Source organism: Nocardioides sp. J54 (genome assembly GCF_000519005.1).
Lineage (GTDB): Bacteria > Actinomycetota > Actinomycetes > Propionibacteriales > Nocardioidaceae > Nocardioides.
Genome location: NZ_JAER01000013.1, coordinates 57,672 through 113,838 on the forward strand (window position 1 = coordinate 57,672; position 56,167 = coordinate 113,838).

The 56,167-nt window shown below is 73.4% G+C and carries 54 protein-coding genes (2 of these 54 only partly in view); 38 read left to right on the top strand and 16 right to left on the bottom strand.

The window, feature by feature from the left end; genetic code table 11:
• Positions 1–1,688, top strand: the 3' portion of a protein-coding gene (locus NOCJ54_RS0111150) for an ATP-dependent Clp protease ATP-binding subunit (RefSeq protein ID WP_028655568.1). It extends 877 nt beyond the left edge of the window; only the last 1,688 of its 2,565 coding nucleotides appear in the window; its start codon lies beyond the left edge, outside the window; its stop codon occupies positions 1,686–1,688.
• Between the two features lie 283 nt (positions 1,689–1,971).
• Here the strand turns inward: NOCJ54_RS0111150 and NOCJ54_RS0111155 are convergent, their stop codons facing one another.
• A complete protein-coding gene (locus tag NOCJ54_RS0111155; RefSeq protein WP_028655569.1) occupies positions 1,972–2,853 on the bottom strand; it encodes an A/G-specific adenine glycosylase in 882 nt (293 codons plus the stop codon).
• A gap of 98 nt (positions 2,854–2,951) precedes the next feature.
• On the opposite strand from NOCJ54_RS0111155, the gene NOCJ54_RS0111160 reads away from it, so the two are divergent.
• The gene (locus NOCJ54_RS0111160; RefSeq protein ID WP_028655570.1) at positions 2,952–3,743 is read left to right on the top strand and encodes a hypothetical protein; all 792 of its coding nucleotides are present in this window, start codon (positions 2,952–2,954) and stop codon (positions 3,741–3,743) included.
• A 24-nt stretch (positions 3,744–3,767) separates the two neighbouring features.
• Here the strand turns inward: NOCJ54_RS0111160 and disA are convergent, their stop codons facing one another.
• Both disA and radA read right to left on the bottom strand, forming a co-directional pair.
• On the bottom strand, positions 3,768–4,841 hold the full coding sequence (gene disA / locus NOCJ54_RS0111165) for a DNA integrity scanning diadenylate cyclase DisA (RefSeq protein ID WP_028655571.1): 1,074 nt from the start codon (positions 4,839–4,841) through the stop codon (positions 3,768–3,770).
• 137 nt (positions 4,842–4,978) lie between these two features.
• Positions 4,979–6,418, bottom strand: a complete 1,440-nt coding sequence (gene radA, locus NOCJ54_RS0111170; RefSeq protein WP_028655572.1) for a DNA repair protein RadA — start codon at positions 6,416–6,418, stop codon at positions 4,979–4,981.
• Positions 6,419–6,485: 67 nt separating this feature from the next.
• On the opposite strand from radA, the gene NOCJ54_RS0111175 reads away from it, so the two are divergent.
• Together NOCJ54_RS0111175 and NOCJ54_RS0111180 are read left to right on the top strand one after the other, a co-directional pair.
• Positions 6,486–7,517: a LacI family DNA-binding transcriptional regulator gene (locus NOCJ54_RS0111175; protein WP_232221753.1), complete on the top strand. Its 1,032-nt coding sequence runs from the start codon at positions 6,486–6,488 to the stop codon at positions 7,515–7,517.
• A gap of 48 nt (positions 7,518–7,565) precedes the next feature.
• Entirely contained in the window at positions 7,566–9,104 is a 1,539-nt protein-coding gene (locus tag NOCJ54_RS0111180; RefSeq protein ID WP_028655574.1) for a S8 family peptidase, read from the top strand.
• Positions 9,105–9,137: 33 nt separating this feature from the next.
• On the opposite strand, the gene NOCJ54_RS0111185 is transcribed toward NOCJ54_RS0111180, so the two are convergent.
• The 3 genes from NOCJ54_RS0111185 to NOCJ54_RS0111195 form a co-directional block, all read right to left on the bottom strand.
• Entirely contained in the window at positions 9,138–9,842 is a 705-nt protein-coding gene (locus tag NOCJ54_RS0111185; RefSeq protein ID WP_028655575.1) for a class I SAM-dependent methyltransferase, read from the bottom strand.
• 10 nt (positions 9,843–9,852) lie between these two features.
• Positions 9,853–10,488, bottom strand: a complete 636-nt coding sequence (locus NOCJ54_RS0111190) for a VOC family protein (RefSeq protein ID WP_028655576.1) — start codon at positions 10,486–10,488, stop codon at positions 9,853–9,855.
• A 122-nt stretch (positions 10,489–10,610) separates the two neighbouring features.
• Complete coding sequence (locus tag NOCJ54_RS0111195; protein ID WP_028655577.1) at positions 10,611–11,372, bottom strand: hypothetical protein; 762 nt, start codon at positions 11,370–11,372, stop codon at positions 10,611–10,613.
• 70 nt (positions 11,373–11,442) lie between these two features.
• On the opposite strand from NOCJ54_RS0111195, the gene NOCJ54_RS0111200 reads away from it, so the two are divergent.
• Genes NOCJ54_RS0111200 through proC form a run of 6 tightly spaced genes read left to right on the top strand, consistent with a single transcriptional unit; the run spans position 11,443 to position 16,465 of the window.
• Positions 11,443–12,381: a Ppx/GppA phosphatase family protein gene (locus NOCJ54_RS0111200; protein ID WP_028655578.1), complete on the top strand. Its 939-nt coding sequence runs from the start codon at positions 11,443–11,445 to the stop codon at positions 12,379–12,381.
• Positions 12,378–13,220 carry a sugar phosphate isomerase/epimerase family protein gene (locus tag NOCJ54_RS0111205; RefSeq protein WP_028655579.1) on the top strand — a complete coding sequence of 281 codons (843 nt, stop codon included), beginning with the start codon at positions 12,378–12,380 and terminating at the stop codon, positions 13,218–13,220. The genes NOCJ54_RS0111200 and NOCJ54_RS0111205 overlap by 4 nt, the downstream gene beginning before the upstream one ends.
• A 13-nt stretch (positions 13,221–13,233) precedes the next feature.
• A complete protein-coding gene (locus NOCJ54_RS0111210; RefSeq protein WP_028655580.1) occupies positions 13,234–13,953 on the top strand; it encodes an ABC transporter ATP-binding protein in 720 nt (239 codons plus the stop codon).
• On the top strand, positions 13,950–14,684 hold the full coding sequence (locus NOCJ54_RS0111215; protein WP_028655581.1) for an ABC transporter permease: 735 nt from the start codon (positions 13,950–13,952) through the stop codon (positions 14,682–14,684). Before NOCJ54_RS0111210 ends, NOCJ54_RS0111215 begins: the two co-directional genes overlap by 4 nt.
• A gap of 34 nt (positions 14,685–14,718) precedes the next feature.
• Positions 14,719–15,651, top strand: coding sequence for a proline dehydrogenase family protein (locus NOCJ54_RS0111220; protein ID WP_028655582.1), 933 nt, complete (start codon positions 14,719–14,721; stop codon positions 15,649–15,651).
• A 13-nt stretch (positions 15,652–15,664) separates the two neighbouring features.
• Positions 15,665–16,465 (top strand): pyrroline-5-carboxylate reductase, encoded by an 801-nt coding sequence (proC, locus tag NOCJ54_RS0111225; RefSeq protein ID WP_028655583.1) that lies wholly within the window; start codon positions 15,665–15,667, stop codon positions 16,463–16,465.
• Positions 16,466–16,490: 25 nt separating this feature from the next.
• Here proC and NOCJ54_RS0111230 read toward each other — a convergent pair whose 3' ends face one another.
• A complete protein-coding gene (locus NOCJ54_RS0111230) occupies positions 16,491–17,204 on the bottom strand; it encodes an HAD family hydrolase (protein WP_036517587.1) in 714 nt (237 codons plus the stop codon).
• A gap of 238 nt (positions 17,205–17,442) precedes the next feature.
• Here NOCJ54_RS0111230 and NOCJ54_RS0111235 point away from each other — a divergent pair, with 238 nt between their 5' ends.
• A complete protein-coding gene (locus NOCJ54_RS0111235; protein WP_028655585.1) occupies positions 17,443–17,658 on the top strand; it encodes a helix-turn-helix domain-containing protein in 216 nt (71 codons plus the stop codon).
• Between the two features lie 256 nt (positions 17,659–17,914).
• On the opposite strand, the gene NOCJ54_RS0111240 is transcribed toward NOCJ54_RS0111235, so the two are convergent.
• On the bottom strand, positions 17,915–18,109 hold the full coding sequence (locus tag NOCJ54_RS0111240) for a hypothetical protein (RefSeq protein WP_028655586.1): 195 nt from the start codon (positions 18,107–18,109) through the stop codon (positions 17,915–17,917).
• Between the two features lie 228 nt (positions 18,110–18,337).
• On the opposite strand from NOCJ54_RS0111240, the gene NOCJ54_RS28970 reads away from it, so the two are divergent.
• From NOCJ54_RS28970 to NOCJ54_RS0111255, 3 genes are all read left to right on the top strand, one after another.
• Positions 18,338–18,439, top strand: a complete 102-nt coding sequence (locus NOCJ54_RS28970; RefSeq protein ID WP_008356322.1) for a 30S ribosomal protein bS22 — start codon at positions 18,338–18,340, stop codon at positions 18,437–18,439.
• A gap of 71 nt (positions 18,440–18,510) precedes the next feature.
• Complete coding sequence (locus NOCJ54_RS25245; RefSeq protein ID WP_051485740.1) at positions 18,511–19,572, top strand: SDR family oxidoreductase; 1,062 nt, start codon at positions 18,511–18,513, stop codon at positions 19,570–19,572.
• Positions 19,565–20,797 (top strand): lysophospholipid acyltransferase family protein, encoded by a 1,233-nt coding sequence (locus tag NOCJ54_RS0111255; protein WP_028655587.1) that lies wholly within the window; start codon positions 19,565–19,567, stop codon positions 20,795–20,797. Before NOCJ54_RS25245 ends, NOCJ54_RS0111255 begins: the two co-directional genes overlap by 8 nt.
• Before the next feature lie 144 nt (positions 20,798–20,941).
• Here NOCJ54_RS0111255 and NOCJ54_RS0111260 read toward each other — a convergent pair whose 3' ends face one another.
• From NOCJ54_RS0111260 to NOCJ54_RS0111270, 3 genes are all read right to left on the bottom strand, one after another.
• Positions 20,942–22,066, bottom strand: a complete 1,125-nt coding sequence (locus tag NOCJ54_RS0111260) for a DUF5667 domain-containing protein (RefSeq protein WP_198020186.1) — start codon at positions 22,064–22,066, stop codon at positions 20,942–20,944.
• 139 nt (positions 22,067–22,205) lie between these two features.
• Positions 22,206–23,012: a sigma-70 family RNA polymerase sigma factor gene (locus tag NOCJ54_RS0111265; RefSeq protein WP_028655589.1), complete on the bottom strand. Its 807-nt coding sequence runs from the start codon at positions 23,010–23,012 to the stop codon at positions 22,206–22,208.
• A gap of 148 nt (positions 23,013–23,160) precedes the next feature.
• Positions 23,161–24,048: an HAD family hydrolase gene (locus NOCJ54_RS0111270; protein ID WP_028655590.1), complete on the bottom strand. Its 888-nt coding sequence runs from the start codon at positions 24,046–24,048 to the stop codon at positions 23,161–23,163.
• A gap of 61 nt (positions 24,049–24,109) precedes the next feature.
• Here NOCJ54_RS0111270 and NOCJ54_RS25250 point away from each other — a divergent pair, with 61 nt between their 5' ends.
• From NOCJ54_RS25250 to hemB, 11 genes are all read left to right on the top strand, one after another.
• On the top strand, positions 24,110–25,717 hold the full coding sequence (locus tag NOCJ54_RS25250) for a class I adenylate-forming enzyme family protein (protein WP_036517590.1): 1,608 nt from the start codon (positions 24,110–24,112) through the stop codon (positions 25,715–25,717).
• The gene (locus NOCJ54_RS0111280) at positions 25,714–25,986 is read left to right on the top strand and encodes a glutaredoxin family protein (protein ID WP_028655591.1); all 273 of its coding nucleotides are present in this window, start codon (positions 25,714–25,716) and stop codon (positions 25,984–25,986) included. The genes NOCJ54_RS25250 and NOCJ54_RS0111280 overlap by 4 nt, the downstream gene beginning before the upstream one ends.
• A 25-nt stretch (positions 25,987–26,011) precedes the next feature.
• Positions 26,012–26,575: a hypothetical protein gene (locus NOCJ54_RS0111285; protein WP_028655592.1), complete on the top strand. Its 564-nt coding sequence runs from the start codon at positions 26,012–26,014 to the stop codon at positions 26,573–26,575.
• A complete protein-coding gene (locus tag NOCJ54_RS0111290; RefSeq protein WP_157514872.1) occupies positions 26,563–28,077 on the top strand; it encodes a hypothetical protein in 1,515 nt (504 codons plus the stop codon). The genes NOCJ54_RS0111285 and NOCJ54_RS0111290 overlap by 13 nt, the downstream gene beginning before the upstream one ends.
• A 23-nt stretch (positions 28,078–28,100) precedes the next feature.
• On the top strand, positions 28,101–29,138 hold the full coding sequence (locus tag NOCJ54_RS25255; RefSeq protein ID WP_051485741.1) for a glycosyltransferase family 2 protein: 1,038 nt from the start codon (positions 28,101–28,103) through the stop codon (positions 29,136–29,138).
• On the top strand, positions 29,135–29,578 hold the full coding sequence (locus NOCJ54_RS29880) for a GtrA family protein (protein ID WP_269634535.1): 444 nt from the start codon (positions 29,135–29,137) through the stop codon (positions 29,576–29,578). The genes NOCJ54_RS25255 and NOCJ54_RS29880 overlap by 4 nt, the downstream gene beginning before the upstream one ends.
• Before the next feature lie 188 nt (positions 29,579–29,766).
• A complete protein-coding gene (locus tag NOCJ54_RS25265; RefSeq protein ID WP_051485743.1) occupies positions 29,767–30,474 on the top strand; it encodes a redox-sensing transcriptional repressor Rex in 708 nt (235 codons plus the stop codon).
• Positions 30,471–31,778, top strand: a complete 1,308-nt coding sequence (locus NOCJ54_RS0111310) for a glutamyl-tRNA reductase (protein WP_028655594.1) — start codon at positions 30,471–30,473, stop codon at positions 31,776–31,778. The genes NOCJ54_RS25265 and NOCJ54_RS0111310 overlap by 4 nt, the downstream gene beginning before the upstream one ends.
• A gap of 2 nt (positions 31,779–31,780) precedes the next feature.
• The gene (hemC, locus tag NOCJ54_RS25270) at positions 31,781–32,797 is read left to right on the top strand and encodes a hydroxymethylbilane synthase (protein WP_084255077.1); all 1,017 of its coding nucleotides are present in this window, start codon (positions 31,781–31,783) and stop codon (positions 32,795–32,797) included.
• Positions 32,794–34,455 carry a uroporphyrinogen-III synthase gene (locus NOCJ54_RS0111320; RefSeq protein WP_028655595.1) on the top strand — a complete coding sequence of 554 codons (1,662 nt, stop codon included), beginning with the start codon at positions 32,794–32,796 and terminating at the stop codon, positions 34,453–34,455. The genes hemC and NOCJ54_RS0111320 overlap by 4 nt, the downstream gene beginning before the upstream one ends.
• Before the next feature lie 342 nt (positions 34,456–34,797).
• Positions 34,798–35,790, top strand: coding sequence for a porphobilinogen synthase (gene hemB / locus NOCJ54_RS0111325; RefSeq protein WP_028655596.1), 993 nt, complete (start codon positions 34,798–34,800; stop codon positions 35,788–35,790).
• A gap of 451 nt (positions 35,791–36,241) precedes the next feature.
• Here hemB and NOCJ54_RS28230 read toward each other — a convergent pair whose 3' ends face one another.
• Positions 36,242–37,513: a lytic murein transglycosylase gene (locus NOCJ54_RS28230; RefSeq protein ID WP_051485744.1), complete on the bottom strand. Its 1,272-nt coding sequence runs from the start codon at positions 37,511–37,513 to the stop codon at positions 36,242–36,244.
• A 320-nt stretch (positions 37,514–37,833) separates the two neighbouring features.
• Here NOCJ54_RS28230 and hemL point away from each other — a divergent pair, with 320 nt between their 5' ends.
• From hemL to ccsB, 6 genes are read left to right on the top strand one after another with little or no spacing between them, the layout of a single operon-like run.
• On the top strand, positions 37,834–39,171 hold the full coding sequence (hemL, locus tag NOCJ54_RS0111335) for a glutamate-1-semialdehyde 2,1-aminomutase (protein ID WP_232221754.1): 1,338 nt from the start codon (positions 37,834–37,836) through the stop codon (positions 39,169–39,171).
• A gap of 1 nt (position 39,172) precedes the next feature.
• Positions 39,173–39,868, top strand: coding sequence for a histidine phosphatase family protein (locus tag NOCJ54_RS0111340; RefSeq protein WP_028655598.1), 696 nt, complete (start codon positions 39,173–39,175; stop codon positions 39,866–39,868).
• Positions 39,865–40,446: a TlpA disulfide reductase family protein gene (locus NOCJ54_RS0111345; RefSeq protein WP_028655599.1), complete on the top strand. Its 582-nt coding sequence runs from the start codon at positions 39,865–39,867 to the stop codon at positions 40,444–40,446. Before NOCJ54_RS0111340 ends, NOCJ54_RS0111345 begins: the two co-directional genes overlap by 4 nt.
• A gap of 13 nt (positions 40,447–40,459) precedes the next feature.
• Complete coding sequence (locus NOCJ54_RS0111350) at positions 40,460–41,224, top strand: cytochrome c biogenesis CcdA family protein (protein WP_028655600.1); 765 nt, start codon at positions 40,460–40,462, stop codon at positions 41,222–41,224.
• Complete coding sequence (gene resB / locus NOCJ54_RS0111355) at positions 41,221–42,792, top strand: cytochrome c biogenesis protein ResB (protein ID WP_028655601.1); 1,572 nt, start codon at positions 41,221–41,223, stop codon at positions 42,790–42,792. The genes NOCJ54_RS0111350 and resB overlap by 4 nt, the downstream gene beginning before the upstream one ends.
• On the top strand, positions 42,789–43,868 hold the full coding sequence (gene ccsB, locus NOCJ54_RS25280) for a c-type cytochrome biogenesis protein CcsB (protein ID WP_084255072.1): 1,080 nt from the start codon (positions 42,789–42,791) through the stop codon (positions 43,866–43,868). Before resB ends, ccsB begins: the two co-directional genes overlap by 4 nt.
• A 14-nt stretch (positions 43,869–43,882) precedes the next feature.
• Here ccsB and NOCJ54_RS25285 read toward each other — a convergent pair whose 3' ends face one another.
• The gene (locus NOCJ54_RS25285; RefSeq protein ID WP_051485745.1) at positions 43,883–44,119 is read right to left on the bottom strand and encodes a hypothetical protein; all 237 of its coding nucleotides are present in this window, start codon (positions 44,117–44,119) and stop codon (positions 43,883–43,885) included.
• Positions 44,120–44,203: 84 nt separating this feature from the next.
• On the opposite strand from NOCJ54_RS25285, the gene NOCJ54_RS0111370 reads away from it, so the two are divergent.
• Positions 44,204–44,464: a DUF4229 domain-containing protein gene (locus NOCJ54_RS0111370; protein ID WP_028655602.1), complete on the top strand. Its 261-nt coding sequence runs from the start codon at positions 44,204–44,206 to the stop codon at positions 44,462–44,464.
• Positions 44,465–44,702: 238 nt separating this feature from the next.
• Here NOCJ54_RS0111370 and NOCJ54_RS0111375 read toward each other — a convergent pair whose 3' ends face one another.
• The 3 genes from NOCJ54_RS0111375 to NOCJ54_RS0111390 form a co-directional block, all read right to left on the bottom strand.
• Positions 44,703–45,587 carry a 1,4-dihydroxy-2-naphthoate polyprenyltransferase gene (locus NOCJ54_RS0111375; protein ID WP_028655603.1) on the bottom strand — a complete coding sequence of 295 codons (885 nt, stop codon included), beginning with the start codon at positions 45,585–45,587 and terminating at the stop codon, positions 44,703–44,705.
• Between the two features lie 10 nt (positions 45,588–45,597).
• Positions 45,598–46,872, bottom strand: a complete 1,275-nt coding sequence (locus NOCJ54_RS25290; RefSeq protein WP_051485746.1) for an MFS transporter — start codon at positions 46,870–46,872, stop codon at positions 45,598–45,600.
• 223 nt (positions 46,873–47,095) lie between these two features.
• Positions 47,096–48,451, bottom strand: coding sequence for an MFS transporter (locus tag NOCJ54_RS0111390; protein ID WP_036517591.1), 1,356 nt, complete (start codon positions 48,449–48,451; stop codon positions 47,096–47,098).
• 37 nt (positions 48,452–48,488) lie between these two features.
• Between NOCJ54_RS0111390 and NOCJ54_RS25295 the strand changes: the two genes are divergently transcribed.
• The 6 genes from NOCJ54_RS25295 to NOCJ54_RS0111420 all read left to right on the top strand — a co-directional run.
• Positions 48,489–49,514, top strand: a complete 1,026-nt coding sequence (locus tag NOCJ54_RS25295; RefSeq protein WP_051485747.1) for an AMP-binding protein — start codon at positions 48,489–48,491, stop codon at positions 49,512–49,514.
• Between the two features lie 17 nt (positions 49,515–49,531).
• Positions 49,532–50,461, top strand: a complete 930-nt coding sequence (locus NOCJ54_RS0111400; protein ID WP_036517630.1) for an o-succinylbenzoate synthase — start codon at positions 49,532–49,534, stop codon at positions 50,459–50,461.
• Positions 50,458–52,086, top strand: a complete 1,629-nt coding sequence (menD, locus tag NOCJ54_RS0111405) for a 2-succinyl-5-enolpyruvyl-6-hydroxy-3-cyclohexene-1-carboxylic-acid synthase (RefSeq protein WP_028655607.1) — start codon at positions 50,458–50,460, stop codon at positions 52,084–52,086. Before NOCJ54_RS0111400 ends, menD begins: the two co-directional genes overlap by 4 nt.
• Positions 52,087–52,096: 10 nt before the next feature.
• A complete protein-coding gene (gene nhaA / locus NOCJ54_RS0111410) occupies positions 52,097–53,962 on the top strand; it encodes a Na+/H+ antiporter NhaA (RefSeq protein WP_198020187.1) in 1,866 nt (621 codons plus the stop codon).
• Positions 53,962–55,842, top strand: coding sequence for a Na+/H+ antiporter (locus NOCJ54_RS0111415; protein ID WP_028655609.1), 1,881 nt, complete (start codon positions 53,962–53,964; stop codon positions 55,840–55,842). The genes nhaA and NOCJ54_RS0111415 overlap by 1 nt, the downstream gene beginning before the upstream one ends.
• Before the next feature lie 68 nt (positions 55,843–55,910).
• Positions 55,911–56,167: the 5' end (the start) of an MBL fold metallo-hydrolase gene (locus NOCJ54_RS0111420; protein ID WP_028655610.1), read on the top strand. It continues 382 nt past the right edge of the window; 257 of the gene's 639 nt are visible here — the first part of the coding sequence; its start codon is at positions 55,911–55,913; the stop codon falls past the right edge of the window.

The following is a 56,167-nucleotide window of genomic DNA, read 5'->3' on the forward strand; positions in this document are numbered from 1 at the left end:
TCGTCGGTGCCGGCGCGGCCGAGGGCGCGATCGACGCGGCCTCCATCCTCAAGCCGATGCTGGCCCGCGGCGAGCTGCAGACCATCGGCGCGACCACCCTCGACGAGTACCGCAAGTACCTCGAGAAGGACGCCGCGCTCGAGCGCCGCTTCCAGCCCATCCAGGTCCCCGAGCCGTCGATCGCCGACACGATCGAGATGCTCAAGGGCATCCGCGACCGCTACGAGGCGCACCACCGGGTCACCATCACCGACGAGGCCCTGGTCTCGGCGGCGACGCTGGCCGACCGCTACATCTCCGACCGGTTCCTGCCGGACAAGGCGATCGACCTCATCGACGAGGCCGGCTCGCGGCTGCGCATCCGCCGGATGACGGCCCCCGCCGACCTGCGTGAGTACGACGACAAGATCGCCGAGGTCCGCCAGCGCAAGGAGGCGGCCATCGACGGGCAGGACTTCGAGGCCGCGGCACGCCTGCGCGACGAGGAGAAGCAGCTCATCCTGAAGAAGTCCGAGCGCGAGAAGCAGTGGCGCTCGGGCGACATGGACGAGGTCGCCGAGGTCGACGAGGAGCTGATCGCCGAGGTGCTCGCCGTGGCGACCGGCATCCCGATCGTCAAGCTCTCCGAGGAGGAGTCCACGCGACTGCTCAAGATGGAGGACGAGCTCCACAAGCGCGTCATCGGCCAGGACGAGGCGGTCAAGGCGCTGAGCCGGGCCATCCGTCGTACCCGCGCCGGCCTGAAGGACCCCAAGCGTCCCGGCGGCTCGTTCATCTTCGCCGGCCCGTCCGGTGTCGGCAAGACGTGGCTGTCCAAGACGCTCGCCGAGTTCCTCTTCGGCGACGAGGACGCGCTCATCCAGCTCGACATGTCGGAGTTCGGCGAGAAGCACACCGTCTCGCGGCTCTTCGGCTCCCCCCCGGGCTACGTCGGCTACGAGGAGGGCGGCCAGCTCACCGAGAAGGTGCGCCGCAAGCCGTTCTCCGTGGTCCTCTTCGACGAGGTCGAGAAGGCCCACCCGGACATCTTCAACTCGCTGCTGCAGATCCTGGAGGAAGGTCGCCTGACCGACTCCCAGGGCCGGGTCGTGGACTTCAAGAACTGCGTCATCATCATGACCACCAACCTCGGCACGCGCGACATCGCCAAGGGCATCAACCTGGGCTTCAACCAGGCCGGTGACGCGGCGGGCTCGTACGAGCGGATGAAGGGCAAGGTCTCCGAGGAGCTCAAGCAGCACTTCCGCCCGGAGTTCCTCAACCGCGTCGACGAGATCATCGTGTTCCCGCCGCTGACGCAGGAGCAGATCATCGCGATGGTCGACAACATGATCGCCGCGGTGGAGGTCCGCCTGAAGGACCGCGACATGAAGCTCGAGCTCACCCAGCCCGCGAAGAACCTGCTCGCCGAGCGGGGCTTCGACCCGGTCCTGGGCGCCCGGCCGCTGCGCCGCACGGTCCAGCGCGAGATCGAGGACGTCCTCGCCGAGAAGATGCTCTACGGCGAGGTCGGCCCCGGCCAGATCGTGCTCGTCGACGTCGAGGGCCAGGGTCCCGCCGCGACCTTCACCTTCACGGGCCAGAAGATGGGCGACCTGCCCGACCTCCCGCCGCTGGAGACGGTCGCCGAGACCAACTCCCCCGGCGAGGGTGCGGAGATCGCTCCCGACGACAACGAGTCCGCCTGACCCCCGGCTGACTGTTCGCTGGCTGACCGCTGGCTGACGCCGTACCGGCCCGGACCCTCCACCCGAGGGTCCGGGCCGGTCTGCTTCTCGGTCGAGACGTCACCTGTGGCCTGTCGAGACGTCACTTCTGGCTCGTCGAGACGTCACTTGTCGCCTGTTGAAGCGTCAGTTCCTGCCCCGGTGGTCCCGGCAGCGCCACAAGTGACCACTCGACGGGCCACAGATGACCACTCGACGGGCCACAGATGACCACTCAACAGGCCAGAGGTGACGTCTCGACCCCTCAGGGGAGGGCGTAGCGGCCGGAGGGGGTGCGCACGACGAGGCCGTCGGCGAGGAGCGAGGAGAGCGCGCGCTCGCGCTGGGCGGGGACGTCCCAGGCGGCGTCGAGCTGGGCCTGGGTGACCTCGCCCGGCGCATCGCGCAGCACCGCCATGAGGCGACCACGGCACTGGCGGTCGGTGCCGGCCCAGGCCTGGACCGGGCGCGGCGGTCCGTCGTACGGCGGGGCGCCGGCCTGCTGCCAAGCGCAGGCGGCGCGCACCGGGCAGGCCTCGCAGCGGGGCCGGTCCGCGGTGCAGACGAGCGCACCGAGCTCCATGACCGCCACCGACCAGGTGGCGGCGGTGGGCGGGTCGGCCGGCAGCAGGGCGGCGCCGAGGTCGCGCTCGGCGCGCGTGACCGAGCGCGGCGGGAACTCCACGCCGGTCACGGTGCGGGCGAGCACCCGCCGCACGTTGGTGTCGAGCACGACCTGGCGCCGGCCGTGGGCGAAGGCGGCGACGGCCGCGGCGGTGTAGTCGCCGACGCCGGGCAGCGCGAGCAGCTCGTCGTAGGACGCCGGCACCTGCCCGTCGTGCTGCTCGCTGATCGCGGTCGCCGCGGCGTGCAGGCGCAGGGCGCGGCGGGGATAGCCGAGCCGGCCCCACGCACGGACCGCCTCGCCCGGGGCCTCGGCCGCGAGGTCCGCCGGGGTGGGCCAGCGCTGCAGCCAGGCCTTGTGCACGGGGAGCACCCGCACGACCGGTGTCTGCTGGAGCATGAACTCGCTGACCAGGACCGACCACGCCGACGCCTCGGGACGGCGCCAGGGCAGGTCGCGCGCGTGCTCGTCGTACCAGCGCAGGATCGGCTCGACGAGGCTGGCGGCGGGGTCGGGGGTCATCGCGAGCCATTGTCGCCAGCGGTGTGACGTCCGCCGACTTCGGGTCCACCCCGGCGGGTCAGCCCGGCTGACGGGCGCACGCTGACTACCGTCGTGCCATGCCCGCCGCACCCCGTCGACCTGCCCCCGCCCGGGGCCGGACGACGCGTGGTCCGCTGCCGGCCAGCGTCTACTGGCGCCGGCGCGTCTTCGTGCTCGGCACCGCCTTCGCGGTCGTGTTCGTCATCGCGCGGTGGCTCACCGGCAGCAGCGACGGTAGCTCCGAGGACGCCGCGGGCGCCGAGCAGGCCGCGGCCCGGGTCGAGGCCACCGGCACCGTGACCGCCGGCGCCGAGGAGGAGTCGGCCTCGGAGGCCACCCCCCGTCGCGGCGGGACCGCCTCGGCCTCCCCGACGCTGGCCGCCCCCCAGGGCACCTGCCAGGCCGCCGACGTCACCGTGACTCCGGTCGTCCCGAAACCGGCCGAGGCCGGCCACGACGTCCGGGTCCGGCTGTCGCTGAGGACCACCGAGTCCGAGGCCTGCACCTGGCAGGTCTCCCGCAGCAGCGTCTCGGTCCGGATCGCCGACGGCTCGCGCGTGCTCTGGACGACCCAGCACTGCCCCCGCGTCGTACCCGACCAGAGCGTGGTCGTGCGCCGTGCGGTCGCCACCGTCGTGGAGATGACCTGGAACGCCCGCGAGTCGGCCGCGCGGTGCGCGCGCCGCACGGCGTGGGTCATGCCGGGGGAGTACACGATCTCCGCCGCCGCGCTGGGTGGGGAGCCGGCCGCCGCCGACTTCGAGCTCGTGCGGCCCGCGCCGCGGACCGTCGAGGTGACGCCCGAGTCCACGGGGACCGCGAAGCCGAAGGGCACGGCGACGAAGAAGCCGAAGAAGCCGGTCAACTAGGCCGGCCCCGCCGGGGCGGAGCGCTCAGACGTAGCGCTCGAGGATCGTCGACTCCGCGAGCCGGCTCAGGCCCTCGCGGACGCTGCGGGCGCGCAGCTCGCCGACCCCCTCGACGGCCTGCAGGTCGTCGATGCCGGCGGAGAGCAGCTTCTGCAGGGTGCCGAAGTGGTCGACCAGACCCTCGACGACGTTGGCCGGGAGCCGCGGCACCTTGGTGAGCAGCCGGTAGCCACGGGGCGCGACGGCGCCGTCGAGGTGCTCGCCGGTGCCGATGCCGAGCACCTTCGCGACGGCGGACGGGTCGACGAGGTCGGTGGCGGAGAGCTGCTCCAGCTTGGACAGCAGCTCCTCCGGCTCGCGGCTGCGGCGCCGGGAGGGGACGTAGTCGCGGATGACCAGCTCGCGCTCGGTGTCGACGCCGGTCACCAGCTCCTCCAGCTGGAGGGCGAGCAGGCGGCCGTCGGTGCCGAGCTCGAGCACGTAGTCCTCGATCTCGCGGGCGATGCGGGTGACCATCTCGAGCCGCTGGGCGACGACGGCGACGTCGCGGACGGTGACGAGGTCCTCGATCTCGAGGGCGGACAGCGTGCTGGAGACCTCGTCGAGGCGCAGCTTGTAGCGCTCGAGGGTCGCGAGCGCCTGGTTGGCGCGGGACAGGATCTGGCCGGAGTCCTCGAGCACGTGGCGGGTCTCGCCGACGTACGCCGCGATGATCTGCATCGACTGCGAGACCGAGATGACCGGGTGTCCGGTCTGCTTGGCGACACGGTCGGCGGTGCGGTGGCGGGTGCCGGTCTCCTCGGAGGGGATCGACTGGTCCGGCATCAGGTGCACCGCGGCGCGGATGATCCGGGTGAGGCTCCCGTCGATGATGATCGCGCCGTCCATCTTGGCCAGCTCGCGCAGGCCGGTGGCCGTGAACGGCACGTCGAGCTCGAAGCCGCCGGTGCAGAGGCTGTCGACCAGCCGGTCCTGCCCGATGACGATGAGCGCGCCCGTACGCCCGCGCAGGATGCGCTCCAGGCCGTCGCGCAGCGGCGTGCCAGGGGCGATCCGCGCAAGGGTCTCGCGCAGTCGGGGATCGGCCGACGTGACCACTCGCGCTCCTCTCTCGCCGGGACGGACGCTCGTACCTTATCCGCGCACGGGGTCCGGGAGGCGCCGAACGTCCGGCGGTCTCGCAGGAGAAGGTGAAGAAATCGGCGTCGGGGCTGTCGGCCGGCCGGGATCGGCCCTCACTCCGCCCCGTCGACGACCTCCAGCGCGTGCTTGGTGCGGCGGTCGAGGTTGAGCAGGCGCAGGGCGGAGATCACGTCGGGCGCCTCGATCACCCGCATGCCCTCGACCTCCCGGTCCCGCGCGGGACGGCGGTCGCCAGCGGCCCGACCGGGGTCGGCCGGCACGACGGCCATCTCGAAGCCGAGCCGCGCGGCCTCGGCGATGCGCTGGGGCAGGTCGCGCACCCGGCGCAGCTCGCCCGACAGGCCGATCTCGCCCATCGCGACCACGCCCGCCGGCGGTGCGCTCACGAACGTCGAGGAGGCCAGTGCCACGGCCACGGCGAGGTCGCTGCCGGGGTCGGTGAGCCGGGCTCCGCCGACGGTGGAGGCGAACACGTCGTGCTGGTGCAGCTTGATGCCGCAGTGCTGCTGGAGGACGGCGAGGATCATCGCCAGCCGCGAGCCGTCGAGGCCCGACGTGGTGCGCCGCGGTCGCTCGGCGGGGGAGAGGGTGACCAGCGCCTGGACCTCGGCCAGCAGGGGGCGGCGGCCCTCCATGGTCACCGCGACGCAGGTGCCGGGGACCCGGCCGTGGTGGCGCTCGGTGAAGATCCCGGTGGGGTCCTCGACCGGACGGATGCCGTCGGGGCCGAGGTCGAAGCAGCCGACCTCGTCGACCGGGCCGAAGCGGTTCTTGACCGCCCGGACCATCCGGAAACGGGAGTTGCGGTCGCCCTCGAAGTGCAGCACGACGTCGACGAGGTGCTCGAGCACGCGGGGTCCGGCGATCCCGCCGTCCTTGGTCACGTGGCCGATCATCACCACCGTGATGTCGCGGCTCTTGGCCATCCGCACCAGCGCCTGCGCGACCTCCTTGACCTGGGTGACGCCGCCGGGCACGCCGTCGACCTCGGCCGCGCCGATGGTCTGCACCGAGTCGATGACGACCATTGTCGGGCGGACCTGGTCGATGTGGGTCAGCACGGCGCCGAGGTCGGTCTCGGCAGCGAGGTAGAGCTCGTCGTGGATGCCGTCGGTCCGGTCGGCGCGCAGGCGGACCTGGGCGGCGGACTCCTCGCCGGTGACGTAGAGGGTGCGCACCGACCGCTTCGCCGTGCGCGCGGCGACCTCGAGCAGCAGCGTCGACTTGCCGACGCCCGGCTCGCCGGCGAGCAGCACCGCCGCGCCGGGGACGAAGCCGCCGCCGAGGACCCGGTCGAGCTCGGGCACCCCGGAGTGCTCGTGCACGGCGTGCTGGGCGGGCACCTGCCCGATCGGCACCGCCCTGCGGGTGACCGGGGCGGCCGACGTGCGGCTGCTGCCGGCCGTCGCCGCGGCGGCGACCTCCTCGACCGTCCCCCACGCCTGGCACTCGCCGCAGCGGCCGACCCACTTGGCGGTGGTCCAGCCGCACTCGCCGCAGCGGTAGTTCGAACGTGCTTTCGAAGAGGCCATGACCCTGACCGTAGGGCACGGCTCCGACAGATCCGTGGCAGGGCCCCGGCGTGGCAGGATCTCGGCTGTGGAGAACCCCCGCCCGCCGGCCACCCTGGCCGACGTCGCCGAACGTGCCGGTGTCTCCCGCCAGACCGTGTCCAACGCGATCAACAACCCGGACCTGCTCCGGGCCGACACGCTCGCCCGGGTCATGGAGGCGATCGAGGGACTCGGCTACACGCCCAACCAGGCGGCCCGCCACCTGCGTACCCGCACCTCGCGGCTGGTCGGCCTGCGCCTCATGCCCGCGCAGGAGTTCACCGCCAACATGGCCATGGACCGCTTCGTGCGTGCGCTCGTCGAGGCCGCCCGCGAGGTCGGCTACCACGTGCTGCTGTTCTCCGGCGGCCCCGTCGCCGAGGGCGAGGTCCCCGACCCCCTCGGCGGGTACGACGACCTGTTCCGCTCCACCTCCGTGGACGCCTTCGTCGTCACCGACACCTACCTGGGCAACCCGCAGACCGTCGAGCTCACCCGGCGACGGGCTCCGTTCGTGGCGTTCGGCCGCCCGTGGGACGACCCGGACGCGACGCACCCGTGGGTCGACGTCGACGGTGCGGCCGGTGTCGCGGCGGCCACCGACCACGTGCGGGAGCTCGGCCACGAGCGGATCGCCTGGCTCGGGTGGGAGCCCGGCTCGCGGATCGGCGAGGACCGGCGGGCCGGGTGGTACCGGTCGATGACCGGCCACGGCCTGGCCACCGCCGGGCTCGAGGCCGCGGTGCCGGACACCGTCGACGCCGGGCGCGGGGCGGCGGCCCGCCTGCTCGACGCGACCGGGCCGACGGCGTTCGTCTGCGCGTCGGACACCCTCGCCGTCGGCGTGCTGCACACGCTCCGCGACCGTGGGCTGCGCGCCGGGAGCGACGTGGCCGTCGTGGGCTTCGACGACTCCCAGGTCGCCCAGGTCATGGGCCTGACCTCGGTCCGCCAGCCGCTGGAGCAGGTGGCGGTCGAGCTGGTCGCTGCGCTCGTCGACGTGCTCTCGGCGACCGGTCGCCCGACACGCGAAGTCCTTCTCGCGCCGACCCTCGCCATCCGGCAGACCTCCGTGTGAGGATGTGCGGCGCAGGAAGACCTGCGCCACTTCTCGGGAGGATCCTCGATGTCCTTGTGCACCCGGCGGCTGCGTGCCGCCGCCCTCTCCGTCGCGACCGGCCTCACCGTGGCCGGCCTGGCGGTCACCACCAGCGGAGCCACCGCGGCCCCGGCTGACGAGCCGGTCTCGACCCCGGTCCCGATCAGCACCCCGGACGGGGTCGTGTCGTCGTACGTGCTCAACGCGAAGCACGCCAACCCGGGCCAGACCCGCCTGGTCGAGCGCGCGGTCCGGCAGGCCGGCGGCGTCGTCGTCCAGACCTGGCCCCAGGTCGGCGTCGTCGTCGCGCACAGCGACCGCGCCGCCTTCCGCGCTGACGTGCGCCGCGCCGCCGGCAACGCGCTCGAGTCCGTCGGCGCCACCCGCACCGTCCCGGTCAGCGAGGGCACGCCCGAGGGCGTGCAGGCGCCGTGGGGTCCCGGGAAGGGCCAGCTGCGCACGGCCGTCAAGGGCGCGAAGGCCGACCGCGCGCAGGACACCACCGGCACCGAGGCCACCCTCGCGGTCGTCCCCGACCCGCGTGAGTCCGAGCAGTGGGACCTCGCGATGATCAAGGCCGACCAGGCCCACGAGGTCACCGACGGCTCGCGCGACGTGCTCGTCGGCGTCCTCGACAGCGGCATCGACCCCGACCACCCGGACCTGGCCGCCAACATCGACGTGGCGAGCTCGGTCAACTGCTCCGACGCGGGCCGGCCCGACACCTCGGCGACCGGCTGGCACCCCACCACCAGTGACCACGGCACCCACGTCGCCGGCACCATCGGCGCCGCGCGCAACGGCACCGGCATCGTCGGAGTCGCGCCCGGCGTGCGGATGGCCTCGGTCAAGGTGGTCAACAACGACGGCTACATCTACCCGGAGTACGCCGTGTGCGGGTTCGTCTGGGCCGGCCAGCACGGCATGGACGTGACCAACAACAGCTACTACGTCGACCCGTTCGAGTTCTGGTGCAACGACCAGCCCGACCAGGCCGCCGCCATGGAGGCGGTACGCCGCGCGGTGGCCTGGGCCACCGACCAGGGCGTCGTCCACGCGGCTGCGGCCGGAAACTCGGCGTACGACCTGTCGAGCAAGACGACCAACAACAGCAGTCCGAACGACGGCACCCCCGTCGCCCGCACCATCAACAGCGGCTGCCGCGACATCCCGACGGAGCTCGACGGCGTCGTCACCGTCTCCTCGCTCGAGCGGTTCCCGGCCGGGTCCCTGGACAACCGGCTCTCGAGCTTCAGCAACCGGGGCCTCGGCGTCATCGACGTCGCCGCCCCGGGCTCACGGATCCTCTCGACCGTCGTGACCGGCAACGGGTACGGCCTGAAGTCCGGGACGTCGATGGCCTCGCCGCACGTCGCCGGCGTGCTGGCCCTGATGAAGTCGGTGCACCCGGGCTGGACGCCGGAGCAGATGGTCGCCACGCTGCGCGCCCAGGCCGACGACCACGACTGCGTCGCGGCCACCGCCGGCGCGCCGTGCGTGGGCACCGCGGCGGAGAACAGCTACTACGGCGAGGGCGTGGTCGACGCGCTCGACGCCGTGCAGTGACCGTCGGTCCCTGCCCGGTCGCGGGCCTGCTGATCAGTAGGCCCGCGACCAGAGGTTGACCGCGTAGTCGACCTCGAGGCCCTCGTGGTGACGGATGATCTCGTCGGCGACGTCCGGCTTGAACTCGATCCGCACCACGGCCTCGAGGTCGGCGCGGTCCTCGAAGCGCCAGCCCATGTCGACGCGGTCGAGGGTCCACCCGCGCATGCTCCAGAACCGCTCGGTCTCCGCGGGCGGGTCCAGGTGCGGGAAGCCGCGGCGGAACCAGGCCCCGAAGGTCGAGCGTGACCCGTCGTTGTCGATGACCAGCGCGACGCCGCCGGGCCGCAGCACCCGCTCGAGCTCGGCGAGGCCGGGCTCGCAGCCCCGGCCGAAGAAGTAGGCCCAGCGGGCGTGCACGACGTCGACGGAGGAGTCCGGCAGCGGCACCTCCTGCGCGGCGCCGACGCGCACCTCTGCGTTGGTGACGCCGCGTGAGCGCAGCCGGCGCTGGGCGAGCCGGGCCAGGCCGGGGTGCGGCTCGACGCCGACGACCGACGAGGCCTGCTCGGCGAAGCGGGGCAGGTGGAAACCGGTGCCGCAGCCGAGGTCGAGCACGACGCGACCGCTCCAGTCGGCGCGGGCCTCCATCGCGGCCCACAGCCGCCCGTCGGGGTCGGCGGCCCGGTTCTCGAGCTCGTAGGTCGCGGTGTGGTTCCAGATGTTCGGGCTGGGGATCGCTCCCCGGACCGGCTTCACCGCGGGTGGGTCAGATGCGGACGACGCCGTTGGGGGTGAGGACCTGGGCGGCGAGGATGCCGGGGGTGCCGTGCGGCGCCACCCACTCCACCTTCACGTCCTCCAGCGGCGCCTCGACGGTCTCGCCGAGCCACTCGCTGACCCGCTGCGGGTCGCCCGCGATCTCGATGCCCGCCAGCGACACGGTGCCGTCGGCGCCGTGCGAGGGGTGCAGGTCGACGTCGTCCCACTGCAGGAAGAACGGCAGCTGCGGGTCGGCGATGAGGCCGTTGATGCCGATCTGGCGCCAGCGCAGCTCCACGCCGTCGGGGCGGTGCCGCGAGCCGGGGACGGCCGGGCGGCCGAGGCGCTCCTCGATGACCGTGATGTCCGGGACGGCCACGGCCCAGCCGAGCCAGCCGCCGCCGAGCCCGGAGCGGGCCTTGACGGCCTGGCCGAAGGGCGCCTTGTCGGACGCCGGGTGGTCCAGCGCCTCGACGACCTCGATGTAGGTCTTGTCCGTCAGCGGGAGGATCATGTTGCGCGTCCCGAAGCGGGGGTGGACACCGCCGTCGGCGAACTCGCACCCGAGCGCAGAGCCCAGGCGCTCGGCCGTGCTCTCGAGTCCGTCGGGTCCGGCCGCGTAGGAGAGGTGGTCCAGGCGCATGTGGACATTCTGTGCTCATCGCGCCCGGAACGTGCATCCGGGGTGCTGGTCTCTTGACGTCGAGATGTGCCGACCGCGAGGAACCCGGCGACGGGCCGCGCCCCGACGGGCGCCGGCGCGCGTCAGCGCGGGTCGGCGGGGTGCAGCGCGAGGGCCGATCGGGAGCGCAGGTGCGCCTCGCAGTGACGCACCAGCTCGTCGTACGCCTTGCGGCCGATGAGCTCGACCAGCTCCGGCTCGTTGGTGACGTAGAGCGGCTCGACGGCGACGTGCGCCTCGGTGTTGCCCGAGCAGTACCAGTCGAGGTCGTGGCCGCCCGGGCCCCAGCCCCGGCGGTCGTACTCGGTGATCGTCACCTCGACGTACGACGTGCCGTCCATCCGCTCGACCTCGCGGAAGGTACGACGGATCGGCAGCTGCCAGCACACGTCCGGCTTCGTCTCCAGCGGGTTGCGGCCCTGCTCGAGCGCGAGCGCGTGCAGCGCGCAGCCCGACCCGCCCTCGAAGCCGGGGCGGTTGGCGAACACGCACGAGCGCTGGCCGTCGACGACGTGCATGCGGGTCTTCCGCTCGCCGTCCTCGTCCTTCTCGACCCAGTCCTTGCGCTTCACCGGCCGGCCGGGGTGGGCCTGCCAGTGCGCGGGCGTGAGCTGCTGGACGAACGCCTCGACCCGGCGCTCGTCCTCCTTGTCGGCGAAGTGCGCGCCGAGCGTGCAGCAGCCGACGTCGGGGGAGTCGGCGTAGATGCCGGCACAGCCGCTGCCGAAGATGCAGGTGTAGGCCGACGTGAGCCACGTCAGGTCGGCCTTGATCACCTCGCCCTCGTCGGCGGGGTTGACGAATTCGACCCACGCACGGGGGAAGTCGAGCGACACCTCTGGCACCGGACCAATCTAGTCGAGCCCCCGCGTCACGCCGCATGCCCGCTCCCACCGGCGCTAGTACCGTGGGCGCATGCGCCTCGGCGTCCTGGACATCGGCTCCAACACCGGCCACCTCCTCGTGGTCGATGCCCACGGCGGCGCAGCCCCGCTGCCGGCGTACTCCTACAAGGAGCCGCTGCGCCTCGCCGAGCACCTCGACGACGCCGGTGACGTGTCGTCGACGGGCGTCGCGGCGCTGTCCGCGTTCACCGCGAAGGCGCTGCGGGTCGCGGAGGAGAAGGGTTGCGAGGAGATGCTGCCGTTCGCGACCTCCGCGGTGCGCGACGCCGGCAACTCCGAGGACGTGCTGGCCCGCGTGCAGCGCGAGACCGGCGTGCAGATCGAGGTGCTGTCCGGCGAGGACGAGGCGCGCCTGACCTTCCTCGCCGTGCGCCGCTGGTTCGGCTGGTCCGCCGGCCGGCTCGCCGTCTTCGACATCGGCGGCGGCTCGCTCGAGATCGCCGCAGGCGCCGACGAGCGGCCCGACGTCGCCTGGTCCCTGCCGCTGGGTGCGGCCCGGCTGGCCCGGGCCGAGTTCGCCGAGCCGCTCGACGAGGAGCGGCTGCGCGCGATCCGCCGCCGGATCCGCACCGACATAGCCCGCGACGCCGGGCACCTCCTGCGCGCGGGGAGCACCCACCGCGCCTCCGCCACGTCCAAGACCTTCCGCTCCCTCGCCCGGATCTGCGGCGCAGCGCCGTCCGGCGACGGCCCGCTGGTGCCGCGGACCCTGCCGCTCGGCGAGCTGCGCGGCTGGATCCCCAAGCTGGTGGCGATGTCGCCGCAGGAGCTGGCCGACCTGCCCGGCGTCTCGCCCAGCCGCACGCACCAGATCGTGCCGGGCGCCCTGGTCGCCGAGGCGTGCATGAACATCTTCGACCTGCCCGAGCTCGAGATCTGCCCGTGGGCGCTGCGGGAGGGCGTCATCCTCGAGCGCATCGACCAGCTGAGCGTCACCGACGAGCCATGACCGCTGCCGCACGCCGCCCGCGGATCGGGCTGTCGGCGAGCTCGGTCTACCCCGAGTCCACCGCGCACGCCTTCAGCTGGGCCGCCGAGGTCGGCTACGAGGCCGTCGAGGTGATGGTCGGCATCGACGCGCTTTCCCAGCAGGTCGACGCCGTGCGCCAGCTCTCCGAGCACCACCAGCTCCCGGTCAGCGCGGTCCACGCACCCTGCCTGCTCTTCACCCAACGGGTCTGGGGCGTCGAGCCGTGGGGCAAGCTCGAGCGGTCGGCCGCGATGGCCGGCGCGGTCGGCGCCGAGGTCGTCGTCGTGCACCCGCCGTTCCGCTGGCAGCGCGAGTACGCCCGCGACTTCGTCAACGGCATCGCGGCGCTCGAGGAGTCCTCGGGCATCGCCTTCGCCGTCGAGAACATGTACCCCTGGCGGACGTCCCGCCGGCAGATGCAGATGTACCAGCCGGGCTGGGACCCCTCCACCGAGCCCTACGCCAACGCCACGATCGACCTGTCCCACGCGGCGATCGCGCGCGACGACGTGGTCGCGATGGCCGAGCGGCTCGGCCCGCGGCTGCGCCACGTCCACCTCACCGACGGCACCGACTCCGCGAAGGACGAGCACCTCGTCCCCGGGCGCGGCACCACCGGCGCGGCGGACTTCCTGCAGCACCTGGCGCGCACCGGGTTCGCCGGCGAGGTGGTCCTCGAGATCAACACCCGCCGCTGCACGACCCGCGAGGAGCGGGAGGCGGACCTGCGGGAGTCGCTGGAGTTCGCGATCGAGCACCTCACCGCCGGTGCCGCGGACACCGGGGAGCAGGTCGCCCGCCCCGCGCACGGAGCCTGAGGCTGGGGCCGGCGTGGAGGGAGCCGTCGTCACGACCATCGGCCTCCGCGTCGTACGCGGCGGGCGGGTGGTGCTCGACGGCCTCGACCTCGCCGTGGGTCCCGGCGTCACCGGGCTGCTCGGCCCGTCCGGGTGCGGCAAGTCGACGCTGCTGCGCAGCATCGTCGGCGTGCAGCGGGTCGCGGGCGGCAGCGTCACGGTGCTCGGCGAGCCTGCCGGGAGCGCGCCGCTGCGCGCCCGGGTCGGCTACCAGACCCAGTCCTCCAGCGTGTACGACGACCTGACGGTCGCCGAGAACCTCCGCTTCTTCGCCCGGGTGCTCGGCCGGCCGGCCGGCAGCGTCGAGGAGGCCGTGTCCGCGGTCGACCTCACCGCCCACCGCGACCACGTCGTCCACCGGCTCAGCGGCGGGCAGCGCTCCCGCGTCGGGCTGGCCGTCGCGCTGCTGGGACGACCGGACCTGCTGGTGCTCGACGAGCCGACCGTCGGGCTCGACCCGGTGCTGCGACGGGACCTGTGGGCGCTCTTCCACCGCGTCGCGGCGTCCGGCACCGCCGTGCTCGTCTCCAGCCACGTCATGGACGAGGCCGAGCGGTGCGACGAGCTGCTGCTGATGCGCGAGGGCCGGATCATCGCGCAGGGCACGCCGTCCGCGATCAAGGAGCGGGTCGGCGCCACCGACGTGGAGAGCGCCTTCCTGGCGCTCGTCGAGCGGGCGGGTGGTGCGCGGTGACACCACGGATCACGCTCGCCGTCGCCGCCCGGGTGCTCACGCAGCTGCGCCGCGACCACCGCACGCTGGCGATGCTGCTGGTGCTGCCGTGCCTGCTGCAGGCGCTGCTGTGGTGGATCTTCGAGGCGACGCCGCTGGTGTTCGACCGGATCGGCCCGGCCCTGCTGGCGATCTTCCCGTTCTTCGTGATGTTCCTGGTCACCAGCATCACCACCCTGCGCGAGCGGTCGAGCGGCACGCTGGAGCGGTTGTTCACCATGCCGATGGGTCGCCTCGACCTGCTCGGCGGCTACGCCCTGGCCTTCGGCGCGGTCGCCGCCCTGCAGGCCGCGATCGCCGCCACGGTGGCGCTCACGCTGCTCGACCTCGACGTCCGCGGCCCGGCGGTGCTGCTGGGGGTGGTGGGCGTCGCCGACGCCGTGCTGGGCACGGCGCTCGGGTTGTTCGTCTCGGCGTTCGCGCGCACCGAGTTCCAGGCCGTGCAGTTCCTGCCGGCGGTCGTGGTCCCGCAGATCCTGCTCTGCGGGCTGCTCGTCCCGCGGGAGGACCTCCCGCGGGTGCTCGAGGTGGTCTCGGACGTGATGCCGCTGTCCTGGGCGGTCGACGCGATGGAGCAGCTGGCGACGACCAGCTCCACCGGGCAGGTGTGGCGCGACATCGGTGTCGTCGCCGCCTTCGCCGTCGCGGCACTCGCCCTCGGGGCGGCGACCCTGCGACGTCGTACCGAGTGACCGGGAGGCGCGGAACCCGCGTAGGTTCGAGGACATGAGACCCGTGCGCAGTGCCCTGCGGGCGCTGTCGCGCAGCGCCGTCGCGGAGTCCGTCGCCTCCGCGGTGCCCGTCCCCGCGCCCGTCGTGCGCGCGTTCGTGCCGGCCGCGGACGTCAGGCAAGCGGTCGCGGTGGCCGGGCAGCTCACCGCCGACGACCTCGCCTGTACCGTCGCGCACCTCGGCAGGGACGCGCGGGACGAGGCCGAGGCGACCGCCACCGTGCAGGAGCACCGGGTGCTGCTGGACCGCGTCGCCGACGCCGGCCTCGGTGCGCAGGTCGACGTCGTCCTGCGGCCGGCGGCGGTCGGGCTGCACCTCCCGGGCGGCGAGGCGCTGGCCCTCACCCACGCCCGCCAGGTCTGCCGGACCGCGGCCCGTGCCGGGGTCACGGTCACCCTCGACTCGGAGGACCACGCCTCGACGGACGTCGTGCTCGCGCTTCTCGGCGCCCTTCGCGCCGACTTCCCGGACACCGGGGTCGTGCTGCGCGCGCACCTGCGGCGTACCGAGGACGACTGCCGCGCGCTCGCCGGTGCCGGCAGCCGCGTCCTGCTCGCCAAGGGCGCCCGCGACGAGCCGGCCGACGTCGCGATCACCGACCCCGCCGAGCTCGACCGGGCGTGGGTGCGCTGCCTCAAGGTGCTCCTCGACGGCGAGGGCCAACCGGTCGTCGCCACCCACGACCCGCGCCTGGTCGAGATCACCATCGCGCTCGCGAGCCGCTACGGCCGCGCGCCCGGCACCTACGACCTGCAGCTGCCCTACGACGCCCGCACGGCCGAGGTGCGCCGGCTGGTCGCGACCGGGGAGCGGGTCCGCGTCCACCTGCCGTGGGGCCCGGAGTGGTACGGCCACGTCGCCCGGCGACTGGCGGAGCATCCCCGGAACCTGTCACCCTTCCTGACGTCCCTGGTCCCCAAGAAGTGAGTGAGTTGCCGCAGTGAGCAAGCGCACCGCCGTCATCGGTGCTGGCGTGATGGGGGAGACCCTCCTCTCCGGCCTGATCCGCGCCGGCCGCAGCGCCGACGACCTCGTCGTCGTCGAGAAGCGCGCCGAGCGCGCCGCCGAGCTGGTCGAGAAGTACGGCGTGCCGGTGGTCCCCGACGTCGCCGCCGCTGCCGAGGCCGACACCGTGCTCCTGGTCGTCAAGCCGCAGGACATGGCCGACGTGCTCGGCGAGATCGGCCCCGCACTGCGCCCCGGCCAGCTGATCGTCTCGCTCGCCGCGGGCATCACCACCTCCTTCATCGAGTCGCACGTCCCGTCCGGGATCGCGGTCGTCCGGGTCATGCCGAACACCCCCGCCCTCGTCGACGAGGGCATGGCCGCCATCTCGCCCGGCTCCCACTGCGAGGACCACCACCTCGCCGAGGCCGAGGCGCTGATGAGCTCGGTCGGCCGCGTCGTACGGGTGCCGGAGAAGCAGCAGGACGCGGTCACCGCGATCAGCGGCTCCGGCCCGGCCTACGTCTTCTTCGTCGTCGAGGCGATGATCGAGGCCGGCGTGCACCTCGGCCTGCCGCGCACCACCGCGCACGAGCTGGCCGTGCAGACCCTCGTCGGGTCCGCGGCGATGCTGCGTGAGACCAACGAGCACCCCGCCGTGCTCCGTGAGCAGGTCACCTCGCCGGGCGGTACGACGGCCGCCGCGCTGCGCGAGCTCGAGGTGCACCGCGTGCGCGCGGCCTTCCTCGCCGCGCTCGAGGCCGCCCGGGACCGCTCCGCCGAGCTCGGCTCCTGAGTCCTCGCCCCGGCGGCGACCGGGGTCAGCTCGCCGCTGCGGCGGGCCAGTCGATCTCGGCCAGCCCGCGCAGCGCGACCACGCCCGGCACCGCCCGGCGGCCGCTGTAGCGCCCGTAGCGGTCCAGCAGGCGCGCCTGCAGGCCGGCGTCACGCGCCCCGACGACGTCGTGGCGCAGCGAGTCGCCGACCATCAGTGTCCGCGCCGGCGCCGACCCCAGCCGCTCGCACGCGGCGAGGTAGGAGCGCGGGTCCGGCTTCGCCGCCGGCAGGCCGGAGGACGCGAACACCGGCACGTCGGGGCGCAGCAGGCCGGTGCGGCGCAGCTTCTCGGTCTGGATCGCCTGGTCGCCGTTGGTGAGGATGCCGACCGGCACCCCGGCCCGCAGCGCCCGCTCGATCGTGGCCGCCGCGTCGTCGAACGCCCGCCACGCCGCCTGGTAGCAGCCCAGGAAGCCCGCGAACACGTCGTCGGCCAGCGCGTCGTCGGCGAGGTCCCACCCCGGCAGGAACTCGCGGATCCGCACCCGGCGCTGCTCGAGGTACGTCAGCTCCCGCCGCTGGGCGCGCTCGTAGTGCCGCGCCTCCAGCACGAACCACCGCTCGACGAGCTCCTCCAGCTGCGCCGGCGTCTCCGCCAGGCCCAGCCCGCTGAGCCACGTGCGCACGCCGCGCTCGGCCGCGCCACGGTGGTCCACCAGCGTGTCGTCCAGGTCGAGGAGCAGGGCCTGGATCGTCATGGCGAGCAGTCTGCCAGCGCCCACCGACAGCCGATCAGCGGCCGTCGTACCCGAGTCACAGCGGTGTAACTCGAGTCATCCTGAGAACCAGGGGTCAAGCCGACACGCCGCAACTCAAAAGTTTCTCTGATCAAACTCTTCCCCACGAGTCACATCCGGCCCTATTCTCACGCAGAGGCGTCCGCAGGGTTCACAGCTGGGGAAGGCGGTGACGGACGCGCAGAAAGCGTGGGTTGTCATGGCTCCTACATCGCGCGAGCGTCCCGAGTCCCTACCGGACCCCAAGTTCCTGACGATCGCCGAGGTCGCCTCGGTGATGCGGGTCTCCAAGATGACCGTCTACCGACTGGTCCACAACGGCGAGCTGCCCGCGGTGCGGGTCGGCCGGTCGTTCCGGGTCACCGAGGACGACGTCAACGAGTACCTCCGCAAGTCCTTCTACTCCGCTGGATAGCGCGAGCGCGTCGCCGCTGGGCGCCGCGCTGCCGCGCGCGCAGTTGGCTCCGGCAGGTGGCTGGGTTCGCCTGGCGTCAAGGCGTGCGCAGGTGGCGCGAGCGCGTCGCCTGCTCCCGGTGGTTGAGGTGCGAGGCCGCCCGCGGCCGAGCCTCGAAACCTCCGGGCCCTGACGGCGGGCTGTGCCGGGCACGGCCAGCGTCCGATGTTGGCGGTCGGGGCCTCGCTCGAGTGGTCGGTCCTGACTCGTTGAGTAGTCACTTCCGGCCCGTCGAGTAGTCACTTCCGGCCCGTCGAGTAGTCACTTCCGGCCCGTCGAGACGTCGCTTCTGGCCGGTCGAGAGGTCCAGCACCTGCGTCGCCTCGTCGGTGCGGCCGGCGTCGAGGAGGTCCACGAAGGCGGTCGCGGCCGGTGTCGGCTCCACGACCGGCGAGGTGGCCCCGGACGACACGGCTGCATCCCTCCTCGGTGCGGTCCTTCGGGGCCAGCGTACGGCGGCGGGGCAGTCGGCGGCCTGCAACGGTGCCCGAGCACCGTGATGCGATCTTCATCCCACCGCAGCCGCTGATTCACCTCGCCTGTGCCCTGCCCGATAGGCTGGCCCGGTGCTCCGGGACCTGCCCGGGGCGTCGTACGTACCGCCGGACGAGCCTCGTCCGGCGCTCCGGAGAGGTTCCACGTGGGTTCTGTCATCAAGAAGCGCCGCAAGCGCATGGCGAAGAAGAAGCACCGCAAGCTGCTGAAGAAGACGCGCGTCCAGCGTCGCAAGCTCGGCAAGTAAGGCCCGTCGGGCACACCAGCCTGCCGTCGCCGGTGCGCGCGTGCGCACCGGCCTGGTCCTGAGGAGTTGGGATGGGCGCCGGCCGCACGGTCCTGGTCACCGGGGTCTCTCGCGACCTCGGTCGGACCTTCGCGCGCACGCTCGCCAACGACCCCGGGGTCGATCGGGTGATCGGCGTCGACGTCATCCCTCCCCGCGGGGACCTGGGTGACGTCACCTTCGTGCGCGCCGACATCCGGAACCCGGTGATCGCCAAGGTGATCGCGCGGGAGGACGTCGACACCGTCGTCCACATGAGCGTCATCGCCACCCCCGGCTCCGCCGGCGCGCGCGGCACGATGAAGGAGCTCAACGTCATCGGGACGATGCAGCTCCTCGCCGCCTGCCAGAAGGCCGAGAGCGTGCGCCACCTCGTCGTGAAGTCGTCGACGACCGCGTACGGCGCGAGCAGCCGCGACCCCGCGATGTTCACCGAGGACATGGAGCCCCGGCGTCCCCCGCGCACCGGCTACGCGAAGGACGTCGCGGAGGTGGAGGGCTACGTGCGCGGCTTCGCGCGCCGCCGGCCCGACGCCACGGTGACCCTGCTGCGCTGCGCGAACGTGATCGGCCCGCGGGTCGTGAGCCCGCTGGCGTCGTACTTCCGCCTGCCGGTGATCCCCACCGTGCTCGGCTTCGACCCGCGGCTGCAGTTCCTGCACGAGAGCGACCTCTACCGGGTGCTGCGGCACTCGGTGCTCAGCGGCGTCCCGGGGACGTTCAACATCGCCGGCGACGGGCTGCTGATGCTCACCCAGGCCGTGCGCCGGCTGGGTCGCACCAGCGTGCCGCTGCCGGCGCCCGCCTTCGCCAGCATCGGCTCGTTCCTGAAGTCGGCGCGGATGGCTGAGTTCTCGCCCGAGATGGTCGCCTTCCTCACCTACGGTCGCGGTGTCGACACCACGCGGATGCGCACCGAGCTCGGCTTCGAGCCGACGTACACGACTGCCGAGGCGTTCGAGGAGTTCTGCGCCTCCCTGCCGCCCGGTGGCCACCGCGCGGTCCGGGCCCTCGGTGCCCTGGCCGACCACCTCCCGCCGGTCGACGAGGACCGTCCCGCCCAGCTCACCGTTGCCGGAGGCAAGGATGGCTGACGCCGAGATCATCCCGATCGGAACCCGCGGCCGCCCGGGCCGCGGCACCGGCACCCGCCCGTCGTCCGCCGCCCGGGGCCTGGCCCCCAAGGGCGCGCGCAAGCCGGACGGCAAGGCTGCCGGCAAGCCCGCCGAGGAGCCCGCCGGCACGAGCGAGACGTCGGAGTCGGCCAGCAAGCCGGCCAGCACCGCCGCGTCGAAGCCCGCCGCGCGCAAGCCGGTCGCCGACCAGGCTGCCCCCGCCCCGGGCGTCGAGACGCCGGCCGCTGACGCCGCCGCGCCGTTCACTGCTGCGGCGCGCACCGAGGAGCGCGGCCTCAGCCCGCTCGCCGGCATCCCGGCCGGCGACTGGCTGGCTGCCTTCCAGCACGCCGCCCGCGAGCTCTTCGGTGACCAGTGGGAGCCGCAGCTGGCCCACTTCCTCGCCTTCCTGCGCCGTCGCGTCAGCGGCGAGTACGCCGTCGACGAGTACGGCTTCGACGCCGAGCTCACCCAGCGCTTCTTCATGGCCGCGCTGCGCCCGATCGCGCAGAAGTGGTTCCGCATCGAGGTCCGCGGGGTCGAGAACATCCCGACCGACGGCGGCGCCCTCGTCGTGTCCAACCACTCCGGCACCATCCCGGTCGACGGGCTGATGACGATGGTGTCGATCCACGACCACACCGGTCGCCACCTGCGCCCGCTCGGCGCGGACCTGGTCTTCCGGCTGCCGTTCGTCGGCACGCTCGCCCGCAAGGGCGGCGCCACCCTGGCCTGCAACGAGGACGCCGAGCGCATGCTGCGCGGCGGCGAGCTGGTCGGCGTGTGGCCGGAAGGCTTCAAGGGCATCGGCAAGCCGTTCTCCGAGCGCTACAAGCTGCAGCGTTTCGGCCGCGGCGGCTTCGTGTCCGCCGCCCTGCGCACCGGGGTCCCGATCGTGCCGCTCTCGGTCGTCGGCGCCGAGGAGATCTACCCCCTCGTGGGCAACATCCCCTCGCTGGCCCGGCTGCTCGGCGTGCCGTACATCCCGATCACGCCGTTCTTCCCGCTGCTCGGCCCGCTCGGCCTCGTCCCGCTGCCCTCGAAGTGGCTGCTGGAGTTCGGCGAGCCCATCCGCACCGACGAGTACGACGACGGCGCGGCCGAGGACCCGATGCTGGTCTTCAACGTGACCGACCAGGTCCGCGAGACCATCCAGCAGACCCTCTACACGCTGCTGGTGCAGCGCGAGGGCGTCTTCAAGTAGTCGTCCCACCTGCGCCCGGCCCGGAGTCACACGCCGGTCGGATGCACCGGTCGGATGCACCGGTCGGTCGCTCGACCGACGCCGCACGAGCGCGACGAGGAGCCGGACGACGGACGGGGTCGTCGTACCGCTGGTGGGCGGTGGCTACTTGAGCAGGCCGCCGAGCAGGCCGCCGACACCGTCGAGCAGCGTGCCCACGACGCCGGGCTCGGCGCTCTGGCTCGGGTCCGGCGTCGAGCCGCCACCACCGGTGCCACCGCCGCCGATGCCGCCGACACCCTTGGTGATGTCGTCGACGACCTCGCCGACCTTCTTGGTCACCGGGGCCAGCGGGCCTTCCGTGGTCGGCGCGTCGGCGGGGGCGGTGCCGTCGGTCGGCTTCGTGCCCGGGTCGGGCTTCTTCGTCGGCTTGACCTTGGCCGGCGCGGTGACGTCGGCCTGGTCGATGACCGGCACGTCGAGGAGCGCCTTGACCTCCTCGATCGCGGCGAGGTCGGGCAGGCGGGTGATGCCGCCGTCGGCGCAGGTCGGGCAGGCCTCCCAGGCCGCCGCGTCGACCTGGCGCACCGTCTGGGTGGCCGTGATCAGCGGGGCCCGGACCTCCTCGGGCACGACCGGCCCGAGCGCGCCGAGCACGTCCATGCTGTCGGCGGCGAACGCGCGCAGGTCCGCGATGCCCTCGCCCTTGCCGGTGGCCTGGTAGTCCTCGAGCGTGAGCTCGGAGGCCTGCTGGGCCTGCGCTGTGAAGTCCTCGAGCGTCGAGGCGATGACCTCGGCGTCGGCGGACTTGGCGGTGAGCTCCTGCACCTCGGCGAGGCGGGCCTCGGCGTGCGAGATCAGCGAGCCTGCCTTCGAGGCCGGCTTGGACTGGAGGTTGGTCTCGGCGTTCTCGATCGCGCGCTTGACCGGGTAGAGCACGTCGCCGGGCAGCGCGCTCTGCGAGGCCATCGCCATCGAGCCAGTCGCGGAGACCACGGCGAAGCCACCGACGACGGCGGCCAGGCGGCGCTCGCGGGAGCCGCGGCGCTGGCGCGGGGTCAGCCGCGCGGCGAGCTTCTCCTCCGCCTCGACGGGCGCGCGCTCGGCGGCCGCGACGAGCTGCGAGCGCAGCGAGGACACGAACTCCGGGCGGGCCTCGACGGGCGGCACGGCACGGAGCGCGGCGACGAGATCGAGCAGCTCGGCGTGCGCCTCGCTGTCGGCGGCGCGACCGGAGACGAGCGCGTCGAACTCCTCGGCGCTCCCTCGCGACCAACCGTTCCCGCGCATCACGACGTCCGTCCTCGTGTCCAGGGGGCCAGGGCAGCCCCGATCTCCGTACGACAGACCAACGACCCGACGGCGCCCGCGGTTACGGTTCGAGTGGCCATGGATCCATGGCCCGAAATGACTACGTGCAGCGGGGCCCTCATCGGATCCCCTCCGGCATCAATTTGGCGAGGTTTCGCACCCCGCGCAGCTGCAGCTGCTTGATCGCGCCGTCGCTGCGACCCAGGGCGGCGGCCGTCTCGGCGATGCTCAGGCCCTGCAGGAAGCGCATGATCAGGCAGTCGCGCTGCTCGTTCGGCAGCTTGGTGAGGGCGTCCAGCAGGATCTCGTTGGTGAGGCTGGCGAGGACGGCGTTCTCCGGGCCCTCGGTCGCGTCGTCGTGCTGACCCATGTCCTCGGTGGTCAGCTCGAGGCGGGTGCGGCCGGCCTTGAAGTGGTCGGTGGCCAGGTTGCGCGCGATGGTCATCAGCCAGGCGCCGAAGTCCTTGCCCTGCCACCGGAAGGACGGCATGTTGCGCAGCGCGCGGAAGAAGGTCTCCGAGCACAGGTCCTCGGCCACCACGACCGAGCGGGTCCGGTAGTAGAGGAAGCGGTAGACCGACGGCTGGTAGTGGTCGTAGAGCAGGCCGAACGCCTCGGCGTCGCCGCCGCGGGCCAGCTCGACCAGGCCGATCAGCCGCTCGCGCTCCTCGGGGGAGTCCTCCGAGGAGGTGGCGAGGGTGGAGTCGTTGTAGCCGCTGCCGGAGCCGCGCTCGAAGCCGTCCTCGGTCTCCGCGTGGGCCTCGCTGAGCAGCCAGCCATCGGTACGACGGACCGGGCTCGCGCCGGCAGCACCCCCCGCAGGACCGGCGGCCACGGCGAGGGCCGGCTCGAGGGTGAACGCAGCGACGACTGCGGCGCGCAGGGCATCCAGCCCGCGCGCGACGTCGCTCCGATCCCAGGACATACCCGGTCCCCTCCCTGTTACCCCCGGTCGCGATCCTACGGTGGATCCTCGCGCAGTGGTACCGGAACCCGAGAACCGACCGGTCGCGATTCCCGGTCGCGACTAGTCCTTCCGGGCCATCCCCACGGTAGTCATCCGGGGGTGCGGGTCAACCGCCGTGACGCCGGATCTGGCGCCGCACGAGCGTGCCGGCCAGGGCCGCCCCGGTCGCGGCGGAGCCGACCACGAGCCCGGCCCGGGCCGCCTTGCGCCCGGTGCGGTAGTCACGGATCCGCCAGCCGTGGGCACGGGCGTGCGCGCGCAGCTTCGGGTCCGGGTTGATCGCGCACGGGTCCCCGACGAGGCCGAGCATGGGCAGGTCGTTGTAGGAGTCGCTGTAGGCGGAGCAGGCCGACAGGTCGAGCCCCTCCCGCTCGGCGAGCGCCCGCACCGCGACCGCCTTCGCCGGGCCGTGCAGCATGTCGCCCACCAGCCGCCCGGTGTAGACGCCGTCGACGTGCTCGGCCACCGTGCCCAGGGCGCCGGTCAGGCCCAGCCGCCGGGCGATCAGGCTCGCGATCTCGATCGGCGCCGCCGTCACCAGCCACACCCGCTGGCCCTGGTCGAGGTGCATCTGGGCCAGTGCGCGGGTCCCCGGCCAGATCCGGTGCGCCATCGCCTCGTCGAAGATCTCCTCGCCGATCTCCTCCAGCTCCTGCACCGTGTGCCCGGCGATGAAGGCGAGCGCCGAGTTGCGGGCCTCGGCGACGTGCTCGGGGTCCTCGACGCCGACGACGCGGAAGTAGGCCTGCTTCCACGCGGCGCCGAGCAGGTCGCGGGTGGTGAAGAAGTCGCGACGGTAGAGCCCGCGGGCGAGGTGGAAGATGCTCGCACCCTGCATGACGGTGTTGTCGACGTCGAAGAACGCCGCGGCGTTCGGGTCCGCCGGCTGGGCGAGCGCGGTCTCGACCTCCGCGGCAGCGGCAGCCGCCTCACCGGCGAGCTTCGAGCGCTGCTGGAGGTTCAGGCGGCGAGGCCGGTCGGCCGACGATCCCATGTGATCACTCTAGAGATCACAGTCCTCGGCTGGGTGCCGGATCGGCCGTAGGATCGCGGGCATGTCCCTGAGCGACGCCGCGACAGCTCCCGACGTGGCCGCGCTGGTCCAGGCCGCGGCCGAGGACGCCCCCGACCGGCTTGCCGTCGTCGAGGCCGGTGGCCGCGGGCTGACCTGGGCCGAGCTCGACGAGGAGGTCGGCCGCGTCGCGTCCGGCCTCGGCGCCGCCGGCGTGCTCGCCGGCCACCGGGTGATGATCGCGATGGGCAACCGCATCGAGTTCGTCACCACCTACCTCGGCGTGCTGCGCACGCAGGCGGTCGCCGTGCCGGTCAACCCCCTCTCGACCGCGGTAGAGATCGCCGGGATGCTCGTCGACTCCGGCGCCCGGATGCTCGTGGTCGACGCCGACGCCGCCGACCGGGCCCGCGAGGCGCTCGCCCGCACCGAGGTCGCGGCCGCCGCCGGCGACGAGGGTCGCCCGCTGCCCCGGCTGGTCCTCGTCGGCGCCGAGCCGGCCGACGGCGAGGTGTCGTACGACGACCTGCGGGCCGTCGAGCCGCGCCCGGTCCCGCCGCTCCCGGACCCCGAGAAGCTGGCCGTGCTCCTCTACACCAGCGGCACCTCCGGGCTGCCCCGCGCCGCGATGCTGACCCACCGCGCGCTGCTGGCCAACGTCGACCAGGTCGCCGCGGTCGAGCCGGCGATGATCCGCTCCGACGACGTCGTGCTCGGCGTGCTGCCGCTCTTCCACGTCTACGGCCTCGGCGCCGTGCTCGGCGGCGTGGTCCGCCACCGCGCCAAGCTCGTCCTGGCCGACCGGTTCGACCCCGAGGGCACCCTCGACCTGATCGAGGACGAGGCGTGCAGCGTCGTCCCGGTCGCGCCGCCGGTGTTCGCCGCGTGGCAGGGCGTCGAGGCGCTCGCCGAGCGGATGGGTCCGGTGCGGATGATCCTGTCGGGGTCCGCGCCGCTGTCCGCCGAGGTCGTCGAGCAGTTCAGCGAGCTCGCCGGCGTGCCGGTCCACCAGGGCTACGGGCTCACCGAGGCCGCGCCCGTCGTCACCACCACCCTGCTCTCCACCGGCGCGAAGCCGGGCTCGGTCGGCGCCGCGCTGCCGGGCATCGACGTGCGCCTCGTCGACGACGAGGGCCGGCCGCTGGAGGGCACCGAGGCCGACGACGCGGGCGAGATCCAGGTCCGCGGGGCCAACCTGTTCAGCGGCTACTGGCCCGACGGCGCCGACGGGCCCGACGCGGACGGCTGGTGGTCGACCGGCGACGTGGGCTTCCTCGACGCCGACGGCGACCTCTTCCTCGTCGACCGGGTCAAGGAGCTGGTGATCGTCTCCGGCTTCAACGTCTACCCGACCGAGGTGGAGGCCGTGCTCGGCGAGGTCGACGGCGTCCGGCAGGTCGCCGTCCTCGGCGCGCCCGACGAGCAGACCGGCGAGGCCGTCGTCGCCTACGTCGTGCCCGGCGACGGGACCGGCGAGGACCAGCTCGTCGACGCGGTCCGCGCCGCCGCACAGGAGCGGCTGGCGCCGTACAAGCGGCCGAGCCGGGTCGAGGTCGTCGCCACCTTGCCGCGCACCGTCACGGGCAAGGTCCGCAAGGGGATGCTCCGCGGCTACGAGCGCCGCAAGGCACTGGGCATACTCGAGTCGTGAGCACCGGACCGAGCCCGACCGCGCCGCGGGTGACCCTCTACGGCCGCCCCGGCTGCCACCTCTGCGACGACGCCCGCGCGGTGATCGAGGCGGTCTGCGCCGAGCTCGGGGAGAGCTACGTCGAGGTCTCCATCGACGACGACCCCGAGCTGGGGGACCGCTTCGCCCACGAGATCCCGGTGACCTTCGTCGACGGCAAGCAGCACGACTTCTGGCGGGTCAGCCCCGACCGGCTGCGCCGCGCCCTCACCGGCGGCGCCGGCCGCTGACCCGCGCTCGGTATCGTCGCCCAGCGTGCCCGCCCCCGCCGTCGCTCCCCGGTCGCGCCGGGCCGCCGTCGTGGTCGGGACGCTGGTCGTCCTGGCGCTGCTCCTGCTGAGCCACTCGTTCGGGCGCGCGGAGCCGACCGGCAACTACCGGCCGCCGATGACGCCGGACACGCTGCTGACCGGCTGCTACCCGCTGCCCGGCGACGCGCGGCTCGACCTGCCCCACCAGGTGCGGCGTGACAAGGACGTGAGCACCCGGGACGGCGCCCGTCGCCGCCTGCAGGGCCAGTACGACCTCGTCGGCCGGGACGAGGCCGAGGCCCGGCTGGTCGCCGCCTTCGAGGAGGTCGGCTTCACCGAGGCGCCGGACGCCTCGGGAGGAGGGGACGGCAGCCGGACCCTGCGCCGGGGCGGTGAACGGGTGACCATCACCGTCACCGCGTTGCCCGGCACCGGCGAGGGAGACCTGGTCCGCGGGGAGTTCGTGCTCGACCTCCCGATCGTCGCGGTCGCCCGGCCCGACGACCCGGTCTGCCAGGACCGCTCCGCGACCAAGCGGTGGGTGGAGGCGTCGTGGTGGCCGTGGTGAGCGCGCCCGGCTGGACCGGGCGGTGGCCGGACCGCTTGCCGCCCGCCCCCGTGCTCCTCGGCTGGCTGGTCGCCGGGCACGTGCTGCTCAAGGTCGCGATGTTCCCGCTCGTGGTGTCGGCGCCGCCGTACGGCGACGAGCAGGCCTACGCCAACGGCGCGATGGCCCTGTCCAACGCGGTGCGCGACCTCTTCGCGTTCACGTCCCCCGACACGGCCGAGCTCGACCGCAACGTCGTCGCGTCCGGCTGGTTCATGCCCGGCATGTCGATCCTCATGGCGCCGGTCTACGTCGTCTTCCCCGACGCCGGGCCCGCCCTGGTCCGCGGCTGGTGCGCCCTGATGACGATCGCGCTGCACGTCGCGGTCGTGCGCAGCCTGGTCCGGGTGCTCGGCCACCGCTGGGCGGCCGCCTACGCCGCGTTCCCCGGGCTGGTGCCGATGTACGCGTTCTTCGGCTTCGGCGCCTGGGGCGACCTCGCGGCCGGCTCGGTGCTCGCGCTGCTGGCCCTCCGGCTGTTCGAGCTCGGCCGCGGCCTGCGGCACGGTGCCGCGCCCACCCTGCGCGACGGGGTCGTGCTCGGGCTGCTCGCGATCGCGACGCTCTACCTGCGCGCCAGCACGTCGGTGCTCCTGGTCGGCCTCGGCGCCGTCACCCTGGTCGCGGCGCTGGTGCTGCTGCGCGGACGCGAGCGTTGGCGCGCGGTCGGGGCGGGCGCCGCCGGGGGAGCGGTCTTCCTCGTCCTGCTCGCCCCGTGGGCGCTCTACGCGTCCCACGTCCTCGACGCCCGGGTGGTGACCACGACGACCCTGGCCACCTCGCGCGGCAACTCCTTCGGCGACCCGCACCAGCTCTGCTTCGGCCGGTGCGACCCGGACAGCCCGGAGTGGTTCAAGCCGGTGCGCTACGCCCGTGAGGTCGCCCGCGCGACCGGCACGAACGAGGTCGAGGTGCTCGGCGAGATGTCGTCGTACGCGCGCCGCGACGTCACGCTCGACAGCTACCTCGAGGACGTCGCCCTCTACCTGGCGGCCTACTCGCTGCAGCCGGCCGTCTTCGTCGACCACGTCTCCACCCCGGCCGAGCGCAACGTCGCCGAGACCGCCGGGGCGTGGACGGTGATGGGCACGACCTGGCTGGTCTACTTCCCGGTGCTGCTGCTGGTCGCGGTCTCGTTGTTCACCGTCGTACGACGCAGCCTGGAGGCCCGGCTCCTCGACGTCGTGGTCAAGCTCTGCATCGGCGGCCTGCTGCTCCAGCCCTTCTTCCACGTCGCGGGCGGGCGGTACTGGACCACCGCCGCGCCGTTGTGGGGCCTGGCCGCGGCCTCCCTCGTGGTGGAGTGGCTGGTGCGCACCGGACGGCTCGCCGCCCCGGCCACCGGGGTGGTCACCGACCGCGACGCGGCGGTGGAGACCTGGCTCGGGCGCATCCAGCGCCTGCTGACGGTCGCGGTTGCTGTGGTGGCCCTCGCGCTCCTCCTTGCCGTCGTGGTCCCGTGAAGGGGTCACTAGGCTCAGGCGGCATGCGCGACCGTGACGACTCGACCGGCCCCCGCCGGATCGCCTACGTCCTCCCCGTCTACAACGAGGAGGACAACATCGAGGTGTTCCACGCCGCGCTCGTGGAGGCCACCGACAAGCGCCCGGACCTCGACTTCGAGTTCGTGTACGTCGACGACGGCAGCCGCGACGCCTCGCTGGAGCGGCTCGTCGAGCTGCGTGCGCAGGACCCCCGGGTCACCGTCGTCCAGTTCTCCCGCAACTTCGGCCACCAGCTGGCCGTCACCGCCGGCCTGGACCTGGTCGCCGAGGCCCGCGACGCCGACGCCGTGGTCGTCATGGACACCGACCTCCAGGACCCGCCGCTGGTCAGCCTCGAGATGATCGACCGCTGGGAGGAGGGCGTCGAAGTCGTCTACGCCCAGCGTCGTACCCGCAAGGACACGGCGTTCAAGCGGGCCACCGCGTGGGGCTTCTACTGGGTGCTCGACCGGCTGGCCTCGATCGAGATCCCGCGCAACGTCGGCGACTTCCGGTTGATGGACGCCCGCGTCGTCGCCGAGGTCGCCCGCTACCGCGAGCACGACCGCTTCCTGCGCGGCATCGTCGCCCACGTCGGCTTCCGGCAGGAGGCGCTGCTCTTCGACCGCGACGAGCGGTACGCCGGGCGCACCGGCTACCCGCTGCGCAAGATGATCGGCTTCGCGGCGAGCGGCATCATCGGCTTCTCCACGACGCCGCTGAAGCTGATCTCGCGCATCGGCTACGCGATCTCGCTCTTCAGCGTGCTGCTGGCCTGCTACGTCCTCTTCGTCCGGCTGTTCCGCCCCGAGGACTCGGTGCCCGGGTGGGCGTTCCTCGGCGTCGGCATGTTCATGCTCAGCGGGATCCAGCTGGTGATGATGGGGGTGATCGGCAGCTACCTCGGGCGGGTCTACGTCGAGGCCCAGGACCGGCCGCTCTACACGGTCGCGATGGTCGCCCGCGACGCGGGCGACGCGCGCACCGACCCGCGCCGGCACCGCGACATGGGTGTCCTCGACCCCGGGGCGACGCCCTGAGTGGTCGCGGGGCGGCGGTCCGGTTCGCCGCCGTCGGCGTGTGCAACACCGCCATCGACGCGGCCCTGTTCTTCCTGCTTCACGACCACCTCGGCATCACCCTCGCCAACCTGGTCTCGAGCACCGCCGGCATGGTCTTCAGCTTCGTGGTCAACGGGCTGTTCACCTTCCGCGCCGACCGGCTCACCCTGCGCCACGCCGCCCTGTTCGTCGCGACCACCGGCGCGGTGATGTGGGTGGCGCAGCCGCTGCTGATCCACGGCTGGCTGTGGCTGCTCGAGCAGGGACCGGAGGTCGCCGTGGCCGGGCTCGGGGCCGCCGACGTGCGGATCGCGGGGGCCAAGCTGGCGGCGATCGCCTGCTGCCTGGTGCTGAACTTCCTCGCCTACCGCTTCGTGGTCTGGCCGGTGGAGCACCGCGAGCAGTCTGTGGCACGCTGACCTGCGGCAACGTTCTGCTGAGAGCCCTCTCAGGTGCCGCGGTGCGTGGCCCGCGCCACGGCGGCGCCGAGGGCACAGGATGGGCACATTCCGGCCGATTTCTCCAATTTTGTTCTCACGTTCACAAACTCCTACAGTGAACGAGTCGCGCCCCATGGGACAGGTCGGCGCGGCTGGAAAGTGGAGCTGTGACCGCACGGAGTTCGACTGACGCCACCCGGGTGATCCCGGAGGCCACCGTCGCCCGCCTGCCTGTCTACCTGCGGGCGCTGACGGCGCTGGCCGACAACGGTATCCGCACCTGCTCGAGCGAGGACCTCGCGTCCGCCGCCGGGGTCAACAGCGCCAAGCTGCGCAAGGACCTGTCCTACCTCGGCAGCTACGGCACCCGCGGCGTCGGGTACGACGTCGACTACCTGCGCTACCAGATCGCCCGCGAGATCGGCGTCACCCAGGACTGGCCGGTCGTCATCGTCGGCATCGGAAACCTCGGCCACGCGCTCGCCAACTACTCCGGCTTCCGCAGCCGCGGCTTCCGGGTCGTCGCGCTGCTCGACGCCGACCCGGCCCTGATCGGGCAGACCGTCGCGGGGGTGGAGGTGCAGCCCTTCGACGACCTCGAGGAGATCGTCCGCACCCACGACGTCGCCATCGGCGTCATCGCCACGCCGGCGTTCGCCGCCCAGGACGTCGCCGACCGCATGGTCGCGATGGGCATCACCAGCATCCTCAACTTCGCCCCGGCCGTGCTGACCGTGCCCGAGGGCGTGGACGTGCGCAAGGTCGACCTGTCGATCGAGCTGCAGATCCTCGCCTACCACGAGCAGCGCAAGGCCGGTGGGGCCACGCAGGGCGCCGCCGCCGCGGCCGCTGCCACCGACGGAGGTGCCGCATGAGCGTCCTGGTGGTGGGCATCTCCCACAACTCCGCGCCGATGTCGCTGCTCGAGCGCGTCGCCCTCGACGAGGACGGCATCCACAAGCTGATGACCGACGCTGCCTCCTTCGAGCACGTCTCCGAGGCCACCGTCATCGCGACCTGCAACCGCCTCGAGGTCTACACCGAGGTCGAGCGCTTCCACGGCAGCATCGAGCAGATCTCCCGGCTCCTGGTCGACCGCGCCGGCGAGTCGACCGAGGCGATGCTCCCGCACCTCTACGTCCACTACGACGACGGCGCGATCTCGCACCTCTTCCAGGTCGCCGCGGGCCTCGACTCCATGGCCGTCGGCGAGGGCCAGATCCTCGGCCAGACCCGCGAGGCGCTGCGCCGCGGCCAGGAGCTCGGCACCGTCGGGCCCGCCCTCAACTCCCTCTTCCAGCAGGCGCTGCGCGTCGGCAAGCGCACCCGCGCCGAGACCGGCATCGACCAGGTCGCCCCGACGCTGGTCACCGCCGCCCTCCAGGAGACCGCGAAGGTCGTCGGCGACGTCGCCGGCAAGGACGTCGTCATCGTCGGTGCCGGCGCGATGGCCGGGCTGGCCACCGCGACCGTGCGCCGGCTCGGCGTCGGCCGGCTCACCGTCGTCAACCGCTCCGCCGACCGCGCCGAGCGCCTCGCCGCGCAGTACGACGGCCACGCCGCCCCGCTCGGGCAGCTCGGTGCCGAGCTCGCGCGCGCCGACGTCGTCATCTCCTGCACCGGCTCGGCCGGCACCGTCATCGACGTCCCGCAGCTGGCCGCCGCCCGGGTGGGCAGCGACCGGCCGCTCGGGCTGATCGACCTCGCGCTGCCGCACGACATCGACCGCGACGTGCGCGACCTGCCGGGCGTCTCCCTGGTCGGCCTGGCCGAGCTCGCCGAGCTCCTGCAGGGCGGGGCGACCGGCCGCGAGGTCCTCGAGGTCCGCCGGATCCTCGGCGAGGAGGTCACCGCCTTCCTCGCCGCCCGCCGCCAGGCCAGCGTCACCCCGACCGTGGTCGCGCTCCGCTCGATGGCGACCAACGTCGTCGACGCCGAGATGAGCCGCCTCGAGAGCCGCCTGCCGGACCTCGACGAGACCACCCGCAACGAGATTCGCCACGCGGTGCGCCGCGTCGCCGACAAGCTGCTCCACGAGCCCACCGTGCGCGTCAAGGAGCTCGCGAACGAGCAGGGCGCGGTGTCCTACGCCGCCGCGCTCGCCGAGCTCTTCGCGCTCGACCCCGAGGCCGTCGACGCCGTGACCCGCCCGATCGGCGTCGAGGAGGCAGGCTCGTGACCATCACCTCCCTGCGCATCGGCACCCGTCGCAGCGCGCTGGCCACCACCCAGTCCGGGCACGTCGCCGACGCCCTGCGCGAGCTCGCCGGCATCGAGACGCCGCTGGTGGAGATCACCACCGACGGCGACCGCAGCCAGGCCGAGAACACCCCGCTCGCCGGCGCCCCGTCGACCGGCGTGTTCGTCAGCGCCCTGCGTGACGCGCTGCTGGCCGGCGAGGTCGACGTGGCCGTGCACTCGCTGAAGGACCTGCCGACGTACGCCGAGGAGGGGATCACCCTCGTCGCCGTACCCCCGCGCCAGGACCCGCGCGACGTGATCGTCGCCCGTGACGGCCTCACCCTCGGCGAGCTGCCCGTCGGCAGCCGCGTCGGCACCGGTTCGCCCCGCCGGGTCGCGCAGCTCGAGGCGCTCGGCCTCGGCCTGGAGATCAGCGGCCTGCGCGGCAACGTCGACACCCGCATCGGCAAGGTCCGCTCCGGCGAGCTCGACGCGGTCGTGCTCGCGCGTGCCGGCCTGGCCCGCCTCGGCCGCGCCGACGAGGCGACCGAGGTGCTCGACCCGCTCCAGGTGCTCCCGGCCCCCGGCCAGGGCGCGCTCGCGGTGGAGTGCCGCAGCGACGACGCCGAGACGATCGCGCTGGTCGCGCAGCTCGACGACCCCGCCACCCGGGCCGCGATCAGCGCCGAGCGCACCCTGATGGCTCACCTCGAGGGTGGCTGCGCCGCCCCGATCGGAGCCCTGGCCGAGCTGGCCGAGGGCGACGACGGCCCCGAGATCTGGCTGCGGGCGGTGATCCTCTCGCCCGACGGCGCCCTGTCGGTGCGTCGGTCCGGGTCGGCCCCGCTCGGCGCCGAACCCGCCGGCTGGCCGGCGGCCGCGGCCGCGCTGGGTGCGTCCGTCGCCGCCGAGATGCTCGAGGACGGCGCCGGCGACCTGGTCGGACCACCCGGCCCGCCACCCCACGGAGACCAAGTCCCCCCATCCGCACGACCTGCAGAGGTGCACAACGCATGACGCGAGCCACGACAGCCAAGTCGGCTGCCCCGACTCCCGCCCCCCAGGCCAAGCCCGGCGGTGTTGCCTTCGTCGGCACCGGCCCCGGTGACCCGGACCTGCTGACGGTGCGTGCGGTCAAGCTCATCGAGGACGCCGACGTCGTCGTCACCGAGGACCCCGCCCACGCCGACCTGGTCCGCGTCGTACGCGCCCGGGCCGCGACCGTCGGCGAGGACACCACCGACGAGCTCGAGGTCGTCGACGGCGGCTTCGGCGAGGACGGCCAGCCGCTGACCCACGCCGCCCGCGCGAAGGTGGTGCTGAAGCAGGCCAAGCGCGGCCTGCGCGTCGTGCGCCTCCTCGGCGGCGACCCGTTCCTCTACGCCTCGGGCCCCGAGGAGGCGCAGGCCGTCGCCAAGGCCGGCATCGCCTTCGAGGTCGTCCCCGGCGTCTCGTCGATCGGTGCGGTCCCGGCGTACGCCGGCATCCCGCTGACCACCAAGGACCACCGCGAGGTGGCCGTGGTGACCTGCGGCGACAAGGTCGACTGGAGCCGCTACGCCGACTCCCCGACCCTCGTCCTGCTCTCGGCGGTCGGCCAGATCGGCGACATCGCCAAGCAGCTGATCGCGATCGGCCGCAAGCCGGAGACCCCGGTCGCGATGACCCGCGTCGGCACCACCACCGAGCAGCAGACGGTCACCTCGACCCTCGAGCGGATCGCCGCGGACGCCCGCGCCGCCCGGATCGCGCCGCCGGCCATCACGGTCATCGGCTCGGTCGTCGACCTGCGCGAGAAGCTGTCGTGGTTCGAGACCAAGCCGCTGTTCGGCTGGCGCGTCCTGGTGCCTCGCACCAAGGAGCAGTCCGCCTCGCTCTCGCAGCGCATCCGCGAGTTCGGCGGCGTGCCGGAGGAGGTCCCGACCATCTCGGTCGAGCCGCCGCGCAACCCGCAGCAGATGGACAAGGCCGTCCGCGGCCTCGTCGAGGGCCGCTACGAGTGGATCGCGTTCACCTCGGTCAACGCCGTCAAGGCGGTCCGGGAGAAGTTCGAGGAGTACGGCCTCGACGCCCGTGCCTTCTCCGGCCTCAAGATCGCCGCGGTCGGCGACAAGACCGCCGAGGCGATCGCGAACTGGGGCCTGCGCGCCGACCTGGTGCCCTCCGGCGAACAGTCCGCCGCCGGCCTCCTCGAGGACTGGCCCGAGTACGACGAGCAGCTTGACCCGATCAACCGGGTCTTCCTGCCGCGTGCCGACATCGCGACCGAGAACCTCGTCGCCGGCCTGATCGACCTCGGCTGGGAGTGCGACGACGTCACGGCGTACCGCACCGTCCGGGCCGCCCCGCCGCCGGCGCCGACCCGCGACGCGATCAAGACCGGCAAGTTCGACGCCGTCGTCTTCACGTCGTCCTCGACCGTGCGCAACCTCGTCGGCATCGCCGGCAAGCCGCACCCGTCGACGGTCATCGCCGTCATCGGGCCCGCCACGGCGAAGACCGCCGAGGAGCACGGCCTGCGCGTCGACGTGATGGCCCCCAAGCCGGACGTCGACCTGCTCGTCGAGGCCCTCGCCGGCTTCGGTGCCGAGCGTCGCGCCGCGATGATCGAGGCGGGGGAGCCGGTCACGAAGCCGAGCGACCGCAAGCCGTCCTCGCGCCGCAAGAAGGCCTGACCCCCGCCAGCCCGGTCCTCCACCGGCCCCGCCCCCGTCATCCGGGGCGGGGCCGGTGCCGGTCTCCCCAGCGACCCCGTCGGGACGTCACTCCTGGCGCGTCGAGACGTCAGTTGTGGCGGGTGAGACGTCAGCTGTGGCCCGTCGAATGGTCAGTTGGGGCACGTCGAGTGGTCGCGTCCCGCGCGTACGCCGGCCGTGACGTCTCGACGGGCCAGAAGTGATCACTCAACGGGCCACAACTGACGTCTCGACGAGCCCGAAGTGACCCTTCAACCCGCCACGAGTGACGCCTCGACCGTCCGGTGGGGACGGCGTGGCGGGCGCTCCTAGGATGGACGGGTGACCGACCTCGCCCGTCCCGTCGTCCGCCCGCGCCGCCTGCGCACCACCCCCGCGATGCGGGACCTGGTCGCCGAGACCACCCTGCGCCCGGCGCAGCTGGTGCTCCCGATGTTCGTGCGGGAGGGGGCGAGCGAGCCGGCGCCGATCAGCTCCATGCCGGGCGTCGTCCAGCACAGTCGCGACTCGCTGCGCCGCGCCGCGACGGAGGCCGCCGAGGCCGGCCTGCGCGGGGTGATGCTCTTCGGCGTCCCGCAGGCCAAGGACGCCGACGGCACCGGCGCCACCGACCCCGACGGCATCCTCAACGTCGCCATCGCCGACGTCGTCAGCGAGGTCGGCGACGCGCTCGTGGTGATGGGCGACCTGTGCCTCGACGAGTTCACCGACCACGGCCACTGCGGGGTGCTCACCCCCGAGGGCACCGTCGACAACGACGCCACCCTGGCCCGGTACGCCGACATGGCGGTCGTGCAGGCGCAGGCCGGCGTCCACATGGTCGGCCCCAGCGGGATGATGGACGGCCAGGTCGCCGTCGTGCGCGACGCGCTCGACGCGGCCGGCTTCACCGACGTGGGCATCCTCGCCTACTCCGCGAAGTACGCCTCCGCCTTCTTCGGTCCCTTCCGCGAGGCCGTCGACAGCTCGCTCGAGGGCGACCGGCGCACCTACCAGCAGGACGCCCGCAACGGCCGCGAGAGCATCCGTGAGGTGCTCCTCGACATCGAGGAGGGTGCCGACATCGTCATGGTCAAGCCCGCCCTGGCCTACCTCGACGTGCTGCGCCGCGTCGCCGACGCCGCCGGCGAGCTCGGCGTGCCGACGGCGGCGTACAACATCTCGGGGGAGTACGCCATGGTCGAGGCCGCCGCCGCCAACGGCTGGATCGACCGCGAGGCCGCCATCCTCGAGACCCTCACCGCGATCAACCGCGCCGGCGCGGACGTGATCCTCACCTACTGGGCCACGGAAGCCGCCGGCCTGCTGGGCTGAACTGCACTGAACTGCGCGAGCGTGTCGCCTGTCGAGGCCTGCGCGCGGGCGCTCGCCGGCTCGGCCCGCACTTGTCCTCGACGCGCCTGCGGCGCGGGCGCCACGCTGCCGCGCCGCGGTTGTCTTGCGTAGGGCCTGCTCCGCCTGGCGGCGAGGCGGAGGTAGGCGGGCGGGCGTTGCTCCCGGTGGTTGAGGTGCGAGGCCGCCCGCGGCCGAGCCTCGAAACCGCCGGGCCTTCTCTGGCGGACTGTGGTGGCCCCAGTCCGGCGCAGCCGTGCGGGTGGTGTCGAGGTTCGGCGCAGGAGCGATCCGCAGTGCTGGCTGCCCGAGCGTGTCGCCTGTCGTGCGTCGGTCCTGCCGCCGCCCGGCGGCAAGCCGTGGGAGTCGCGGCGGGAAATGACAAGAGCCCCGGCCTGGGGGGTGGGCCGGGGCTCTTGCGGGTCGGTCTGCGCTACTTGCCGAGTCCGTAGCTGAGCAGGCAGTTGAGCAGCTGCAGGCTCTGCGTCAGCTTCGGGTAGGCGGCCTGGCACTCGCTGCGGGCCTCCGCCTTGGTGAGCGGGCCGAGCAGGCCGGCGATCAGGTTCGAGGTCACCGTGCCGACGCCCTCGTCGATCGTCTCGACCGTCTCCTTGACGGCCTCGGCGCCCTTCTGGATCGGCTCGGGCAGCTTGCCGCCGCCGGTGCCGCCACCGGTGCCGCCGCCACCGCCGCCGGTGCTGCCGCCGCCGTCGCCGGAGCCGCCGCCGTCACCGCTGCCGCCGCCGGCGTTGGAGCCGCCGTCGGTGCTGCCGCCGGCGGAGCCGCCGTTCGAGCCGCCCGTGGAGCCGCCGGTCGAGCTGTTGCCCTTGCGGCCCTTGGTGGTCTTCGGGCCGTCGACGTTGAAGCTCGGCGGCTCGGGCACGACGTAGCCAGCGGCGGTCGTGTTGTTCGGGACCGAGGTGAAGTCACCCTCGAGGTAGGCGTTCATGATCCGCAGGACCAGGTCGACGTACGCGTCGCTGTGGTTGTAGCGGAAGACGGCCGCGCGCTGGCCGGCGACGGTGGAGAGGTCGCCGTCGCCGGAGCAGAGGTAGACGGCGGCGGCGAGCGCAGCGTCGTCGATGTCCTGCGGGTTGCGGGAGGCGTCGTCGTCGGCGTCCACGCCCACGACCTGCCAGGTCGACGGGATGAACTGCATCGGGCCGACGGCGCGGTCCCACTGGGTGTCGTTGTCGTAGACGCCGGCGTCGGTGTCCGAGATCGCCTTCGTGCCGTTCTTGCCGTTCAGCGGGATGCCGTAGATGCCGGGGGTCGCCACGCCGTCGTCGTTGAGGACGTTGCCGCCGAAGCGGCCGTGGTCGGACTCCACGCGGCCGATCGCGGCGATCAGCTGCCAGGTGATGTTGCAGGTCTTGTCGGCGGAGTTGATGACCGTCTCGGCCCGCTGGTACGCCGCCAGGGCAGCCGCGGGGATCGCGTTGGTCGACGCCGCGTTGACGATGCCCGCCGCGTTGCCGCCGTTGAGGCCCTCCACCTCAGCGGGGTCGGACAGGCTCGCCGGGTCCTCGATGGACTCCTCGGGCACCGAGGTGCCGTCGGTGACCTGGCCCGGGCTCGGGGCCGCGACGACCGGGGCCGTCACGCCGCCGATGCCGGCGACGGAGGCCGTCCACGCTGCCGACAGCAGAGCGAGCGGAATGATGGTGGCGGCGCGCTGCAGCCGTCCCAGACGCTTCCTCGACATGTACCGTCTCTCTCCCCTGGCCACCACCGGTGGCCTTCTCGCGTGGGCCGCTCCCTCTAAGCCCCCACCTGTACGCCGGCCGCTCCGACCGACCCACGGTGGGACCGTCGAGACGGGCGCGACACCTGGTCAACGAATCGTGACACAGCGGGGTTACGGGTGTCACATGATCCAGCCCACAATGCGGGCGGTGTGGTAGGTGTCCGCGACACGGCGACACCGGATCCGGTGCCACCCCCGCGCGGGCCCGCGCGTTCAGGCGGCTCTCAGGAAGCGACGGCGATGTCGGCCGGTCAGGGTCGATCGGTGACAATGCTTCGGTGCCCGATCTCGAGACCACCGGCGTGACCAGCGGCTCCGACGACCTCTTCGCCCGGGCCCGAGCGGTGACCCCGGGCGGGGTCAACTCGCCGGTGCGTGCGTTCAACGCCGTCGGCGGCACCCCGCGCTTCATCCGCTCCGCCTCCGGCCCCTGGCTGACCGACGTCGACGGCAACACCTACGTCGACCTGATCTGCTCCTGGGGGCCGATGCTCCTGGGCCACGGCCACCCGGCCGTGCTCGAGGCCGTGCAGGCCGCGGTGGCCCGCGGCACGTCGTACGGCACGCCCACGGAGGGCGAGGTCGCCCTCGTCGAGGCGATCGTCGAGCGCACCCCCGTCGAGCGGTTGCGCCTGGTCTCCTCCGGCACCGAGGCGACCATGTCGGCGATCCGGCTCGCCCGTGGCTTCACCGGCCGTGACGTCGTCGTGAAGTTCGCCGGTTGCTACCACGGCCACGTCGACTCGCTGCTCGCCTCGGCCGGCTCCGGGCTGACCACCTTCTCCATCCCCGGCACCCCCGGCGTCCCGGCCAGCTCCACCGAGCTCACCCTGGTGCTGCCCTACAACGACCGCGACGCGGTGACGGCGGCCTTCGCCGAGCACGGCGACCGGATCGCCTGCCTGATCACCGAGGCCGCCCCCGGCAACATGGGCGTGGTCCCGCCGGCGCCCGGCTTCAACCAGTTCCTCGCCGAGACCTGCCGCGCCCACGGGGCGCTGTTCATCAGCGACGAGGTGATGACCGGCTTCCGCGTCTCGCGCAGCGGCCAGTGGGGCACCGACGGCGCCGTCGAGGGCTGGGCGCCGGACCTGATGACCTTCGGCAAGGTGATGGGCGGCGGCCTGCCCGCCGCGGCCTTCGGCGGCCGCGCCGACGTCATGGGCCACCTCGCGCCGGAGGGGCCGGTCTACCAGGCCGGCACCCTGTCCGGGAACCCCGTCGCCACCGCCGCCGGCCTGGCCACCCTCACCGCGGCGACCGACGAGGTCTACGCCCGCCTCGACGAGGTCGCCGGCGCCCTGCGCGCCGGCGTCACCGAGACGTTCACCGCCGCCGGCCTCCCGCACGTCATCCAGTCGACCGGCTCGATGTTCTCGGTCTTCCTCACCGAGGAGCCGGTGACGAGCTACGCGGAGGCGCAGCGCACCGACGTGCCGGCGTACGCCGCGCTCTTCCACTCCATGCTCGACCAGGGCGTGCACCTGCCGCCGTCGGCCTACGAGGCGTGGTTCGTCTCGGCCTCGCACGACGACCGGGCCGTCCAGCAGGTCCTCGACGCCCTGCCGGCGGCCGCCCGCGCCGCGGCCGCGGCCGCAACCTCCCAGGAGAGCTGACATGACCAGCCCCGACACGATCGTCCACCTCGTCCGCCACGGCGAGGTCCACAACCCCGGCGGCATCCTCTACGGCCGCCGCGACGGCTTCCACCTCTCGACCCGCGGCCGCGCGATGGCCGACCGGGTCGCCGAGGCCCTCCAGGGCAACGACATCACCGTCATCCGCTCCTCGCCGCTCGAGCGGGCGCAGGAGACCGCCGCGCCGCTCGCCGCCGCGCTCGGGCTCGAGGTCGGCCCGGAGCCGCGGGTCATCGAGTCGGAGAACCGGTTCGAGGGCCTGACCTTCGGCAAGGGCAACAACGCGCTGCGCAACCCGCTGCTGTGGCGCCACCTCTACAACCCGTTCCGGCCGTCGTGGGGCGAGCCGTACAAGGCGATCGTCGCCCGGATGATGGCCGCCGTCCACGACGCGCGCCTCGAGGCCGAGGGCCACGAGGCCGTCCTGGTCTCCCACCAGCTGCCGATCTGGACGACCCGCCTGGCGGCGGAGAAGCGCTCCTTCCTGCACGACCCGCGCAAGCGGCAGTGCACCCTGTGCTCGATCACCTCCTTCGGGTTCGCCGGCGACCGGCTCGTCGAGATCTCCTACGCCGAGCCGGCGATCGACCTCATCCCGACCGGCGACATCGCCGCGCCGTTCTCGGCCGGTGACGCCCCCGAGGAGAACAAGCCGGAGGGGACGCCGCCGGCATGATGCGCCTCGCCCGCGCGGCGGCCGCCCTGGCCGTCGTACCCCTGCTGACGACTGCGTGCACCGACGTCGGCGGGACGGGCGACCTCGAGTACGTCGGGGGCAGCGGCGCGATCGTCCAGGTCGCGACGGAGAAGCGGCAGGACCCCGTCGAGATCAGCGGTACGACGGTCCAGGGCGAGCCGCTCGACGTGACCGACCTGCGCGGCAAGGCCGTGGTCCTCAACGTCTGGTGGTCCGGCTGCGGCCCGTGCCGCACCGAGATGCCGATGCTCGTCGACGCCGAGGACCAGCTCGGCGAGGACCAGCCCGACCGGGTCGCCTTCGTCGGCATCAACATCCGTGACCTCGCGCCCGAGAACGCCGCGGCTTTCGAGCGGGACCGCGGCGTCGACTACCCCTCGCTCTACGACCCGGGCAGCGAGTCCCTGCTCGCGCTGGGCGACTACGCGCCGCCGTCGATGCCGGCGACGCTGGTCCTCGACCCCGACGGTCGGGTCGCGGCCCTGATCAACGGCCCCGTGCCGTCGAAGGGCACCCTGGTCACCCTCGTCGAGGACGTCCTGGCGGAGAGCGCCTGATGGGGACCGTCTGATGGGTGAGTGGTTCCAGGAGCAGGCGGCCGCCGGGTCGCTCGGCTTGGCGATCCCGGTCGCCGCGATCGCCGGGCTTGTCTCCTTCTTCTCCCCGTGCGTCCTGCCGCTGCTGCCCGGCTACCTCTCCTACGCGACCGGCCTGTCCGGCGCCGACCTCGCCGCCGGTGAGGCGGGCAACCGCCGCGGCCGGATGTTGCTCGGGTCGATCCTCTTCGTGCTCGGCTTCGCCGTCGTCTTCGTCTTCTACGGCACCGCCTTCGGTTCGATCGGCCGGCCGCTGCGCCGCTGGCAGGACGAGCTCCAGCTCGGCCTCGGCGTCGTGCTCGTCGTGCTCGGCCTGGTCTTCGCCGGCGTGCTGTCGATCTTCCAGCGCGACCTGCGCATCCACAAGGTGCCCGCGGTCGGCCTCGGCGCCGCCCCGCTGATCGGCGCCCTCTTCGCGATCGGGTGGACGCCGTGCGTCGGCCCGACCTTCGGCGTGATCCTCAACCTGACCTTCGCCGACGGCGCGACCGCGGCCCGCGGCGGGCTGCTCGCGCTGTGCTACGCGCTCGGCCTGGGCCTGCCGTTCGTCGTCGTCGCGGTCCTCTACAACCGCCTCTCCCGCGCCCTGGGCTGGGTGCGCCGCCACCAGCTGGCATTCATGCGGGTCGGTGGCGCCTTCCTCGTCGTGATCGGGCTCCTCATGGTCACCGGCTGGTGGGACCACGTCGTGCAGTGGGCCCAGCTGCGCACCGTCGAGTTCGGGGAGACCGCGCTGTGACGACCGGGACCGAGCAGGCCCCGCGCAGCGAGGAGCGGCGGCCCGGGGAGCTCACCGCGCGCGAGCTGCTGCGCTGGACGTGGCGCCAGGTCACCTCGATGAGGACGGCGCTGGTGCTGCTCCTGCTGCTCGCCCTCGCCGCCATCCCGGGGTCGGTGATCCCGCAGGCCGACGTCGACTCGCTCGCCGTCACCCGGTGGAAGGACGAGCACCCGAAGCTGACGCCGCTCTACGAGCGGCTCGACCTGTTCTCGGTCTACTCCTCGCCGTGGTTCTCCGCGATCTACCTGCTGCTCGTCGTCTCGCTCGTCGGCTGCATCGTGCCGCGGCTGTTCGTCTACTTCCGGGCCCTGCGCGCCGAGCCGCCCGCGGCGCCGCGCCACCTCACCCGGATGCCCGTCCACGCGTCGTACACGACGGACCTGGCGGCCGACGAGGTGCTCGCCCGGGCTCGTGAGGTGCTGGGGCGCGGCCACCGGCTGCGGCGGACCGGCGCCGGCGACAACTTCGTCGCGGCCGAGCGCGGGCACCTGCGCGAGGCCGGCAACCTGCTCTTCCACCTGTCGGTGCTCGTCGTGCTCGCCGGCTTCGCCGTCGGCGGGCTGTGGGGCTACCAGGGCGGCGTGATCCTCGTCGAGGGCAGCACCTTCAGCAACAACCTGACGCAGTACGACGACTTCAAGCCGGGCGGGTTGTTCCGCCAGCAGCAGATGGAGGACTTCCGGTTCACCGTCGAGGACTTCGAGGTCGAGTGGCTCAAGGAGGGTCCGCGGACCGGGCAGGCGCGCAAGTTCGAGGCGCACCTGACCTACCAGCAGGGCCGCGACGGCGAGCGCAAGGAGTACGACCTGCGGGTCAACCACCCGCTCGAGGTCGACGGCACCGACGTGTTCCTGATCGGCCACGGCTACGCGCCGGTCGTCACCGTGCGCGACGCCGAGGGCGAGGTGACCTACACCGGCCCGACCGTGTTCCTCCCGCAGGACGCGAGCTTCCTGTCCTTCGGGGTCATCAAGCCCCCGGTCGTGGACCCGCAGCTCGGCCTGGAGGGCCTGTTCTACCCGTCCTTCGACATGCGCGACGGCAACCCGGTCACGGTCTTCGGCGACGACCTCAACCCGACCCTGTCGATGCTCGCCTACACCGGCGACCTCGGCTATGAGTCCGGCCGCTCGCAGTCGATCTACGTCCTCGACAAGACCGACGCCGAGCTCGTCGAGGTCGACGGCAAGCCGGTGCGCGTCGACCTGCAGCCCGGTGACACCTTCGAGCTGCCCGACGGGCTCGGCTCGGTCACCTTCGACGAGGTGAAGCCCTGGATCCGGGTCCAGATCAGCCAGACGCCGGGCAAGGAGGTCGCCCTCATCGGCGTCGTCCTCGCCCTCATCGGGCTCTGCGCGTCGCTCTTCATCCGGCCTCGCCGGGTGTGGGTGCGGGCGGTGCCCGGCACAATGACCGATGACGGCGGTACTCGGGTCGAGGTCGCCGTGCTCGACAGGTCCGGCAACGGGGAGATGGGCGAGGTCCTCTCCACCCTGCTGGACCGCCTCAAGGAGAAGGCACAGTGAGTGACACCCAGTGGGAGACCCTGAGCAACCAGACGGTCGCCGTGGCCGGCGTCCTGTACTTCCTGGCGCTGCTGGTGCACCTCGCGGAGTGGGCGGCGCTGCGCCAGCCGGCCGCCACGCGTGAGCTGGTCGCCGCCGGCGCTGGCGCACCGGAGGCGGAGCAGGCTGCCGTCGTACCTGCTGAGGGGGAGTCGCACCGGGTCGCCTTCCTGGGCCGGCTCGGGTTCCTGCTCACCTGCCTGGCCTGCGTGGCCCACCTGGTGTCCCTCGTCGGGCGCGGCATGGCCGCGGACCCGAACCGCGTGCCCTGGGGCAACATGTACGAGTTCACGCTGAGCGGCACCTTCGTCGTCACGCTGCTCTACGTCGTGCTCTACCGCCGCTTCAACCTGGCGTGGATGGGCCCGCTGGTCGTCTGCTTCGTGGTGTCCACGCTGATGGTCGCCGTGATCTGGCTGCACGACTCCGTCGCCCCTCTCACCGAGGCGCTCAACTCGCCGTGGCTGGTCATCCACGTCGTGTCCGCAGTGATCGCGACCGGCGCCTTCACCATCGGCGGCATCGCCTCGATCATGTTCCTGGTCCGCGCCCGTGCCGACCGCAAGGCGGCTGCCGCCGGCCGCGAGGTCAGCGGCTGGCTGGCCCGGGTGCCGCAGCCGGACGCGCTGGACCGCCTCGCCTACCGCGTGCACGCCTTCGCGTTCCCCGTGTGGACCTTCGCCGTCCTCATCACCGGCCCGATCTGGGCGCACGAGGCCTGGTCGCGTTACTGGAACTGGGACCCCAAGGAGGTCTGGGCGTTCATCACCTGGGTCGTCTACGCGGGCTACCTGCACGCCCGGGCGACCGCCGGCTGGAAGGGCCGCCGTGCGGCGATGCTCGCGCTGGTCGGCCTGGCCACCCTGTGGTTCAACTTCATCGGGATCAACTACTTCTCGACCACGAGCCAGCACTCGTACGCCGCCGAGCGCATCGTGGACAGCACCGTCGGCAGCACCGTCGACAGCACCGTCGACAGCACCGTCGACAGCAGCGTCGACAGCAGCACGGACGTCGGCACCGCCGACCCCCGCTGACCCGTCGGGGCCGGCTACTGGGGGCCGGTGCCGTCCGGCGGGTCGGGCTTGTGCCGCTCGGCCTGGCGGCGCTTCCACTCCAGCTCGCGCAGGAACGCCTCGTCGTCGTCCGGTGCGACCGGACGCGTCGGCGGACGGGGCCGGGTGGGGCGGCGCGGCACCTGCTCGCCACCGAACCCGCGGTCCTGCATCCAGCGGATCGCGAGGTAGGTGACCGCCGCGAAGATCACGACGACGAGCAGCAGCTTCACACGACCAAGAGTAGGGCCGACGTGGTGACGGCGGGGCCGGTCCCCGGGTCTCGATCCGGCAACGGTGCGACTTATCCTTGGGGAGTGAAGGAGTTCTGGATCTACACGGCCATGCGCGTCGGCCTCTTCGTCGGCGCGTTCTGCATCGTCTTCGGGCTGTGGTTCCTCATCGCCGACTCGGTGAACCTCCTCCTCGTCATCGTGATCGCCTTCCTGGTCAGCGGCCTGGCGTCGTACGTCCTCCTCGAGCGGCAGCGCAACGCGTTCGCGCTCCGGGTCGAGGACCGGGCCGGCCGGATCAGCAAGAAGTACGACGACATGCGGTCCAAGGAGGACGAGGACTGACCCTCCCGGGTCCCTCGTCTCGTTGAGACGTCACTTCTCGTCGGTCGAGTGGTCGGTTCTGGCGCGTCGAGACGTCAGGAATGGCGCGTCGAGACGTCAGGAATGGCGCGTCGAGCGGTCACGTACGGCGACGTCGTACGAGCTGACGCCTCGACCTGCCGGAAGTGACGACTCGACCGGCCAATTCTGACGCTTCAACAGGCCAGAACTGACGTCTCGACGCGCCAGAAGTGACGTCTCAACGAGCGAGGACGAGGCCGATGCCGGCGAGGACCGCCCAGCCGAGCTCGGCGATGCCGGTCTGCTGGAGGACGGGGATGAGGGCCGGGCCGCCGGCGCCGCCCAGGACGGTCCGGGCGGCGCGCAGGGCCGGCAGCAGGAAGCCGAGGCCGAGCAGGGCCCACCAGGTGGTGAGCGCGGCGAGGACCACGACGGCGGCGGCGGAGACGGCGACGAGGAGCGCGTAGAACCCGCGCGTACGGCGGTCGCCCAGTCGCACGGCGAGGGTGATCTTGCCCGCCACCTCGTCGGTCGGGATGTCGCGCAGGTTGTTGGCCACGAGGATGGCGCAGGCCAGGGCACCGACGCCGGTGCCGGCGGCGACCGAGGCCCAGCCGGCGTCGCCCCAGCGCTCGGTCTGCACCCAGGTGGTGCCGACGGTGGCGACGAGGCCGAAGAACACGAAGACCATCACCTCGCCGAGGCCGAGGTAGCCGTAGGGCTTCGAGCCGCCGGTGTAGTACCAGGCCGCCACCACGCAGGCGGCGCCGACCGCCACCAGCCACCAGGCGGTGGTGGCGGCGATGACCAGGCCCGCGACGGCGGCGACGCCGAAGCAGAGGAAGGCCGCGCGCTTCACCGCGGCCGGGGTGGCGAGCCCGGAGCCGACCAGGCGCAGCGGGCCGACCCGCTCGTCGTCGGTGCCGCGGACGCCGTCGGAGTAGTCGTTGGCGTAGTTGACGCCGACCTGGAGCGCGAGGCTGACGACCATCGCGAGCAGCGCCTTCCACCACACCGAGCGGTCGTCGTGCACGGCGACGGCCGTGCCGACCAGCACCGGTGCCAGGGCGGCCGGCAGGGTGCGGAGTCGGGCGCCGGCAATCCAGTGCTTCGCGGTGGCCATAGCGGTCGATTCAAGCAGGGTCGGGTGCCGCCACGCCCAGCCGGGTCAGGTGTCGCTCGGCGGCGCGGGCGGCGGGGTGGATGAGGACGGCCGCGACGACGACGATGCCGGCGATGACCAGCCAGCCGCGGGCGCCCCACTCCATGGCGAGCCAGGTGTAGAGCGCAGGTGCCCACACGGTGCCGAGGGTGTAGCCGAGCTGCGAGACGCCCTGGTACTCCCCGCGGCGGCGCGGGTCGCTGAGCTCGGCCTGCAGGCCCCACTCGCCGGCGGACTGGAAGAGCTCGGCGCCGGTGACGGTGACGTGGCCGATCCAGACCAGCAGGATCGTCACCCAGCCGACGGTGTCGTGGGTGACCAGCACGATGCCGCAGGAGAGCACGAAGAAGAAGGCCCCGCGGCGCTGGGCGCGCAGGGAGTCGGCGACGGTGGTGATGCCGCGTGCGGCCGCGACCTGCAGCAGGACGGCCATCACCGTGTTGGTGCCGAAGAGCCACGCGAGCAGGACCCGTGGGGCGTCGGTCTCCTCGACCAGCCACAGCGGGATGACGACGTTGAGCAGCACCTGGTGCGTGCCGAGCACGCCGCCGAGGACCGCCATGGCGACGTACGCCCGGTTGCGCAGGGCGCTGCGCCGGTCGCCCGCCTCCTCGAGCGCCGTCGCGAGCGGCGCCTCCTCGGCGTGGTGGACCACCGACGGCATCCGCGCGACGAGCGCAGCGTTCAGCACGAGCAGGGCCGCGGTGGCGACCGGGACGAGGCGGATCACGCCGTCGTCGTTGGTGGCCAGGGCGATGCCGGCGAGCAGGGCTCCGAAGGTGTAGCCGACGTTGCGGGCGGCACGGAAGTACGCGTTGGAGGAGACCCGCTCCTCGCGCGGGAAGATGTCGAAGCGGTAGGCGTTGCGGGCCGAGCGGCTCGCGGTCGTCACCAGCTGCAGCACGACGAGCACCGCCACGAAGGTGGCGAAGCCGCCCGCCAGCAGCCAGGCGAGGTAGAGCAGCGCCTCGACCAGCGAGGACAGCATCCACACCCGCTTCGCACCGAAGCGGTCGCTGACCTTCCCGAGCGGCACGGCGAGCAGGAAGGTGACCGCACCGGCGATCGACAGGCCGAGGCCGACCTGCGCGGCGGACAGCCCCACGACCTGGGTGAAGAAGACCGCGCTGCCGGTGAGGAAGACCCCGTCGCCGAACGCGGAGAGCACCGACTGGACCGACAGACGGCGCACGAGCGAGGTGGGGCCGGCGAGGCGGGCGACGCGCTCCGGCAGATATCTTGACATCAAGACAACCGTACGACGATCCGCGGCGGCTGTCGAACGGTTTCGTGGTCGGGCTCGGGCATCGTGCCAGCGAGCTGGCGGGCCCGGTCCGGGCGTCCGAACGCCGATCCGCTCGTCGCCTCGATCGACAGGCCCGCTCCCAGCACGGCGTCGCGGTCCAGGAGCCTGCGCCAGGAGTTCGGCACCGAGGACCTCGCCACCACCCGGCGGGTCCTGGCGCGGGTCAGGGAGCTGCTGGGCCCGTGACCTCGCCGGCCGCCGCCGCGCCAGCTGCCCCGCCCGCCGCGTCCGCCGCCGCGACGACCGGCTGCTGGTCGAGGGGGAAGTGCCGGTCGCGGAAGCGGGTAGCCATGCCGAGCGAGGGCCCCATCAGCGCGGACGCGGCCACGACGATGCCCGCGATGACCAGCCACCCGTCGGCGCCCCACTCCATCGCGAGGAAGGTGAACAGCGCCGGCGCCCACATCGAGCCGAGGGCTCGGCTGACGTCGCCGACACCCTGGTACTCCCCGCGCCGCTGCGGGTCCATCAGCTCGGCCTGGACCGACCAGCTGGCGCCGGAGACGAACAGCTCCGCGCCGGTCACCGTCACGTGCCCCAGCCACACCAGCAGCACGGTCACCAGGCCGACGGTCGAGTGCGTGACCATCGTGATCAGGCACGAGACCACGAAGAACGCGGTGGAGATCCACACGTAGCGCATCGCGTCGCGCAGGTCGCGCACCCCCTTCGAGGTGTACGCCGGCAGGAAGATGCACAGCACCGTGTTGGTGCCGAACAGCCAGGCCAGCAGCACGTGCGGGGCGTCGGTGGCCTCCACCAGCCACAGCGGGATCACCACGTTGAGCAGGGTCTGGTTGGTCCACAGCACGCCGAGGCAGAAGGTGACGAGGATCCAGCCGCGGTTGCGCAGCGGGCCCGGGCCGCTCGGGCGCACCCGCGCCTCACCGCTGCGCACGCGCAGGTCGTGCGGCGCCGCCGGGAGCCGGGTGATCCAGAACCCGTTGACCGCCATCAGCAGCGCCGCGAACCACGGCGACCAGCGGATGACGTCGAGGCTGCCGGTCGCCAGCGCGATGCCGCCGACGACCGCGCCGAGGGTGAACCCGAGGTTGAGCGCGGAGTAGAGGTAGGCCTGCGTCTCGACCCGCTCCTTGCGGGGGAGCACGTCGACGACGTACGCCTGGTAGCTGGAGTGGCCCGCCGAGCCGAACACCGCGAAGAAGAGGCCGACCGTGAGGTACTGCTCGAACGAGCCGACGAACGGCAGCGCGAGGAAGCAGGCGGCGCGGCCCCACGTGGTCGCAGCCCACACCCGCTTCGGGCCCAGGCGGTCGACGAGGCGGCCGGCGGGGTAGGCGAGCAGGAACTCCGCGACGTTGACGATCGTCAGCGCCAGGCCGACCTTGCTGGCCGACATCCCGACGACCTGGGTGAGGAAGACGGCGCTGCCGGTGTTGAAGGCGCCCTCGCCGGTGGAGAAGAGGATCGACTGCGTCGCGAGCCGGCGGGACATGGGCGTGGGCGGGACCAGGCGCCGCCAGAAACCACGGTCCACCGTCGCGGCAGAGATGCTCATCGCCGGACATCTTCTCGCCGGGACTAGGTTTTGTCGTGTGAGTTTCTGGGCGCCCGCCGGTCCTGCGACCGACGTCGTCGAGCAGGCGCGGGCCTGGCTCGACGGCGCCGACGACGTCCCGCTCGTGGTCGCCACCTCCGGCTCGACCGGCGAGCCGAAGCGGGTGCGGCTGCCGCGGGCCGCGGTGCTCGCCTCGATCGCCGCGTCCGCGGCCCGGCTGGGTGCGACCGGCAGGTGGGTGCTGGCCCTGCCCGCGACGTACGTCGCCGGCGTGCAGGTCGTGCTGCGCTCGCTGGTCGCCGGGCACGACCCGGTGCTGCTCGACCGCGACGGCTGGCCCGACGGCGAGGGCTGGTTCGTCTCCCTCGTGCCGATCCAGCTCACCCGGATGCTCGACCAGCCCGAGGACCTCGCCGCACTGCGCCGCGCCCACACCGTGCTGCTCGGCGGCGGCCCGATCGGTGCGTCCCTGCGGGCCCGGGCGGCGGACGCCGGCGTGCACGTCGTCGCCACCTACGGCTCGGCCGAGACCGCCGGCGGCTGCGTCTACGACGGCGTCCCGCTCGACGGCGTCGCGGTCGCCATCGGCGAGGGCGGGCGGGTGCGGATCGCCGGACCCACCCTCTTCGCCGGGTACGACGGCCGGCCGGACCTGACCCGTGAGGTGCTCGTCGACGGGTGGTTCCTCACCTCCGACGCCGGCCGGCTCGACGAGGACGGCCGGCTCGCGCTCATCGGCCGGCTCGACGACGTCGTCGTCAGCGGCGGCCTCAACGTCCCCGGCCCGGCCGTGGCGGAGCGGCTGCGCCAGCACCCCGGGATCGCGGAGGCCGAGGTGCTCGGCGTCCCCGACGACGAGTGGGGCAACCGCGTGGTCGGCTTCGTCGTGCCACGCGCCGGGGAGGTGGAGCCGGACGCGCTGCGCGACTGGGTCGCCGCCGAGCACCCGCGCGCGTGGGCGCCGCGGCAGTGGGTCGTCCTCGACGCGGTGCCGCTGCTGGAGAACGGCAAGCCCGACCGGCGGGCGCTGCGCGCCCTCGCCCTCGAGGAGGCCGGCGCGTGAAGGTCGTCGCGATCCCGATGCGCACCCGCTTCCGCGGCATCACCGTGCGTGAGGTGGCCCTGCTGCGCGGCCCCGCCGGGTGGGGCGAGTGGAGCCCGTTCCTGGAGTACCCGCCCGAGGTCGCCGAGCCGTGGCTGCGCTGCGCGGAGGAGGCGATGGCCGGCGACTGGCCCGCCCCGGTGCGCACCTCGGTGCCGGTCAACGTCACCGTGCCCGCGGTCGGCCCGGAGCGGGCGCACGAGATCGTCCGCGCCGGCGGGTGCCGCACCGCCAAGGTCAAGGTCGCCGAGCCCGGCCAGACGACCGCCGACGACGAGGCCCGGGTCGAGGCGGTCCGCGACGCGCTCGGCCCCGACGGGCACGTCCGCGTCGACGCCAACGGCGGCTGGAGCGTCGACGAGGCCGTCACCGCGATCGGCCGGCTCGACCGCGCCGCCGGCGGCCTGGAGTACGTCGAGCAGCCGGTCGCGACCGTCGAGGACCTCGCCCGCGTGCGGCGCCGCGTCGACGTGCCGATCGCCGCCGACGAGTCGATCCGTCGCGCCGAGGACCCCTACCGCGTGCGCGACCTCGAGGCAGCCGACATCGCGGTGCTCAAGGTGCAGCCGCTCGGCGGCGTGCGGGCCTGCCTCGAGGTCGCCGAGCGGATCGGGCTCCCCGTCGTGGTGTCGTCGGCCCTGGAGACCTCGGTCGGCATCGCCGCGGGCGTCGCGCTGGCCGCGGCGCTGCCGTCGCTGCCGCACGCCTGCGGCCTGGCCACGGTGCAGCTGCTGACCGCCGACGTGGTCACCGAGTCGCTGCTGCCGGTCGACGGCGCGCTGCCCGTGCGGCGGCCGGTGGTCGACGCCGACGAGGTCGAGCGGGTCGCCGCCTCCCCGGACCGGGTCGACCACTGGGCGGCCCGCCTCGCCGCCGTACGCGCGTTGCGGGAGGATCGTCGCCCATGAGCACCGACGACGCCGCGTCCCTCGCCGCGGGCTGCGTGGCCTGGCTGCAGCGGGCCGGCGTCACCGACGTCGTCGCCGCGCCCGGGTCGCGCAACGCACCGCTCCTGTTCGCGCTGTGGGCGGCCGCGCAGGCCGACGGCCCGCGCCTGCACACGCGGATCGACGAGCGCACCGCGGGCTTCCTTGCCCTGGGGCTGACCAAGGTGGGCGCCCGCGCCGCGGTCGTCACCACCTCCGGCACGGCGGTGGCGAACCTGCACCCAGCCGTCCTCGAGGCCGCCCACTCCGGCCTCGACCTCGTCGTCGTCTCCGCCGACCGCCCCGCCCGGCTGCGCGGCACCGGCGCCAACCAGACCACCGACCAGGTCGGCATCTTCAGCCCCTTCGTCGCCACCCACGACCTCGCGTCCGTGGCCGACCTCGACGCCGTGACCACCGCCCCCGCCGGCGCCCCCGCCCACCTCAACCTCCAGCTCGACGCCCCGCTCGTCCCGGACGTGCCCGTCGCGCCGACCGGGGTAGTCCCGGGTCACAAGCACCTTCCGACGGCGTGTCGCGGTGCTGTTGACCCGGGACCACCGCCGCACGACCTCCGCAGGGGGCCCCGCACCGTCGTCGTGGCTGGCGACGACGCGGGGCCACAGGCACGGCGGCTGGCCGAGGAGGCCGGGTGGCCGCTGCTCGCCGAGCCCAGCAGCGGGGCCCGCACCGGCGACAACGCGATCCGGACCTACCGGCTGCTGCTCGGCACCGACCTCGGCGCGCAGGTCGAGCGGGTCGTCGTCCACGGCCGGCCCACGTTGTCCCGCCCGGTCACCCGGCTGCTGGAGAGCCCCGACGTCGAGGTGCTGGTCGTGCCGGGCCGCGGCGTGTGGCCGCCCGCCCCACCGGGGTCCTCCGCCATCGGCACGCCGCGCTGGGTGGGGGAGGAGCCCGACGACCCGGCCTGGCTGGACGCCTGGCGCGAGGCCGACCGTGACCTCGCCCGCCGCGTCGACCGGCTCGTCGCCGAGGAGCCCGCCCTCACGCCGTACGACGTCGCGGCGGCCACGCACGCCGCGCTGCCCGCCGGCGGCTTGCTCGTCGTGGGGGCCTCCAGCCCGGTTCGTGACCTCGACGTGATGGCCCGCCCCACCCCGGTCGGGAGCCGCCGCAAGGTGGTCGCCAACCGCGGGCTCGCCGGCATCGACGGCACGCTCAGCACCGCGATCGGCGCCGCCCTCGGGCGCCCGGCGTCCACCCGCAGCCTCGCGCTGGTCGGCGACCTGACCTTCCTGCACGACCAGAACGCGCTCGTGCTCGGCCCCGACGAGCCCCGGCCCGACCTGACCATCGTGGTCGCCAACGACGACGGCGGCGCGATCTTCTCCGTGCTCGAGCAGGGCGCACCGGCGCACGCGGCGTCCTTCGAGCGGCTCTTCGGCACCCCGCACGGCACCGACCTCGCCAGCCTGTGCGCGGCCGTCCGCGTCCCGCACCTGCGGGTCACCTCGCGCCTCGAGCTGGAGCAGGCCCTGGCCTCCCCGAACGGCGGGATCGAGGTCGTCGAGGCCGTCGTCAGCCGGGCCGGGCGGCGCGAGCTCGACGGCCGCTTGCGCGACCTCGCCGCGTCGGGCGCCCGCTAGTCTGGAGGACGTGGTCAGCGACGCGCAGCCGGCTCCCGAACCCGGCGTCGACGACCAGCAGAGCCCGCACGAGGGCCGCATCGCGCCGTCCCTGCGGCACTTCATCCACACCGAGGCCGCGAGCGCCGGCCTGCTGGTCGCCGTCGCGCTCGTCGCGCTGCTGTGGGCGAACTCCCCGTGGTCGGACAGCTACGAGGACCTGTGGCACCAGACGCTGTCGGTGACCCTCGCCGGGGACGGCATCACGATGGACCTCCACCACTGGGTCAACGACGGCCTGATGGTGATCTTCTTCTTCGTCATCGGGCTCGAGGTGCGTCGCGAGTTCGCGGTCGGCGAGCTGACCGAGCGACGGCGCCTGGTGATCCCGGTCCTCGCCGGCGTCGGCGGCATGGTCGTCCCCGCGCTGCTCTACCTGCTGCTCAACCCGTCCGGCGACTCCGCCGCCGGCTGGGGCATCGTGATCGGCACCGACACCGCGTTCCTGCTCGGCACATTGGCCCTCGTCGGCCCCAGCGTGTCGACCCAGCTGCGGATCTTCCTGCTCACCCTCACCGTCATCGACGACATCGTCGCGGTCACCGTCATCGGCGTCGTGTACTCCGACGGCGCCGACCTCACCGCGCTCGCCGTCGCCGCCGCCTGCCTGGTCGTGCTGGTCGTCCTGGACCGCCGCGGGGAGTGGCGCGCCTCGCCGTACGTCGCCACCGTGGTCGTGCTGTGGGTCGCCACCCTCGAGTCCGGGATCCACGCCTCCATCGCCGGCATGGTGTCCGGCCTCCTGGTCCCGGCGGTCACCGCCGACCGGGCGCTCGTGCAGGAGGCCGCCGACCGGGTGCGTCGCTTCCAGCAGTCGCCGCTGCCGGAGGTGCAGCGCGAGGCACGGCAGGGCCTCAACCGCGCGGTGTCGGTGAACGAGCGGCTGCAGGAGGTGCTGCACGGCTGGACCAGCTACGTCGTCGTACCCGTCTTCGCGCTGGCGAACGCCGGCATCGACCTGCGCGACGGGGTGCTCGGCGACGCGCTCTCCTCGCCGGTCACGTGGGGCGTGGTGGTCGGCCTCGTCGCCGGCAAGACCGCAGGCATCGGCGTCGGCGCGCTCACCGCCGCGCGGCTGCGGTGGGGCGCGCTGCCCGACGGCGTCGCGCCCGGCCACATCCTCGGCGGCGCCGCGCTGTCCGGCATCGGGTTCACCGTGTCGCTGCTCATCGTCGGGCTGGCCTTCACCGACGAGACGCTGCAGGACCAGGCGAAGGTCGGCGTGCTGCTGGCCGCGGTGCTCGCCGTCGTCGTCGGCTGGGTCGTCTTCGCCGTTGCCGCGACCGTGTTCGACCAGCGCGACGCGAGCCTGCCGATGACCCTCAGCGACCCGGTCGACCCGCGGCACGACCACGTCCTGGGCCCGGTCGACGCACCCCTCACCCTCGTGGAGTACCTCGACTTCGAGTGCCCGTTCTGCGCCCGTGCGACCGGCGCGGCGAACGAGGTCCGGGAGTACTTCGGTGACCGGTTGCGCTACGTGCCGCGCCACCTGCCGCTCGACGTCCACCCGCACGCCGTGCTCGCGGGCATCGCTGCCGAGGCCGCTGGACGGCAGGGTCGCTACTGGGACATGCACGAGCTGCTGTTCACCCGCCAGGACCACCTCGAGCGCGACGACCTCATCGGGTACGCCGCCGAGCTCGGCCTCGACGTGGAGCAGTTCACCGCCGACCTCGACGACACCGAGCTGGCCGAGCGGGTGGCCCGCGACGCCGCGAGCGCCGACGCCAGCGGGGTGCGCGGCACGCCGACCTTCTTCATCGGCGAGCGCCGGCACGTCGGCCCGTTCGACGCGCGCAGCCTGATCGCCGCGCTGGAGGCGGAAGGAGCCTGATGGAGGTCGCCCTGCTCCTGGTCGCCATCGCCGTGACGGTGCTGGCGGTCACCGCGGTCGCCGGGCGCACCGACCTCCCCGCGCCGCTGCTGCTCGTCGTGGTCGGCGCCGTCGCCTCCTGGCTGCCGGGCGTGCCGGAGGTGCGGCTCGAGCCCGAGGTCGTCCTGCTCGGCCTCCTGCCGCCGCTGCTCTACTCGGCTGCCCTGAACACCTCGCTCGTCGACTTCGCGGCCAACAGGAAGCCGATCCTGCTGCTCTCCGTCGGGCTCGTCGCGTTCACCACCGTCGGCGTCGGCGCCGCCGTCCACCTCGTGGTGCCGGAGCTCGGGTGGCCGCTGTCGCTCGCGATCGGCGCCGTGGTCGCCCCGCCGGACGCGGTCGCCGCCACCGCCATCGGCCGGCGGATCGGCCTGCCGCGGCGGGTGGTGACGATCCTCGAGGGCGAGTCGCTGCTCAACGACGCCACGGCGCTGGTGGCGCTGCGGATGGCGGTCGTCGCGCTCGGCTCCACCGTCACCGCGTGGGAGGTCGTCGAGGACTTCCTCGTCGCCGCCGGCGGAGGTGTCGCGGTGGGGGTCGCGGCCTTCGTCGTCGTCGGCTTCGTGCGCAAGCACGTGACGGACCCGCTGCTCGACACCGCGCTCTCGCTCGTCGTGCCCTTCTCGTCGTACGTCGTGGCGGAGGAGATCCACGCCTCCGGCGTCGTCGCCGTCGTGGTGGCCGGGCTGCTGCTCGGCCACGTCGCGCCGGTCCTGCAGTCCGCACCGTCGCGGATCGCCGAGCGGACGAACTGGCGCACCATCGCGTACGTCCTCGAGAACACCGTCTTCCTGCTGATCGGGCTGCAGGCCGACTGGTTGCTCGCGGAGGTCGGGGACAGCGAGCTCGGCGCCGGGACCGTCCTGCTCACCTGCGCCGCCGCGTTCCTCACCTGCGTCGTCCTGCGGATGGTGTGGGTGTTCGCCTCCAGCACCCTGCTGCTGCGCCGCGGGTCGGACGCGTCCGGCGAGCCGGCCGGCGACGGGGCGGCGCGGTGGCGCAGCTCCTTCCTGATCGGGTGGGCCGGGATGCGCGGCGTGGTCACCCTCGCCGCCGCCTTCACCGTCCCGGAGGACACCGAGCACCGCGAGGTGCTGCTCGTCGTGGCCTTCGCCGTCGTCGCGGGCACCCTGCTCGGGCAGGGCACGACGCTGCCCGCCGTCGCCCGCCGGTTGCGGGTCTCCGGCCCCGACCCGCAGGAGGACGCGCTCGCCCGGGCGACCCTGCTGCAGCAGGCGGGCAAGGCCGGGCTGAAGGAGCTCGACCGGCTCACCGCCGAGAACGACGACCCGCTCGGCGTGCGTGAGCTGATCGTGCAGCGCCTGGAGCTGCGCAACTTCGCGGCGTGGGAGCGGCTCGGGACCACCGCCGACGAGGACAGCCCGAGCGACCTCTACGCCCGCTGGCGGATCGCGATGATCGAGGCAGAGCGACGGCGCGTCCTCGAGGTCCGGTCGACCGGGGCGGTGCCGTCCGAGGTGGTCAGCGACGTGCTCGCGATGCTCGACGTGGAGGAGTCCATGCTCGACGCCGCCGTCGCCGAGCGGGCGGAGATCCGGGCCGCCGCCACCGCACGCCCGGACGTCGACGGCTGCGTGGACCTGGCCGACGCCCCGGACCTCGACCCGCCCGCGGACCCCTTCTGCCAGCGCTGCCGCGACGAGGGCACCCCGTCGGTCGCGCTGAGGATGTGCCTGGCCTGCGGCCACGTCGGCTGCTGCGACTCCTCGCCGGGCCGCCACGCCACCGCGCACTTCCGCGAGACCCGCCACCCCGTGATGCGTTCCGTCGAGCCGGGGGAGGACTGGCGCTGGTGCTACGTCCACCACCAGACCGGCTGACTGCTTGACTGCTTGACCGGTTGACCGGTTGACCGGTTGACCGGCGTGGCTTGGCTACCGTGGTCGGCATGCGCCTGACCAAGTTCGGCCACGCGGCCGTCCGGATCGAGCACGACGGCACGACCCTGGTCCTCGACCCGGGCACGTGGAGCCAGCGGGAGTCCGTCGACGGCGTCGACGCGGTGCTGATCACCCACGAGCACCCCGACCACTACGACGCGGAGAACCTGCGCGCCACCGACGCCCCGATCTTCACCATCGGTGCCGTCGCGGCCCAGATCCGCGAGTCGGCCCCGGACGTCGCGGAGCGGGTCACCGTGGTCTC

Excerpts from the sequence above, each read along its gene's own strand:
- NOCJ54_RS0111155 (WP_028655569.1), bottom strand. The coding sequence starts at position 2,853 with ATGACCCCCGACCCCGCCGCCAGCCTCGTCGAGCCGATCCTGCGCTGG.
- NOCJ54_RS0111160 (WP_028655570.1), top strand. The coding sequence starts at position 2,952 with ATGCCCGCCGCACCCCGTCGACCTGCCCCCGCCCGGGGCCGGACGACG.
- radA (WP_028655572.1), bottom strand. The coding sequence starts at position 6,418 with ATGGCCTCTTCGAAAGCACGTTCGAACTACCGCTGCGGCGAGTGCGGC.
- NOCJ54_RS0111180 (WP_028655574.1), top strand. The coding sequence starts at position 7,566 with ATGTCCTTGTGCACCCGGCGGCTGCGTGCCGCCGCCCTCTCCGTCGCG.
- NOCJ54_RS0111190 (WP_028655576.1), bottom strand. The coding sequence starts at position 10,488 with ATGCGCCTGGACCACCTCTCCTACGCGGCCGGACCCGACGGACTCGAG.
- NOCJ54_RS0111200 (WP_028655578.1), top strand. The coding sequence starts at position 11,443 with ATGCGCCTCGGCGTCCTGGACATCGGCTCCAACACCGGCCACCTCCTC.
- NOCJ54_RS0111205 (WP_028655579.1), top strand. The coding sequence starts at position 12,378 with ATGACCGCTGCCGCACGCCGCCCGCGGATCGGGCTGTCGGCGAGCTCG.
- NOCJ54_RS0111220 (WP_028655582.1), top strand. The coding sequence starts at position 14,719 with ATGAGACCCGTGCGCAGTGCCCTGCGGGCGCTGTCGCGCAGCGCCGTC.
- NOCJ54_RS0111230 (WP_036517587.1), bottom strand. The coding sequence starts at position 17,204 with ATGACGATCCAGGCCCTGCTCCTCGACCTGGACGACACGCTGGTGGAC.
- NOCJ54_RS0111235 (WP_028655585.1), top strand. The coding sequence starts at position 17,443 with ATGGCTCCTACATCGCGCGAGCGTCCCGAGTCCCTACCGGACCCCAAG.
- NOCJ54_RS25245 (WP_051485740.1), top strand. The coding sequence starts at position 18,511 with ATGGGCGCCGGCCGCACGGTCCTGGTCACCGGGGTCTCTCGCGACCTC.
- NOCJ54_RS0111255 (WP_028655587.1), top strand. The coding sequence starts at position 19,565 with ATGGCTGACGCCGAGATCATCCCGATCGGAACCCGCGGCCGCCCGGGC.
- NOCJ54_RS0111260 (WP_198020186.1), bottom strand. The coding sequence starts at position 22,066 with ATGCGCGGGAACGGTTGGTCGCGAGGGAGCGCCGAGGAGTTCGACGCG.
- NOCJ54_RS0111265 (WP_028655589.1), bottom strand. The coding sequence starts at position 23,012 with ATGTCCTGGGATCGGAGCGACGTCGCGCGCGGGCTGGATGCCCTGCGC.
- NOCJ54_RS0111270 (WP_028655590.1), bottom strand. The coding sequence starts at position 24,048 with ATGGGATCGTCGGCCGACCGGCCTCGCCGCCTGAACCTCCAGCAGCGC.
- NOCJ54_RS25250 (WP_036517590.1), top strand. The coding sequence starts at position 24,110 with ATGTCCCTGAGCGACGCCGCGACAGCTCCCGACGTGGCCGCGCTGGTC.
- NOCJ54_RS25255 (WP_051485741.1), top strand. The coding sequence starts at position 28,101 with ATGCGCGACCGTGACGACTCGACCGGCCCCCGCCGGATCGCCTACGTC.
- NOCJ54_RS0111310 (WP_028655594.1), top strand. The coding sequence starts at position 30,471 with ATGAGCGTCCTGGTGGTGGGCATCTCCCACAACTCCGCGCCGATGTCG.
- NOCJ54_RS0111320 (WP_028655595.1), top strand. The coding sequence starts at position 32,794 with ATGACGCGAGCCACGACAGCCAAGTCGGCTGCCCCGACTCCCGCCCCC.
- NOCJ54_RS28230 (WP_051485744.1), bottom strand. The coding sequence starts at position 37,513 with ATGTCGAGGAAGCGTCTGGGACGGCTGCAGCGCGCCGCCACCATCATT.
- NOCJ54_RS0111340 (WP_028655598.1), top strand. The coding sequence starts at position 39,173 with ATGACCAGCCCCGACACGATCGTCCACCTCGTCCGCCACGGCGAGGTC.
- NOCJ54_RS0111345 (WP_028655599.1), top strand. The coding sequence starts at position 39,865 with ATGATGCGCCTCGCCCGCGCGGCGGCCGCCCTGGCCGTCGTACCCCTG.
- NOCJ54_RS0111350 (WP_028655600.1), top strand. The coding sequence starts at position 40,460 with ATGGGTGAGTGGTTCCAGGAGCAGGCGGCCGCCGGGTCGCTCGGCTTG.
- NOCJ54_RS0111375 (WP_028655603.1), bottom strand. The coding sequence starts at position 45,587 with ATGGCCACCGCGAAGCACTGGATTGCCGGCGCCCGACTCCGCACCCTG.
- NOCJ54_RS25290 (WP_051485746.1), bottom strand. The coding sequence starts at position 46,872 with ATGTCAAGATATCTGCCGGAGCGCGTCGCCCGCCTCGCCGGCCCCACC.
- NOCJ54_RS0111390 (WP_036517591.1), bottom strand. The coding sequence starts at position 48,451 with ATGAGCATCTCTGCCGCGACGGTGGACCGTGGTTTCTGGCGGCGCCTG.
- NOCJ54_RS0111400 (WP_036517630.1), top strand. The coding sequence starts at position 49,532 with ATGCGCACCCGCTTCCGCGGCATCACCGTGCGTGAGGTGGCCCTGCTG.
- menD (WP_028655607.1), top strand. The coding sequence starts at position 50,458 with ATGAGCACCGACGACGCCGCGTCCCTCGCCGCGGGCTGCGTGGCCTGG.
- NOCJ54_RS0111415 (WP_028655609.1), top strand. The coding sequence starts at position 53,962 with ATGGAGGTCGCCCTGCTCCTGGTCGCCATCGCCGTGACGGTGCTGGCG.